We start from the raw sequence: 47,646 nt of genomic DNA on the forward strand, positions 1-47,646 counted from the left end.
GTTTTTTGTCGTGTACAGAGCGAGCACATATTTAACGAAGCTCATGGTCAACGGAGAAAAGAGAAGGTAATTAGCAAGCGAGCTCTAGAAGAATGCAAAGATTCTTTAAAAGATATACCGAATGAAGATGTTGACTCGGAGAAGCTTAAAGAGCAAAGGTTACTAGCTATTCGAAGGCTAGAAGAAATCTTTGAATATCATATATCTAATGACCTCAGAGATGAAGATTATATTAATGCAATGAGTGAGATAGAAAAGAAAGAGCTCATTCAACATTGCAAACAGTACTCGACACTAGGAGGTATAAGCTTTGACCTAGAAAGGCCATACTTCCTATCGACTCTATTTATCTACTTTGGTATGACTGGAGATGCTAAAGAACAATGTGAAAAGGTCATAGAGATATTTAATGAACTATCAGATGAAGAAAAGAAAGAAAAAGCCATCTATGCTCTAAAGAGCCGTTTTCTGATAGCAGTCAAAATAAATCCTCCCCCAGACAGGTCTGACTTGAGAGAGTGCTTCTATATTGCCAGGCATACACCTTCAGTTTCACAAGGCTTCACACACGTAATTGGCTGTATATTAGAACTGGTTAATACTCTCTTCAAGAATCAGTATGAAGAGGGGTATATTGATGAGGAAACTCTAAACGACTTTTATGCTCATTTTGAATTTATTCTGGCCCCATTACCTGAAGGGCATAGCTTAAAAAACGCTGTTCAACTCAGCTACATTGAGAAACAGACTTTGCTGACAGATAAGTATAGCCAATACTCTAAGCATGACTTAATAAGCGAAATTAATGCCTTAAAGAGAGAACACAATAAATCCCAACCTCGTGTATTCGAATCAAAGTGGGTTGAACCCGAAGCAAGTCGAACATCTTTCATTGATATCATCAACAATATAAAAAAGAAAATTAAACGTTGGCTACCACTACAAAGAAGCACTAGAGAGCCTTAAAATAAGTACTTACGCCCTTTACACCAGACAATTCCAAGCGTAGAGTTTGGATATGTCTGGTGTAAAACGAAATCTCGAACAAAAAATCAATCGCCTGCTGACGCTATTCCCAGTTGTCATGCTCATTGGTGCACGCCAAACCGGTAAAACAACGTTGAGTAAAATGCTACGTCCTGACTGGAAGTACATTGATCTCGAAAACGCGTCTGACTTTGACTTTATCACTCGTGACTATGACTTCTTTTTTAGCGAGTATCCGCAACACCTAATCATTGATGAAGCGCAAGAAGACCCGGCGCTATTTCGTCATTTACGAGGTGTGGTCGATGCTGATCGCAACAATAAGGGGCGTTTTATACTAACCGGCTCAAGCTCACCTGACTTACTGGAGCAAGCTAGCGAAACCCTTGCAGGGCGTATTGCGATCGTTGAGATCGGTACGTTAAAAATGAATGAGATCGCAGAGCAACCGCTGCCCTCTTTCTACGAGTTATTTCAGCAGCCAATCACAGATGATTCAATCCAACAGCTCAAGCAATTAACGCCTGCTGTAGAAGACACGCTGCCCTACTTTCTGAAAGGTGGTTATCCTGAGCCGGTTCAGAGTGACGATAACTTTGGCTATAACGTGTGGATGGAGAACTATTACCAGACCTATATTAATCGTGATGTCAGGCGTTTGTTTCCACGCCTGGACAGTATTCGTTACCGTCGTTTTATTAATACGCTGGCCTCGCTATCTGGCACGATTATCAATAAAGCCCAGCTTGGTCGCTCGATTGATGTCTCTGAAACGACCATACGTGACTATTTGGAAATAGCGGATAAAACGCATGTTTGGCGCACGATACCGTCTTATGAAAACAATAAGAGTAAGTCCGCACTTAAAATGCCAAAAGGTATTTTGCGAGATAGTGGCTTTACGCATTATTTAGCGGGTATCGACACACGAGAAGCAATGCTGCGCTCTCCTCAAGTGGGTCATAACTTTGAGTCTTTTGTGATTGAAGAAATCATCAAAGGCATTCAGGCAACCGAGGTCACGCGATGGGACTATTACTACTTTAGAACCAAAAATGGCGCTGAGGTTGATCTGGTTTTAGAGGGTAAATTTGGTCTACTGCCTATTGAGATTAAATTCGGGCATCAAACCAAGGTCAAGCTACTGACGTCATTGCAGCAGTTTGTGAAGCTGCATGAGCTACCATTGGGTATCGTCATCAACAATAGCAACGACGTTAAAATGCTAACCGAGAGTATTATTCAAATACCAGCGGGGTGCCTGTAATCACTTTGCACTTCCTACGGCTTAGCTTGATTTTCCGCCGCTAACTCCCCGCTCAATCGCCGCCTCATAAACCAAACTAGCCAGCGCCAGATCCCCCAACGGCACAGCACGAAACACAAATGCAGTCCGCTCTTTAACAGCCTCACGCCCCTTAAACTCATCTTTTAGCAAACCATTCAAGTCCCCCATCACCAAACTCGGTTCAACCAACGGTTTAGGCATCGCTGCTTCCTGCTGCAAATCATCCACCACAATACGATCAAACGTCGACATACTCTCAGGCTTCCACGGCATCGCCAGATCAACCGAGGAAACAAACGCGCCCTCCTTCAACCAATTCGCATCAATGAACGGCTCGACCTCTATGGTTAATGGAATGGAAGAAACCACCAGATCAGCCCCTTCCACAACCGCCTCGGCACTGTCACAATCCACCGCTTTGAGCCCCATTGATTCAGCTTTTGCCATCAACGCCTGACGGTTTTTCAGACCGCGCCCCAGCAAGCGAACCTCAGTCAGCGGGAACATTTCACTGAATAAATCCAAATGACTAACCGCCTGAACCCCGCACCCTACAAATGCCAGAACAGATGAATCCGGATTTGCCATACGTCTGGCAGCCAGCGCACTTGCCGCAGCCGTTCGAATTCCGGTAATCCAGTTTCCATCCATCACCGCCAACGGCAAACCCGTTTGGCTATTTAATAAAGTGATCGTGCCATTGATAGTATCGAGCCCTTGCTCAGCATTTTTCTGGTTCACCACCAACGCTTTCACCGCCATGTACGGGGGATTATTAGTGGCGGATATTGTCGCCATCATATAGCGCTGATCTTCCGTACTAATTGCCGCCTTGGGCGCAGAAAACACATTCCCCTGCCCTTGCTCACTCATTAACTGCCCTAACTTGTCGATAATTTGCGTAGAGGTCAGCCCCAGCGTCAGGATTTTTTCTTTAGAGAGATAAAGCATGGACAAGCTCCTTAATGGCAGTCAATTTATACAATCATCATACCGTAGAAATTGCCTTTATTTGCACTAAAGAGTGCGGTCTAATAGCGGCATCGCTTCACTAAATTTGAGCATCCATTATGAGCAGCCAAGACTTCATTTCTCCCGATATTATTCGCGCAAGCTTCTCGCAGGTGATGTCAGCCATGTATCGTGACGAAGTGCCGCTTTATGGTGACTTGATTAGTTTGGTCGCGACGGTCAATGCGCAGATCATTGAGCAAAACCAGCAGGGTGCGGGAGCATTAAACCAACTCGCCCGCAGCGGCTCATTAGAAAGCCTCAGTGAAGAGCGACACGGTGCGATCAGACTTGGAACCGCCGAAGAACTCAACACCATGCGACGCTTATTTGCTGTGATGGGCATGTATCCGGTGGATTACTATGATCTGACGGTTGCCGGGATTCCGGTGCACTCCACCGCGTTTCGTCCGGTGAGCGCGCAGTCACTTGAAGCGAATCCATTCCGTGTGTTTACCTCTTTACTGCGCCTTGACTTAATTGAAGATGAAGCCTTGCGAGAACAGGCAGAAGCCATTTTAGCGCGCCGGAAAATCTTTACGGACAAAGCCTTAGAGCTGATAAATACGCACGAACAACGAGGTGGTTTAAGCAGCGAAGAAGCTGAGTTGTTTGTGAAAGAAGCGCTGGAAACCTTCCGCTGGCACGAGCAAGCTTTGGTCGATAAAGACACCTACGAAGCACTGCGCACTAGTCATGCACTGACGGCCGACATCGTCTCGTTTAAAGGCCCGCACATAAACCACCTGACACCACGCACGCTGGATATTGATGCGGCACAAACAAAAATGGTGGAATCCGGCATGGCGGCCAAAGCCATTATCGAAGGGCCACCCGCACGAAAGCACGCCATTTTATTACGCCAAACCAGTTTTAAAGCGCTGGAAGAAGCCGTCGTATTTCAACAAAACCAAGCAGATAGCGATACGCCAGATACCAACAACGCAGCCGACGACACAAGCTCAAACGCAGGCAGCCACACCGCCCGCTTTGGCGAAATAGAACAACGCGGCATGGCGTTAACCCCAAAAGGTCGCGAGCTTTATGATCAATTACTGGCTGAAGTACGCAAACAAGCGCCCAAGCCAGAGTCTGACCCTGAACACTACCGCCAAACGCTACAAACTGTATTCGCTGACTTTCCGGATGATTTAGAAACCCTGCGCCGCGATGAGCTGGCTTATTTCGAATATCGCCTGACCTCCAATATGCCGCAGACTTCACTGGAGCTCCTGCAAACCATGCTGCAACAAAATGCAGACTTTAAAGACGCTCTGGAACAAGGCAAGCCCTCCACCGAGCTCGACGGTTTAATTGCGTTGGACTTAATGAGCGCCAAGCCACTGACTTACGAAGACTTTTTACCGGTCAGTGCAGCGGGTATTTTCCAGTCTAATTTAGGCGATGAAGCCGCTGAGACCTTCTCACAAGCCAGCAATCAGGAGGCTTTTGAACAGGCACTGGGTAGCTCTGTTATTAATGCCTTCGACTGGTATCAACAAATTCAATCCGACTCCTTAAAGGCGTTATTGACTATTTGAAGCACGTTATTGATCAGCACAGCAACTTGCCTCTCATTACACTTGCCAACCCAACACAGAACCCAGTCAAACCCCACAATATAAAGCAGTCATCCGCGGGCAAGCTGTGTTGTGTTAGTATGCGCTCTCAAATTAAACAGCCACGGGCAGATTGCATGGCAAACCAAGCATTACAAATTCGGGACAAAACCATCTTTGATGGCATTATCGGGAAATACCTTTTCAAATACTTCTTTAAAGCGGCCTTCAAAATTACCGGTTGGAAAACCACCAACACGGTATCAAAAGGCGCTGGCATCACCATTGCTGCACCCCACACTTCCAACTGGGACTTTTTCTACGCACTGGGCGCAGCGATTATCCTCGATAAAAAAATCTACTTCTCCATTAAAGACAACTGGTGCAAAGTGCCGGTGGTGGGGTCATTCATCATGTGGTTGGGCGCGATACCCATCAACCGTTCCAGCGGTGGCAAGGGTCAGGTTGAACTGATTAAAAACTTCGTCGAGCGCCATCGTGACCGTGACATCTTCTTCTTATTCACACCAGAAGGCACACGCGGCAAAACGGATAAATGGAAAACCGGCTTTTACCATGTCGCCGAAGACACTGGCTTACCCATCTTCCTCGCCAAAGTTGATTACCAACTCAAAGAGTCCGGCGTGTTCCATAGTTATCAGATCACGGGTGATAAAGAAGACGATATCCGCGCCATTCAGGAGTCTTACAAAAGCATTTACGGCAAACACATTAAGGATCAGTTTCCTGAATATGCTGGGCCTATGCCTGAGATTTCGGCTGAAGATGCGGCCATTATGAAAGCGGTATACTCCTTTAAAGGCTTAGCCACGCAAATGGATATCGCCTCCAAATTAAAGCTGAGCAAACTGTCTACGGGCATGTTGGACTTCTTAACGGAGAAAGGCATTTTAGAGCGCTCAGATAATGGTAGCGACGAACCGACTTACCGCCTCACTTTTGTTGGCAAAGGCTATTTGCTGCACTTGGTTCCGGTGTTGGAAGCGGTTTAATTAAGCTAACACGCCTTAGCAGCTAACCCGAAAGTAAGAATAAAAATGGCAGACTTCCGGCGACGGAGCCTGCCGTTTCTTTGTTTAGCGATTTCGCGCAGCATACAACTTCTTAAACTGCACTGTCGCATTCACGGTCATTCAATATTTAAGGAATTTACCCGCGACTTACTTACTTTCATACTTCACAATCATCGACTCATGCGCCTTAATAGTGATGGTGTGTTGCGCATCATCCTGAGACTGCAAGCCAGTAAACCGGCTACGGCTGCTCTCAACGTCATAACGATACTTTTCACCATTCTCAGCCACCTTCAGGCTAACTTGCTCGATGTTGATATTCAGCTCAGCTTGTGGGCGTACGACTACTATCTGCGACTGATCCGCATTCAAAGTCAGCGCAGTTTTCGGCAGGTAGATCAGACATTTAGAATGACGAAGCTTCATCACACCATCATCACCCAATGTCGGTTGCTCACTCGCTTCACAACTCCAACGCACCGACGTCGCATCGTGCCAATAAAACACGGCTGAAGCCTGATCCATGTTGACGGTCAGCGGCGCATCCCAGTCTTTTGAAATCCACATCACATCCGTGCTGGTTAACTCCGCAGCGTTTTCATCCGCATAGTTAAAGTCATCCCCTGACATGACCCAAATAAACAGGGCGATCGCTGCAATCAAAGCCACCACCGTAATACCAACCCAGGCGATCACCTTCTTACCGATGCCCAGAATTTTTTTACTCACCGGCTTGGCAATAATCTCACCCTCAAGGTATTGACTGGCCAATTCCTCCGGCGAACCAAACCGCTCACTTAAAGGGGTTCCGGACTCCGCTGCATGACTTTGAATCTCCTGAATAATATCGTTTCGTGATTGCTTATCCAGACCTGACAACGCCTTCTTTAACTCGCTAATATATTGATTATTCGTCATTTTAAATCCCTCAGCTTATCCAGCGCCTGCTGGTTATTTTGAAAAGTATCGAGCATGCTCGGTAGCAACTCCGCACCGTCATCACTTAATTGATAATGACGCCGCGGATGCCCTCCTTCTGATGGCGTCACCCAGTGCGACGTCAACCAGCCATTTTTAAACATCCTGTTGAGTAATGGGTACAAGGTTCCTTCGTTAATCGGCAACCCCGCCTGTTCCAGGGTTTGTAGTATTTCAAAGCCGTAAGACGACTCCTTCTGTTTTAAGACCGTCAGCACACAAAGCTCTAAATACCCTTTGCGTAACTGCGCAAGCCATTTTTGGTAGGTCGTGTTTTCCATAATTTTATACTCGCCTAATACTATGCATAACATAGTAATTATTTGCAGCTATCCCTGCCAGACTTAACACCGGCAAGACCTGTGAGTGCGCTTTCACTAGTTTTATTATAATCACAGAATACTATGCAATGCAAAGTATTATTGTTTTTTAGTTTTATGCCGATAGAGTTTCCCCGGTAACTCCCGTAAAATACCAATAACCCCAAACCAAAGAGTCCGCGCTATGTTTATTTTTTCTGTCACTGCCAAAGCAAAAGACGCCATCGACGGCTTTGAGAAAGGCGCATCAGCCCCGTTTATCGTGTATGTGGACTTTCAGGACTTGGTAGGCGCGGAATATTTAGCGCGCTTTTATGTGACTAAAGAAGGCTTTTTTGATGTGGTGGTTGATAAGCGCCGCCAGTTAAAACGGGATAAAGTGGCGAAGTTTGCTCAGAAAAATAAGCAGGTTAAAGAAGCGCTTACAACGGGGTATGCGATTCAGTTGTTTGATCAGGATTAGGTGTTTTGTATTCTCAATGGTAGACGCCTCCACCATGATGTATAATAGTGATGTATAGATCGATTACTTGAGGCGCACCATGCACAGAACACAAATTTACTTCGATGAGCCTTTATTCTCAGCGATTAAACAACAAGCATCCCGTTTAAATGTCAGTGTTTCTGCCTATATCAGAGAAACATTGAAAAAGGAAATATCACGACAGCAAGTAAAGCCTGAGCCGATAGATTTCAATGAATTTGCAGGCATGTGGGAAGGACGCGATATTTCTCAGGAAAGCCTGAGAGAGAAAGCCTGGAAATGATTATTCTGGATACTAATGTGCTGATTGAAGTGTTAAAAAATAATACTGATACAATCAGCACACTCTCTGAACTGCAAGCACCGATGTTTGTGTCAATCATCACTTCAATGGAATTGTTTTATGGTGCCCGCGACAAACAAGAAGTGAAAATGCTGGAGCGATTTCTAGGAAAGTTTGAACAGCTACCTATTGACGAGAGTATTTCTTACTGTGCGCTCGACCTAGTACAGCAGTATGCCAAAAGCCACACATTAGACATCCCCGACAGTTTGATTGCAGCCTCAGCATTGATGAATCAGGCAAGTTTATTTACTTACAATACTAAGGATTTTCGATTTATTCCCGAAATAACACTTGTTGAATACTGAAGCTTTGAAGGGACTTGTGATCCCTTGTAGGATGCCTGCTACTTGATGGCATCTTCCAAAAAGGGAATCCACTGTTGTGTTCTGTGATCGAGGCGGTTTTCGCTGTGCAGGCGGTTGAGGATGGCAAGTGCATCGGTGAGTAGGGTTTTGGACTTTTCGGGTTGTACGGTGGATAGATTGTAGTAAATCACCACCAGATCCGTTTGCCACTGCACCATCTCGGGATTGAGTTCCGCCAGTGTCTTGGCGATGGCTAGGCCATCCTCATAGGCCTTCAGAGCTTTGAGGCCGTCACCGTTGGCCTTATGCATATCGCCTACCTTGTTATGACTCACGGAAAGGTCGCGCTGCCATTGGGTGTGCTTCGGGTCGAGTTCCGCCAGTGCCTTGCGAATCGCCAGCGATTCCTCATAGGCCTTCAGAGCTTTGAGGCCGTCACCGTTGGCCTTATGCATATCGCCTACCTTGTTATGACTCACGGAAAGGTCACGCTGCCATTCGGTGTGCTTCGGGTCGAGTTCCGCCAACTCAATATTTGTCTTCAGCACCTCCTCATATGCCTCAAGAGCGCCCTGTAAATTGCCGTTTATTACCTGCATATCCGCCACTAAACTTTGGGAAATAACTCAACAACCACCAGCTAAAGCAGGTGGGTTAGCATAAAGGACTGAAAGTCCGGATACGGGTCAAGTAGACCCGTCTAATCTTCCGTTTTAAAATTATCGTCTCCTTTAGGCTCGAAGTGATGCTCAAGATACTCCTTAATCATTTCTTCCGTTAAATCACCAGAGGTTACACAAAAATAGCCTCGAGCCCAAAAGTGCCGTCCCCAAAAGCGCCTTTTTAAGTCGGGGAAGGACTCAAATAGTTTGGCTGAGCTCCGTCCTTTAATTCGCCGCATGATTTCACTGGGAGCCATTGTGGGTGGTGCTGAAACGAGTAAGTGAACATGATCCTTACTCACAACCCCTTTCAGAATTTCTATCTCAAAGACCTCGCATGTCTGACGCACTAATTCACGAACTCTGATTCCCACATCACCTGTAAGTACTTGGTAACGATATTTTGTTACAAAAACAAAATGATACTGTATTTTGAAAACTGTGTGGCTGCCATACCGATACTCCATCTTAGCCTCTCCGCTGTAAACTTAGCTGAAAGGAAAAGTATCGCAGATAAATCTGACCGTCTAAAGACGGTGGTTTTAACCTTGAAGAGGACTAATAAATCCCGTTTCCAGCCGGTGTGCTTCGGGTCGAGTTCCGCCAGTGTCTTGCGAATCGCCAGCGATTCCTCATAGGCCTTCAGAGCTTTGAGGCCGTCACCGTTGGCCTTATGCATATCGCCTACTCGCTCAAAGCTCACCGACAGGTCGCGCTGCCATTCCGTGTGCTTCGGGTCGAGTTCCGCCAGTGTCTTGGCGATGGCTAGGCCATCCTCATACGCCTTCAGCGCCGACACTCCGTCACCGTTCGCCTTATGCATATCGCCGACCTTGTTATGACTCACCGACAGGTCTCGCTGCCATTGGGTGTGCTTCGGGTCGAGTTCCGCCAGTGCCTTGGCGATGGCTAGGCCATCCTCATACGCCTTCAGCGCCGACACTCCGTCACCGTTCGCCTTATGCATATCGCCGACCTTGTTATGACTCACCGACAGGTCGCGCTGCCATTCCGTGTTTTCTGGTTCAGTTTCAACGAGTTTCTGGGTGAGCTTCATTGACTGTTGATAACGGTCTAATGCAATGCGGTTTTCACCCTGACTTCTTAGCAAATCCCCCTCATCATTTAGAGCCGAAAGCAACCATTTTGTATCAGATTCAGGATTAAGCTGTTTTTGTAAACTACGAGCTGCTTCCAACGCTAACTGAGTTTTCCCAAGTTTTTTAGCAACGAAAGTAACTTGCCGCCATGCTTGACGGTTTCCTTCATCAATCTCAACCGCTTCCTGATAAAGCGGTAATGCTTTACTTAAATTATTCGCACTCTCCCAGCGCTCACCCGCGATAAATGCCTCGTGGGATAACGCTCTATTTTCCTCGGCAAGTTGCGCTTCTAGTGCCTGAAGTCGGGCTTTTTGTTCAGCACGTTTTTCCGTCAATTTTTTACGGAAATACTTTTCCCGTAACTGTGCCGCGAACTCCATGTCGAAGCGCTTTAATGCATCACGCTCAGCAATTAACAACGCGTCTTCAGGGTTGAGCTTCAAGTCTTCGGTATTTTCAGCGAGTGCTTTCTTCTGATCAGCCTCTAATTTCGCAATTTTTTCTTTGAGAAGCTGGATGTGGTCATTTTGGTTCCCAATGGTCTCTTCAATACTACCAATGAGTTTATCAATCGCTTCCTGCGGAATACCCGGACAATTCGCCGTTACATTTCCAGCGACCTTGCCGGTTACAATGATGGCGCAGTCACCCTCTGCTCTATTATCATCCGCCAAACTAAAAGCGAGCTGAGGAATCAGTAGTAAACTAAAGCCTATCGCAACGGAAGCTGTTCTTATTTGACGATCCAATAATTCGTTCCCTGAGCTAGCCATTAATTTGTCTCTCCCTCATCACAATTAACTGAAACACTTCCACCCACAGACCCGGTAATCACACTTCCACACTTGCCAGTAACGGTGTTATCCGATGGATTTAACAACGCAAACAACCCCGTAATAATCGCCGCCAATAAAGCCGCACCGGCTCCAATGTAAGCGGCTTTCATAGTCTCCGACATCCCCTTTCCTGCTGTTACCTGAGCACTCTCGTTAGTGTTTGAAACACCCTGAGCACCGGACGTATCCGCACCCGAGGTTTTATCTTTCATTGGCGTACGCTCGGCTTCCGACAACGCCACAAGCTCCCCAATCTCCAGCGCAGGCGTCGCATGCTGCCCCGTCAATACCCGATACAAGGCCGTATAATCCGTCGGCAAGGTATACGTGCTATAGCCTTTAAGCGGTAATGGCACATACTCCAGACCACCCCCTTGAGGAATTACCGGAATGAATTTGGTATTGCGGTAGTAAGCATCGTACAAGGTTTGCGAAATCACCACGCCTTCAAAATTCACCCCACGCCCGCCGTCCGGATCTTGGCCTCGATAGCGTTGCAGGTATTTTTCAGTACAGACTAGTAAGACGAAGTCGGCGTCTTCGACCTGCGTTTCCATCCAGCGCTGCCAGCCTTCCGGTGGAAAGCCGTTGATGTATTGGTCAATCTGGCAATCCAAACCGTCCTTTCGTAGCTGATCTGCAATAGAGCACACGAAGGTTTTATGCGCTTCTGAGTCATGGCTGTAGCTAATGAAAACCAAAGGTGTTTTGGAGTCAGACATAGGAATCATGCAAATGGCTGGGGAATATCAGCCAGTATGCCAAAAGATGAGGATTAAATCAGCATTTAAAAATGCACAGAATATACAAATGCCTGTTCGTCGGTTTACCGTTTATTCATCTACAATAGTACGATATTGTGTTAGCATATTTGTATTAACACCTGAGTACATACATGCTTTTCGAATGGGATGAGAATAAAAGTATTTCTAACCGGCAAAAACATCGGATTAGCTTTGAAACAGCCCAATTCGTGTTCTATGACAGCAACCGGATTGAGTCGTATGACGGAAGGGATCAGTTAAATGAGGATCGGTGGACTACTGTCGGTCTTGTCGATAACAACACGCTTTATGTTGTCTACACTGTAAGAGGTGAGGATGACATAATCCGAATTATTTCAGCGAGAAAAGCCAATGCCAAAGAAGAACGCGCATATCGTCAGGCACAATTTTGACCCTGACAATCCTCCAGCACTTAGCGCGGAGCAAAAGGAGGAATTAAACGCTTTATCTAAAATGAAAGATGAAGACATCGATTACAGTGACATCCCACCAATGGATGACAATAAGCAATGGTATAAGGCGGCAGAACAACCTGCGCTCTACCGCCCTGTCAAAAAGCCAACAACCATCAGGCTGGATGCTGATGTATTAGAATGGCTTAAGTCAAAGGGAAAGGGTTACCAAACCAGAATCAACGCTATTTTGCGTGAGGCTATGTTGGATGAGATCAAGCGCTGATTAGTCAGCGCTCAATCCCCAATAAACTCCCCACTCTGATGCTGCCACATCTCAAAATAACGACCACGCTTTTCCAGCAACTCCGCATGTGTCCCCTGCTCAATAATCTGCCCATGATCCAGCACAATAATCCGATCCATGCGCAATATGGTGGAGAGGCGATGTGCAATCACTATCGCGGTTTTGTCTTCAATCAGTTTAAACAGCGCCTGTTGAATGGCTTGCTCGGTAATCGAGTCCAGCGCGCTGGTGGCTTCATCCAGCACCACGACTTTTGCGCCGTCCAAAAAGGCGCGGGCAATCGCCACACGCTGCTTTTCACCACCGGATAATTTCACGCCGCGCTCGCCTACCAGTGTGTCGAGTTTATCCGGCATTGCCTCAACAAACTCACGCGCACCGGCTTTCTCCAGCACCTCGTAAACCGCTTCATCACTAATGTCTTTGCCGAGCGTGATATTGTCGCGAATACTGCGGTGAAACAGCTCTGGTTGCTGTGGAATCAGGGAAATCTGTGAACGCAATGAGCTCAGTGTAAACTGCTTTACATCGTGATCATCAATGCGAACCGTACCGGATTGTGGCTCGATAAAGCGAAATAGCAATTTGGTCAGTGACGTTTTACCCGAACCGGAGTGCCCGACCAAAGCCACTTTTTCACCGGCTTTGATGTCCAGATTAAAGCTCTCAAACAAACCCGCCGACGGCCCGATGGCGCCGGAGTAATTGAAATTGAGTTGCTCAAAGCGGATATGACCATCGTTAATAGGGTGCGCTGCAGTACCGGGTTGATCCTGATCCAACGCCGTTTTGCGAAACACTTCAGCCATTTCACTGGCATCCGCCACGGCAGTAAAAAAGCGCTGGAAGTTGCGGCCAAAGTCCCACAAACCATGAATCAGCTTGATCAACACTGCCTGAAACAGTACGAATACCCCAATCTCAAACAGACCGGATTCCCATTTATCGATCATCAGATAAATCAGAATAATCTCGATGGAAAAAGCCAGAATGCCCTGCACCGCAAATGAGATAAACATCAGAATCCAAGCGGTACGTCGCCTGCGGAAGGTCTCGTCGGCGTAGTCACTCACGGTCTGCTTTTCTTCACGCTCCAGCGCAAAACTTTTCACGATAAAAATATTGCTGATGCTATCGGAAAACGCCCCACCGATTTTAGAATCCCACTCCGCGACCCGCTTATCAAACTTGAGCTTCCAGATAGAGAAAAACACGCTCCAGCTGATAAAAATCACCGCCCACACCAAGAAATACATGGCAAACTCAGGCTGTTGAAACCAGAAAATCACAAACGCCAGCGTGATGGACAACACATTGCTAAACAACTGAAACACAAACCAGTCGATAATGGTCTCGTAAGACTTCACAAACCGCCCCGACTGCTTGACGATACTGCCGGAAAAATTCCCCTCAAAATAACTGTAACGCTGCCTGAGAATCACCTCAAAACAACGCTTATCCAACAACGCCATGCCCCCTGCTTCCAGTGGAATCACCGAAAACTCAACCAATCGCCAACACAACCAAATAGCAATAAAGACACCCGCCAACCACATGAGATTCTGAATCAACATCTCACGGATATCCGGCGTAAACGGCTGCGCCAAACCATTAGCGATATTTTTGTAGATAAGCGGGGCCATGATATCCAGCCCAATCGCACCCGAAATACCGAGCAGCATAAGAAACGCGGGGAATCGTTTTAGCCAGATGATCCGGCCATATTCACGTAGAAGAATGTCCATCAGGACATGGTAGTACTAACCTTGAGTAAATGTAAGAGTGAAATCCGCACTCCACCAACGCCAAACAGGGGTCTCCGATATTAACGTTAATATCGGAGACCCCAACAACCATCACCACATGAGGTCGTCAGGAATCTGGTAATCCGCATAAGGATCATCTTCCACCGTATCATCATCGTTCGCTAGTGGATCATTCAACAGCACAATGTAATCCGCATCCCGCTCTTTAATTTTCACCGCTGCCTCAGCCGGAATCAGGTGATAAGCATTATTCAATCGCGCAATCGCAATACGTCCACGAGCAATCAAATCATGATTCTTCGCCGTCACGTAGATGGTTTTTACTTTATTGAAATCGGTAAAGTTATAAACCGGTAAGTCATCCCCTTTTCCTTTGAAGATGCTATTCATTTCAATGATTTGCTTGATCTGCGCAGCAATCGCCTTCTGCTCAACTTCTTTCTGGCGTTGTTCGTTCAGCTCCTGACTCTTGCGGCGTTGTTCTTCTCGCGCCTGCTCAGCGAGTTTCGCTGCTTCGTTTTCCAGCTCAACTTTATTTTTACGGTTTTGTTTTTCCGCTTTACGCTTTTTAGCTTTGATATTTTTTGCGTCTTGGTCTTTGATCAAGCCCGCGCCGAGCAGCTGATCTTGTAGTGAGCCTGCCATGTGTATCTCCCGAAATTCTTTGGCTAATTGCTGATTCTGAATATTCTAGCAGAACTCAGTTGAATTGATCACTACAACGATTTTTCCATCGCAAAATTAGTAATCATCTGATCCGCTCTGGCCACTTGATTTTCACTCACCACCGAGAAGCCTTTCCCCTCAAAAAACGGCTTTGCCACATGTGAGGCGTCAACACGTAATTGCGCCAAGCCCTTATCTCTGGCAACGCTTTCCAAATGTTCGTACAACGTCGACCCCACACCTTGTCGCTGATGATCAGGGTGAGTATACATGCAGTCGATATAGCCATCCGGATCAAGCTCAATAAAGCCCAGTAACTGCTGATCCTGCATCGCCAGAAACGGCCTTTTAAACATCAAACGTCCCGCCCAAGCCTCATAGTTTCTGGGTAGCGGCGCCCATGCATGTTTTTGTGCCTCGGTGTAAACGGAAGTATCAATCGCGTGTATGGACTCGTAAAACACATCGGTAATGGCTTTGTTGTAATCTGATTTGTAATTTTGAATGTGCATGGGTTTCCCGTTGTGAGTATTTTGGTCTTTGCTTGTTTAGTGCTTCAATTTTTGATCAGTGTCTGGGCCAATGCGCGTGGTGTTCATCAATCACAAAGCGATGGGAGTGTTGAATTTCGTGGTGATGGTGGGGGTGGATGTGCGGCTCTTCCCCTTCCCAACCTTCATGTTCGTGCTGATGGTGTTCATCGTGATAATGCGGATGCTGGTGATCCATCTCCTCATGCCAATGTTTGAGTGCTTCGACGTCTTTCACCGGCCAACGCCATACCGCCAGCAATACACCCAACAAGCCGACCAGCCCCAAGCCAATGGCAGCAATATTCGTTCCCAAGTTCCCCCACCACCCAGCCAGAGGATAACAGATCAGCCACATCAGGTGAGACAGTGCGAAGTTTGCAGAAAAATAAGCACTACGGTCAGCTTTGCGACATGAACGCGTCACCAGACGTCCCGAAGTCGTGAGCACTAATGATGAGGCAAATCCGATTATCGCCCAGAGTATTGCAAGGCTTATTACATCGGGCTTAGTCAATGCGAGCGGTACTAACGGCAGCAGCATAATCACACCGGCAATCAGTACCAAATTACGATCATTGAAATGGTTTTCCAGTAGCCACGGGGTAAGTCTGGCAGCGATCATCGCGCCCAAACCTGAGGCTGCCATCACCCACACGGTAGCTTGTTCGCTCAGCCCTAACTCACCCTGTACATAAGCCACCGTATTAATAATCACCATCGCGCCAGTGGCGGCCACCACCAAATGCAAGGCCAACAAACCCTGCAATCGTGGTGTTTGCAAATAAGCATTCAGACCAAACGAAATATTGTGCCAAATTCCACCGGTACGCTCGCCCACTACCATTGCAGGAAATACTGTCAGCGATAGCAAGATGGCAGAGACGACAAAGCTCAGCGCATTTAATAAAAATAAGGCATGAAAGCTCATGACAAATAAGGCTATTCCGGCTAAGGCTGGACTAAGCACACGCTCCATTTCATAAGCTAATCGCGAGTAAGATAATGCGCGGGTGTAAACTGCTTCGTCCGGCAATACATCTGGCAGCACCGCCTGAAAGACTGGTGTAAATCCAGCGGATAGAACATTGATGAGGAAAATCAGCAGATACAACAGACGAACGTCTTCAACCCAAAACAGGCACAGCACCAATACAGCCCGCCCAATATCCAAGCCGATTAACCACGATTGGCGCGGCAGGCGATGCACTAAACCACCAAAGATCGGCGCGAAGATTACCGAGGCCAATACCCGGGATGCCCACACAAAACCAAGCACAATGGCAGCGTGAACTCCCATGAGTTCGAACGCCAGCAAAGCCAGAGCAACTTGCGTCAAGCCACTGCCGATCAGTGAGGTGATTTGCGCTGCAAATAAGCGTCTGAAGGTGGTGTTTTCAAAAGGAGAGACTGCTTTTTTCATGGGCTACTATCCTTATTGTTTATTGGTTTTATGCCTCAGTTTGCTGGCTGCATGCGCTGTGGCGTTAACTGAGCAAATGGCAACGAGCCAAAATGACAGCCTAAAGATCTAAGACCTTACCTCGTTCCAAGCGCGTGCGACGTGTCACCAGCGCATCCAGAAAGGTCGACTCATGAGAGATAATAATCATCGCTTGCGGTAATGATTGCAATACTTCGATCAGCCGCAACCTGGCCGCTTTATCCAGAGCATTGGATGGTTCATCTAACAATAACACTTCCGGTTTCATAGCCAGCACCGAGGCCAATGTAATCAGGCGCTTTTCCCCGCCAGATAATTGATGCGTCACGCGATCTTCAAAGCCTGCCATACCTAAGCAATCCAGCACCTCGATAGAGATTTGCCGCGCTTCATCCGGTGACTTGCCCTGATTCAACGGGCCAAAGGCGACATCTTCCAGCACTGTCGGACAAAACAGCTGATCGTCCGGGTCTTGAAATAAGAAGCCAGCCTTAGCGCGCACTTCGATAAAATCGGTCTCGACTTTGCGTTCCCTGCCAAAGGCAAACACACCGCCTGATTTTGGTTTATTCAGCCCAACCAGAATATTCAGCAAGGTGGTTTTACCCGCACCATTACCGCCTTCCAGTGATATTTTTTCTCCTGCAAACAAGCTCATATCCACCTGATCCAGCACCATGCCGCGCACCGGATAACTGTATGAAACCTGATCCATTCTGATTAAAGCAGTCATGCAACATAAGCTCCTGAAGCAATGGCAAACACGGCGAATGACGCCATTGATAACAGCAAGATAGTATCGCGCTGCTGCCACTGCATCGTATCGAACAAATACAATTTACCGCAGTAACCCCGACATTTCATGGCATCAAAAATGCGCTCGGAACGCTCCAGACTACGCACCAATAACATACCCACCAGATAGCCAAACGAGCGCCATGTGTGAAGGTTGTTTTTGGGCACGAAGGCTCGTGCTTTCATGGCTTTGCGCATGCGCTTGTACTCGCGGCTAATAACGTCGAGATAGCGCACGGTGAAAAGTAATAGGTGGACAAGTTTTTCCGGCACTTTGAGGCGTGCCAGCGTGTGCCCTAACGTACTGGCTTCCAGCGTTCCTACCAATGATAGCAATGTCAGCACCACAGCATTGGCCTTCAGAGCAATACCAATCGCGTGAATAAAACCTTGTTTACTGGCGGCAAATCCAAACACATGAAACAGGGCATCACCACTCATGGTAAAGGGCAACATAAGCACCATTACCACGATAAACATATCCATCGCAATCATACGGCGCAAGGTACGTCGGAAGTTTAAAGAGGCTGACAGCGCAAAGGCAAAGGCCATTAATAAACCTAAAAAAGGCAGCCACAAGGTTTTACTAAACACCACGGTTAAAGCAAAAATGACGGTAGCTAATACCCGAGCACGCGGATCAAATTGATCGACAATGCTTTGCTTGTGCTCTACTTGCTGACCGCGCCATGAGGTCATGCTGTGTTCGAGAAATTGTGGCATTAGTCGTCCTTCACATTACGCTTGGAAGCCATCCATGCAGCGACTCCGAATAAGCCAAAGATAAAGCCTAAACCACCGGCAATATCACGAAACATCACTTTCTCTTTATAAGCGCGTAGTTCTTTTTGTAGTGGGCGAACTTGCTGAGCGACTGCGCTGCGAATCATGGATTGTAATTCGCTGGCGGAAATAGCGGAGGCTATAGCGACATTGTTCTGTGGTGCTGTTTTTTCGCTTATTTCACCTTTAGCTTCAACATTATTTGATTCAGCAACGGCATCACCCGATAACTCATCGGCCTCAATCACCATTTCAGCAATATGCCCCGAGCTAAGGTTAGCTTTGAACAAGTGTTTCTGCACAGTCTCAGCCTGATACACAAACGCGCCATCATCCGTCAGTACCGTCTCACCCAGCTTATCGCCCGCTTCATTCAGTACCTGAACAACAACACCAGCCTCAGCCATGACACCATTAGAAAAACCGATCTCACCCTCGATGGTCATGCCATCTGCGTAAACGCCGGACACCACATTGTGAGCCAATGGATTCGTACTGACCGTTAGGCCAAGCACGAGCAACAATGAGGAAATAACTATGCGATTGATAGATTGATATTGGAATATCATCACTAACGCTCCGCATGACTAAAGAAGTCAGGCTTTACACGTACTAATAAATACACCGTGGCAGCGGTAACCAGTGCTTCAACGACAAGCACAGGAATATGACTCAGCAACGCCAACTTAGCGGCTGGTATAAACGCATCACCACTCAGTGCCAGTGATACTCCCACCATGACGGCGGTTAGCGCAATAGAACCGGCTCCGGCAATACCGCCCAGTATTGCAGCTCGTTTAGGGGGACTATTGACGATTAACTGGCGCAGCAGTAAGCCCATCAATACCGCTGGCAACGCAATATTCACCGTGTTCACACCCAGCACAATTAACCCACCATAGCCAAAAAACGCTGCCTGAAGTAATAGCGCAATGAATAAGGCCGGAAATGCTGTCCAGCCCAAGGCCAGACCAATTAAACCATTCAGAATCAAATGCAAACTGGAGGGGCCGACTGGCACGTGGATCAGTGAAGCAATAAAGAAGGTCGCACTCAACATGCCGATTTGCGGAATACGATCCAGATCCATTCGCTTCAGACCGTAGGCAATACCTGCTACGGCAAGCACTGCGCCGCCGATAACCACCGAATCTGATAGTGCACCGTCAACGATATGCATGCTTTACCTCAGCTTTTTCAGTTGGTGAGCCTGAATCCATAGCACGGCATCCTGTGATAAGTCTTTGCCCTTGTGCTCGGTGTTAGCACCGACACCTAAGGCGGCAAATCCCCAATAACCTTCGTGAGGAACACCAAAGAAGAAACGCCCGTTATCGTCAGTCACGACGGTCATAATATTCAGGTTGTCAGCAGGATACTCAACATAGGGCAACTCCCCGAATCCACCACCTGTTTCATTCACATCGTAATTGAGAAATTCCACCTCGACTTCGGCACCTGACACAGGTTTTCCTTCGGCTAACACAACCGCACTAAACAGACCTCCTGCGTAGACTGCATAGGGACGTTGGTCGGGAACAATTTCTGCTGTCAGCCCCAGTGGTTCGTTCCACGTCGTCGGCAGCCCACCCACATTCACAATGGTCTTCGTGAATTGCTGTATGTAAGTGTCTTCACTGGTTTCTAAATAAGGCTCTGGAGTCAGACTAAATACATAATCACCCAGGCCACGCAGTTTTGTCTGCGCGTGATACGCAGCAGACTGGTTTTCAGTGCCTTGCCAGGTCAACGGCGTCACCTTATCGGTCAGGTCGGTTTGTTTACCTTTGTGGTGCACACTCAAAGAAACCGGCTTACCCATATCCATCATCGGGCCACCGTGAGAAGGGTGTGTGAATGGCATTTTTAAGGTGATGTTGCCACCTTTTGCCCGCATATAGTCATCAATGTGCAGCATTTGAAAATGAGCAGAAGCGCTTTGACTGGCCAGCATACCGGTCATTAGTCCTGCCAGTAATGGTCGTAAATTCAATGGTAAAGTCTCCTTGTGCACGCGGTTCATCCACATGCAGTTATCAAGAAGGTGGTAAAGAGGGGATTGCGGATACTGAGGTAAACGCACGGTGTGGCCCTCCGCAACACCTGTCGGTCAACTTGATTGGCTGGTTTCGGACTCATAAACCACTCATCGATCTATTTACCGTTGCGGGGGCAGTGTTGGAATTGTGAAACGCACCAACTTCCCATTTACCTGACAGTCATCACTCTGCTGCCAGCACCGATCAATACAGCGATTATAGGTGAGGCTTTCTGATAGTGTCAATTGAATAGTTTGCTTGCATCAACATTGCCCGACTATCTGAAGCACTTAGCTGGCAGCTGAATATTCATGATTTGTACAGTTTTCTGAGGATAGAGTTGTGTACTAAAAATTAAAATAATCTCTATGATCACTCGCGTACTCCTATTTCTAAGCCTCTGCTTAGCCAGCCAATTGGCTTGGGCTACACCGATCACTTCTTATCTTGAGATGGTGAAAGTGCCTAGTGTGGGTTACGCGTGGAAAGCCGTTCCGCTTAGCAATAGTTACACTAACCCAGTAATTGTCTGTACCTACAACTTGCCCTCGATCGCAGCGAATGAGGCGGTTGTGAGAGTACAGCCGGTTGGGACAGGTTTTCAGATAAAAATCCAACAACCTAATGATAGTAATGCAGTGACAGCTGGTGATGTGTATTGCACTGTTTCTGAAGAAGGTTCTTACACTTATCCTATTAAGTACGAAGCACATACTGTTTCATCGAGCACCACTAATTATGGCTCTGACTGGAGTTTGGCATTGACTGAGAATGTGACCTCAGCACCTTACAAAGTACAGTCATACACGCAGCCGGTGGTGACAGGTCAAGTCATGAGTTATGAAAACCCGGGGTTCTCTGCATTCTGGTCTAGCGCCTGCACTTCTCGCAGCACACCTCCTAACAATGGCAGTATCTGTATCGGTAAGCACACAGGCCAGTCCGCGCCTGCACTACCAAATGCCGAAACACTAGGATACTTTATTGCTGAAGAAGCCGAATACATCATGGCCAATGCCTATGTGAATATTGAGCTTGGCGCTGACAGAATAGCCGGAGCAGCAAGTGCTGGCGCACCTTACCAATACACCTTGAACAGAAATTATAGCTATGTGACCGCTACACAAACTGCGATGGATGGCGTGAATGGCGGTTGGGCAGTGCTTCACGGGAGCAATCCGGTCTCAACTACGTTGAACTTGAGCATTGATGAAGAAACCATCACAGGTGACCGATCACGAACGCATACTAATGAGCAAGTCGCCTTCTGGGCAATGGAACCTATCAATAAAACCTATGCGGAGTTAGTCATTAATGAAGTGATGTATGTACAGACTGCTGACTTTCCTGAATTCATTGAGCTTTATGCTAAAACTGCTGGTTCCACCCTCAATTATATTTTAAGCAGTCAGGATGGCAGTTCACAAAACTACTATCTGCCAGACTTTACAGTAGCCGCTGGTGACTACGTCATTCTTTACTCAGCGACAGGTACCGATAACAGCGCAGGTAATGTTCATCACGCTTACACCCAAAGCTCCTCCCCACCCTTAGCTAACACAGGTGATGATGTGGTCTTGTTAAAACCATCAGCGACTGACACAACAATCCTAAATGGCTCAGGTGTGGTTAACTCAATTCCTGTCGATTATGTTTCCTTCGGTGCAGGCAGTACCGATCCTGTTCCGGTCAGCACACTAGGAGTTACGGTAAGTTGGGATAATTCAGACGTTTCCAGATTGGGAGGAACGCCCGCAGGCACTTCTATCAGTCTTACACCGAATGCAAACGATACCGATACCAGTGTTTGCTGGGAAAAAACTAACAGCAGTGATGCCAGCGCTTGCCCCGGCCATATCATTACTACCGACTCAGATAGCTCTGCCTATATAAACAGTTTGGGCGAAGACAACAATCTGATCCCGATCATTGCACTAAAGAAGTCAGTACACACCATTTACGATCCTTATAACGGGGCGAGTAATCCAAAAGCGATTCCGGGTAGCGTACTTGAATACACGATAACGGCAGAAAACAGCGGCTCTGCACCCGCAGACAACAACACAATTCGTATCTCTGACTTGATACCTGCCAAGACTAAGCTATGTGTGGAGAACTCAGGACATTGCCTGGCGCCTTACTTTGTCGATGGGACGGTGAGTAGTGGATTGGCCTTAGGCACTGTGGTGTATTCAGATAATGGTGGTTCTAGTTACGCCTATTCCGCGAGTGGTGATGGCGAAGGTGCGGATTCCTCAGTGACTCATTTAAGCGCGCCAACAACGGGACAGTTCAAAGCACTTACAGGTGGTCTACCTAGTTCGTTTAGCATCAAATTCCGCGTAGTTGTTGAGTAATTTGATTGGGGCTTAGACCTCAATAGGCTTAGCCTTTCGCTGAGGAATAGTTTTTGCAATTCCAAGGTAGATTCCCTACATTAGTCTGCTTTAAGTAGCAGACTCAATATGATGTCGGATTCTCCTGCATTTCCCTTTGTTGCCGTCACCGGACAAGCCCTGTTAAAACTGGCGCTCACACTGATTACGATCAACCCATCGATTGGTGGCGTATTGATTAGTGGCCCACGTGGTTCTGCTAAAACAACCTTAGCGCGCGGACTGGCACAACTACTCCCGCAACACGGCAAGCTAGTGACTCTACCTTTAGGCGCCAGTGAAGAAATGCTTATTGGTTCTCTGGACCTGCAGCAGGCACTTAAAGATCAGGAAGTTGTGTTTAACCCTGGCCTACTCGCCAAAGCACATAATGGTGTCCTGTATGTTGATGAAGTCAACTTGCTACCAGATGCGTTGGTTGACCAATTGCTCGATGTCGCAGCCAGCGGCAGCAATATCATTGAGCGCGACGGCATTAGTCATCAACACCCCGCAAACTTCCTATTAATCGGTACGATGAATCCGGATGAGGGAGAGCTTCGCCCTCAGTTACAAGACCGCTTCGGCTTGTCGGTCAATCTAAGCAATCATTACAGCATTGAAGAGCGAATTGAGATTGTAGAATTGCGCGAAGCATTTGATCGATCACCGCAGCAATTCATTCAGCAATATGCTGACCAACAACAAGCGCTGATTCAACAAATAACAGGCGCTCAAAGTATCGTTAACAAGATTGAGTGTCCGATTGAGATCAGACGCATCATTGCCGAGCGCTGTCATGCGGCAAATGTGGATGGTATGCGCGGGGATATTGTGTGGTACCGGGCGGCAGTAGCCCATGCTGCATGGCAAGGTCGGCTAACAGTAGACATCGCAGATATTGATGCAGTGGAAGCACTAGTCCTGGCACACCGTCGTCATGACGCACAAGATACTCCCGCACCAACGCCACCACCATTTTCTCGCCCGCCACCGCGACCTGATAATGCACAGAATAATCGTGGGTCTGATTCTCAGATCAAACCACCTCAAAACAATCCTGACAATGATACTGACACCAATGCTGATGGCGACCAAAATGAGAACGCTGAAACAGGCAATTCAGGCGATCAGGATTGGGGCGGCTTACCTCCTCAGCAACAGGCCTCTCAGCGAGCCATCAGGATTACCTTTGATCAACGCAAACATGCTGTAGCAGCTAATAGAGCCTCACCGCAAGCACGTGACACCGCACGACTATTGGCCGGCAAGCAAAAAGGTCAGCAAGCCGGAGGCTCCCGACAAGGTAAGCAAACTTCAAACAAAATTGATTGGTTTAATACCTTAGCCAGCAATGCGAAACGCACTTCAGACAACCGTGGAAGCTGGCAGTGGCGCTTTAAAAAAGCCCGCGAAGGAAAGGCCATGTTACATCTTATTCTGTTAGACACCTCGGCCTCAACGCTGGCAGCACAAGCCTTTGCTAAGTCTAAGGGTGTGGTGCTACAAATCGCGGAACAAGCTTATTTAATGCGAGAGCAATTGGCAGTAATGAGCTTTGGTCACGAACGAGTAAAATGGCTGCTGCCGCAAGTGCGTGCACCTAAACAACTGAACAACTTACTAGATCAAACACCTGCCGGTGGCGGTACGCCAATCAGGGATGTACTCACGCAAGCCCAGCATTTTTTGTTGGGCGTAAAACGAAAACACCCTGACATCAGCATTCACACGTATCTACTGACAGATGGCCGCACGCAGCAGTCTGTGGAAGGTTTGCAATTAGCAGGTAACTGTACGGTTGTTGATACCGAACAGTCAGCGGTAAAACGTGGCCGTGGCCGTGACATTGCCGCTGCTTTGGGTGCAGAATATTTTTCAATTAATACTATGGGAGTATCGCGATGAGTGATCAGGAAACCCCGATTTCACCAACCAGAAAAGCACTTAGTTGGTTGGGATACCTTGCCGCAATCGGTCTATTACTATTTATCGTCGGAACGATTCTTTACAGCATTTATGCGATTTTCACGACAGCAGATTATTAGTCCAGAAACACCTCATCAGGATTTAATGACCGTTGGTCATTCCTCATTGTCTAATAAAGTAATCAATTGATGGCAGGCACCAGCTCAAGGAACACACTATGTTAAGCCCGGAACAAAACGAACGTTACCAAGCACGCATGAAACGCAAGAAAGCAATTGTCGATGAGCGAATCGCAAAAGCGACCGAAGAGCGAGGCGTATTAATCCTGCTCAAAGGTAACGGCAAAGGTAAAAGCAGCTCAGCGCTTGGCACAATGGCTCGCAGTGTGGGGCATGGTCAAAAGTGTGGTGTAATCCAATTTATAAAAGGCCGTGATGCCACCGGTGAGTACCTGTTTTTTAAAGATCATCCGATGATTGACTGGCATGTGATGGGACATGGTTTTACGTGGGAAACGCAAGATCACAATGAAGACACACAAGCCGCCGAAAAGGCATGGGCGATTGCCGAGGACATGCTAAATAATCCGGAATATGGCTTAGTAGTATTTGATGAAATGAGCTATCCGTTGAAGTATAAAAACCTCATGGTGGAGCCAGTTGTAGAAGCGCTACAAGCTCGTCCGGAAATGCAGAATGTAATTATTACCGGGCGCACGATGCCGGAGGAATTGATGGAAATCGCAGATACCATTAGTGATGTCAAAGATGAGCGACATGCGTTTCGTCTAGGTGTGAAAGCTCAAAAAGGGATTGAGTTTTAGGGACTCTATTTAATCAATATAAATTTTGTCTGCCCACTATAGAATTAAGTGGTCGGACCAACAAACTTTGGTGGGACTAACTATTTCTGAGTCCTTCCCTATTCGTCACAGGCACTTAAAAATGACCGTATACTGTCCCGCTCTATTCTTATCAGCCCCTGCTTCCGGCCAAGGTAAAACCACCATCACCGCGGGTTTATCACGCTATTTTAAAAATCAGGGCAAAACAGTTCGTGTGTTTAAAACAGGTCCTGATTACTTGGATCCGCAGATTTTAGAGCAAGCCTCAGGACACCCTGTTGAGCCATTGGATCTTTGGATGGCTGGCGAAGCGGACTGCAAACACAAGCTTTATGAGGCTGCCAAAGTTGCTGATCTAATTCTTATCGAAGGTGCAATGGGAATGTTTGATGGTGAACCTTCCAGTGCTGATTTGGCGGCAACTTTTGGCATACCCATTGCCATCGTGATGGACGTAAAAGGCATGGCACAAACTGCGGCAGCACTCGCTAGCGGCTTGGCAAATTTCCGTGATGACTATGAAGTCGCTGGTTTAATTGCTAATAACTGCGGTTCTGAGCGTCATAAACAACTAATTCGAGATGCTTTGCCGGATAGCTTACCGCTCATTGCAGCGCTAGCACGTGAGCCAGAAGTGACACTACCGGAGCGGCATTTAGGCTTGGTGCAAGCAGCGGAAATTCGTGATGAATTGGAAGTTTGTATCGAACGGGGTGCGCGCTGGATTGAGGAGTCAGGACTCACCGAATTACCTGCCCCCGTTGCATTTGATGATGCCGCCATCGACGTTCCTAAACTCTCACTGGATGGCGTGCGGATCGGCATCGCACGAGACGAAGCATTTACCTTTATCTACGCGGCCAATGTGTTGGTATTGGAACAAATGGGCGCGGAGTGTTGCTATTTCTCACCGTTACATGATACAGGTTTACCCGAGGTTGATGCCTTGTGGTTTCCCGGTGGATACCCTGAGTTACACGCCCCAAAGCTTGCCGAAAATGCTTCGATGGCGCTGGCTATTCGCGAGTTTTTTGATGCAGAGAAGCCAATCCTCGCGGAGTGTGGTGGCTTTATGTATATGCTGGAAACACTCACCGACTTGCAGGGCAATACGTACCCTATGCTCAGTTTATTAGAGGGTCATGCCGCGATGCGTGGGCGCAGTGGCTGTCAGGGTATGCAAACGGCAGTGCTGCCGGAAGGTGATGTGAAGGCACATGCGCATCATCGTTCACGTAGTGAAGGGACGCCGGAGCCAATTGGGTATGGCAGACGTCAGCGGCATCCTGCGCCGGGTGAATCTATTTATCGTGATAAGGGGCTGACGGCTAGTTATTTGCATTTGTATTTTGCGTCTAATAGTGAGGCGATGGCTGAGGTGTTTTTGGGTGGTGGTTAGGTTTCTACCGCACCATCTAACCTGCTTTGGATTACGCTTTGCTCATAGTCCAAAACTAACAATAACTCATCAACCTATCATGAACCCAAGTGCAGTTATTATTAATTAGCCATTACATATCAACCACTTAGAAATTCAAAAAATATTCTAAACATAGCTTCTATCGACATGCGCATGAAGGTTTTCCATTTACCGAAGCCATGACCAAAAGACTCTGTTATGTCAAAAACTACGACAACTATTCAGATAGACACTAATCATGATAATCCAAACGCTGCTTAGCTTTAGCGATAGACTGATGCAGCCGTTCCTCTAGCAACTCAATGGATACAAGACGAGTCAAATACTCCGCAACATGAATATCGCTACCCTCCATTTCCAGTAACTCTATTTGTTCTTTCTTTTTACTGGTGCACAGAATGATTCCCAATGGAGGGTTTTCACCTGCTTCAGTTTCATATCTCTTAAGCCAATTTAGATACAGCTCCATCTGACTTTTATGGCTGTGTTTGAATTTCTCCATCTTCAGATCGATAGCAACAAGGCGCTTGAGCTTACGGTTATAGAACAGCAGATCAATATAGAAATCATCATTATCAATCTGAATTCGCTTTTGCCTCGCAACAAACGTAAACCCTGCACCCAACTCCAATAGAAACTGCTCAATATCCCGAAGAATGGCATCTTCTAAATCTTTCTCTAAATATCGGTCGTTAAGCTCTAGAAAGTCGAGCACATAAGGATCTTTAAGCAGTAGGTCTTGGTTGTATTGCCCGGAGTCACGCAATTGGGTCAGTTCCGCGACGATGGTTTCATCTGGTTTTTTCGAGATTGCTGTACGCTCAAAAAGCAATGCACCAATACGCTCATCGAGGGTTCGAGTTGACCAACGCTCCTGAATAGCCATGGTCGTGTAAAAATCTCGTTTGATGGGATCATCCACACCACATAGAAGAACAAAATGACTCCAGCTCAATTGCGCAGACAGTGTCTGCGCAATTTCGAAGTCAGGAAAGATTTCAGCAAACTTAACCATTTGCTCAAGATTTCTTTGGCTCCAACCTCTGCCAAATTGCACTTTAAGTACTTTGGACAAATTCACGATGACCCGCTTACCATAACCAGCCCGCTTGCCGCACAACAACTCTTGATTAATTCGCTGCCCTACCCGCCAGTAAAGTAACGTCAGCTCACTGTTGACCGAAACCGCAACTCGTTGTTTAGCTTGCTGAATGAGCGCCTTTACGTCAGTGACAAACTGGTTTTCAAGTGGCTGTAGCTCTTTACTCATAACTTGGGGCACACCATTATTAAGAACAAGTTACAGCGTAACACCCCTAATCAAGTAATCCAAACCACCACAAACCGCCGCCACCTGCGCCCTATTGCACTCATCTGCGGTGATATCCGGATTATCAGGATACACCTCAGTAGTTGTGGAGTACTGCGCATTTGTCAGGCCGCCGCAGAGACTCAGCTTAGTCATCGGGTAATTAATCACGCCCTCCTGAGTGATGGGACAGCCAATAATCTCACCCGCCTCATCAGCCTGCGTAATCGGTGTGACCTGACGCACCGCATCGATCACAGCTTTTTGAAAGTCAAATTGTGGATTCTCTGAATCACCCACCGTATAAAAACCATCCGGCGTCATATCATGATCTATCTCAATAGCATCACGTGCAGCCAGTGCCGGACGGAACTCGCTACTGTCGCTGTCAGTGGTTTCGTGTAAATCAAAGTGCACCCAAAAGCCATCGGGGTATTGCTTGAGATAGGCCATCAGCAACTCAGACTCCTCACAACCACTTCCCTCAAAAAAGGAACGATTAGGATCAAGCGCTTTAGGGTTCCAACGGTTGATCGTTTCATAACCCCAAGGACTGACGCAGGGAATAATGACCAGATTAAACCGCGCCTGATAGTCGGCAGCGGTAAGACGTGCAAACCGTAGCGCCCCTTGCACACCACTGGTTTCATACCCATGCACGCCACCCGTAATGAGTACGCTTGGTTTATCCTGCTGCCAATGTTTGGTTTTAAGCGCATGCAGGGGGTAAGTCTGCAGGTAATTCAACTCACCATAGGTCTCCAGCTCAAAAACATCCCCCATGGCCAGCGTCTGGATTTGTGGCAATACATCACTAAAAAAGTCGCGCTGTTTGCTTTGCGCTGCCAGCCATTGCTGCTTTTCATTATCGCCCCATTTGATGCCTTTAGTGCCGATGGGGTAACTAGTTTCGTGACTCATGATCAACCTCTTGGGGTCATTAATTAGGTTCATTGATTTTAGATTCGTCTATAGAAATGGCTTGCCATGATGAAAATGCTTGAAACACCCCTCATGTGTCAATATGGTACGCTCAATCTTGAGGGAACAGTGAATCTGATTATTATAAGGCGACTATGTACGACCCAATACACGATGGTATCGCAAAAGAAGTACAGTCTGTCAGCTATAAAGAGGCTAAACCACCGAGCGAGTTTGCTGATTTGGTTCATAGTTTTTGGGAGCTAAAGACTGAAAGCATTCTGACGGAGGATTTTTGTCTGCATGCCGTACCAGACGCCTGCGTCAATGTGTTACTGAATCAACAAGACACTGAAATTGCAGGTATTACTGCGCTGCGTACCACTTATGAAGTCCTAAACTTAGGGAAAGATTTTCACTACGTCGGCATTCAGTTTTTCCCTGGCGTGTGGCAAGGCAATCAGGATGAAACCGCCGATAGCTATGTGGGCACACCCTACCTCGGTGACTTGCCACTGGTCGCAACTAGCAACAAATTGCTTCCCTTAGACTTCGACGCCAAGCAGCCTGTATTTTCAGAATTAGTCGCCGAGCTCATCGAGCGTAAACTCGTCGCACTCAACACCGTCATCGCTAACATTCTGGCTAATCTGGACGCGATTAATAGCGTGGCAGATATGGCCGAGATCACGCAACTGTCATCGCGCCAACTGCAACGCAATCTAAAAAAGGAAACCGGATTTTCCCCGCACGACTTTCTGAAAGTATTGCGACTGCAACAATCCTTCAAGCAACACTACCTCGACGCCTATACCGACCAATCGCATTTCATTCATTCCTTCCGCAAAATCACCGGCTACACACCCGTGGAATACTTCCGAAAATTCGATGTCTGATTTATACAATACCTGCGGTTTAAAGCGGATTAATATCGTCAGCACTTAAACACAAAACAGGAAAAATGATCATGAAACAGAATGCAGTCGGATGGTTTGATATCTATGTAAACGACATGGACAGAGCAGCGAATTTTTACCAAACTGTTTTTGAGCAAACACTGGAAGATTTGGGTGACCCTACGGATAGCAGCGTGATTATGAAGGCGTTTCCAACGGACATGGCGAATTATGGAGCCGGTGGCGCACTGGTTAAAAGAGAAGGTTCGGGGCCGGTTACTGGTGGCACTATCGTCTATTTTGGCACCGAAGATTGTACTACTGAGGAGTCACGTGTGAGTGATGCTGGCGGCAAGGTGATTCAGCCTAAAATGTCGATTGGTGAGTTTGGCTGGGTGAGTATTTGTATGGATACGGAAGGGAATTTGTTTGGGCTGAGTTCGATGAAGTGAGTTGAGAGGCAAGACTGCTGCCGGTGGTCTTGCCTTTTTTAGCTGTAGAACTCGCGCCAAAGATGGCAAGTCGGAAGGCACTTTGTGTATTGATTAATTCAGCTTTCTCTTCAGGTGCCAGGCATCACTGTTGGCGGGTTTAGGCAGACTCACGCACAAACACCCAAGCGATGCCTGCCGCTATAGCAACAACAGCTGCCGAGATATAAAACGTCATTTCATTCCCAACGCTATCCCAACCGTAACCAGCTAACAGACCACCAATCGCACCACCCAAACCCGAACTAAGTCCTGCATACAAAGCTTGTCCCCTGCCTTGTAATTTTCGTGGGAAATATTGATGTACCAAGTGAATCGCAGAGGCATGAAATAACCCAAAAGTCGCAGCATGCAATATCTGTGAAATGATGAGTATTAACAGATAATCGACTGCGGCACCGAGCATAATCCAACGCATCGCTGCCAGCATCAATGACAATACAAATAATCGCGCGGCACCAAACGCCTGTATTAACCGATACATCACGATAAATATCAGGACTTCACCGGCTACGCCCAGGGCCCACATCCAACCGGTAAACACACGCGAGTAACCATGCGTATCAAGATAAATACTAAAGAACGCATAGTAAGCCCCATGACTAGAAATTTGCGCCATACAGGCCAGTAAAAACACCCAAACCGCTGGTTTGCGCAGTACATCCATTAAGCGACTGGTGTCCACTACCTTAGTGTCCGGAGTCTCATCGTTGGGTACAAAGAGAGAGGAAATTGTCATCAGCACAAACAATATTAACATCGCATCTAAGATGCGCTCGACGCCGCTGGCTTCAATCACAAACGGCAATAACACAACGACCAAGATAAAGCTTATAGAGCCCCACAAACGGATTTGGCTATAACGGTTGGCACGATCCCCCAAGTGATTAAGAGTCAGTGCTTCCATTTGCGGGAGTGCTGCGTTCCAGAACGAGCCATAGCCAATGATGATCAACATCATGCTCCAATAGCTGGTCTCCACATAGGTAAAAGCGAAGCAAACCGTTGTGAGTAAACAGGCCAAACGAATCATGCGGATACGGCTGTCGCTAAAATCGGTCGCCCAGTCCCACACCAATGGCGCGGCGACCTTCGTCAGCATATAAACTGCCATCAGTTCACCGATTTCTGCCGCTGAAAAGCCTTTCACATCGTGAAGGTAGACCGTCCAATAAGGAATAAATACACCGATAACGGCAAAATAGCAGAAATAAAACAGCGACAGTCTGGCATACCGAGAGCGATGTTGACTGGTAGCACGTGAGAGCGAATTTTTCATAGTGGCATCAGCATGGGTTGAAGCGCGCATATTACTTAATAAAGCGGCTGATTGTACCCTTATAAAATGCTGGTGAACTTTTCCCGTTGATAGATTTTTAGTAAAACCGTTTTAATTTCGACAGTTTGTCCGAATAGTTGAACGTAATTCCTTTTTATTTCAACTCAGCAAGTATTAATAGATTGATTCAATCACAACGAATACAGAGCTTATTAAGCCATAACCTACCAATTAAATTCATTAAAAGGGGAACTGAAAACCACTTTTAAAGGCACAGCATGGAAACAACAATAAAAATTATAGTGCTATTGCTCACAAGCCTGACTCTGTATTCATGTGGGGGTGGCTGTGACGATCAGCAACCCTTATCACAGAGCACAGGTTCTCTGACAATTGAACGTGCCAGTTCAAATGATGAATTAGAACGTTACTTGAAAGCGTCACTTGTCAATAATTATGCAACTGAAGTGCATAGACCAGTCTATATGCTGGCAAGTGCTGATTCTGCCGAGGCCTCAGTGAGTGGTACTGCGCAAACGTTTTCTACGACAAATACACAAGAAAGTGATGTTGACGAAGCAGACCGTCTTAAAACGAATGGCGATGTGATATTTACCAGTTCAATCAATGCGCCTGAGATCAACATTTTCAGTGCGCAACCCGGTGCACCTGCGCTGGCGACTTATCCTGTAGATACGCTCAATGATGCAAAGCTCAGCGGTTTATACCTTCGCAGCAATGCGAATCAACTGATCGCGCTATCTGGTGATAGCCCGCAAAATTTCCCGCTATGGGATAACTGGTTTACGCCCTCCCACTGGGCTGACCGAAAAACAGAAGTCTTTAGCCTTGATGTCGCCGTACCCACTGCGCCTGAACTGCAGCGTAAATTAACGTTGGATGGACAACTCATTAGCAGTCGACGCATAGGTTCTACACTCTATCTGGCTACGCGCCACACCCCCTCTATTGATGGTTTGACGGAATACCCGGAAGACGAACGAGCACTGCACACGAATCGTGATTTGATCAATGCAGAATCACTGGCAGAGATGATGCCTCACTATCAAATCAACGGTGGTAGCGAGCAGTCCTTGTTTTCGGTAGAGGACTGTTTTGTCGGTGATTATCAGCACCCCAAACAGCAGCAAAGCAGCATCATCGGTTTAATCGCGGTTGATTTAAACGATGCCACACTCACACCACGTGGCCAGTGCTATGTGGGTGATGCTGAGACGATTTATGCCTCTGCTAAAGCGATCTATCTGGCTACTACTCACGTTGCCTACGATGACAAAAGCAGCACCGAACTGCATAAGTTTTCATTGGATGGCGCAGTGCCCAATTATCGTGGGACTGGCAGTGTCAGCGGGCACTTGGGCTGGCAGCAAGACCTAAAGCCGTTTCGTATGAGTGAGCACAACGATGTGCTGCGTATTGTCACGTATACAGGGGATCAGTCAGACAGTGATCGTTCACCGACGACGCTCTACACACTCAGGGAAAATACAGCAACAGCCAGTCTGGACATTCTGGGTAGCCTGCCAAATGAGACTCACCCTGCTCCACTAGGTAAACCGGGTGAGCAAATCTATGCGACACGGTTTATCGCAGACAAAGCGTATTTGGTCACGTTCAGAACAACTGATCCGTTGTATATTGTGGACCTGACTGACCCCGCAAATCCATTTATGGCCAGTGAGTTAGAAATTAATGGTTATTCTGACTACTTACACCCGGTCGGCGAGAACTACTTGTTAGGTATTGGTAAAGATGCTGTGGCTGCGAACCAGACTGAAAACTCTAGTGATGTCATGGGCGACGGACGCGGCGCTTGGGTACAAGGTGTTAAACTCTCTTTGATCGATATCAGCGATGCATCAGCACCCTATGAAAAACAACAAATCATTCTGGGTAAGCGCGGCTCTGATACTGCCGCTTCACAGACACATCATGCCTTAACGTCGTTATTACGGGGCGATATATTGGAAATAGCCTTACCGTTAACGATTCATGATACGCCGTTTTTTGACGACATGCCCGACTCACCAAGTCAGTATTACCAATGGACCAAGGATACCCTGTATCGCTTATCCATCAACACCAACACTGGTGAGATACAAACATTAGCGGATATTGATTCAGAGCGTCGTCGTGACGACCCAATGTATTACTACTCGCAAGAATGGCAGCATGACCGCTCTGCAATCATTGATGATACTGTCTACTACCTACAAGGCGATAAAGTCATCAGCAACTGATGGCTCATTGCTTGGTGTAACTGATCGAGGTAGATCAATTCCTGAAGGCTTGTGTTGCTACATCTGGCAACGCTGCGGATGAAACAACACAGCCCATTAACTCTGTCGGGTACCTGATGTTATTCGTTATGAGCCACTCTTAGCTTCGCGAATTGCTGCCTTCAAAGCCTCCGCTTCACGCACACCTGTCATCAACTTACCGTTCAAATACATCGATGGTGTGGAAGCAGCCTGCGCTTTCTTAGCACTTTGCATATCCGCCGCCACCTTTTCTTTCACAGCAGAAGACTTCAGATCCGCTGCGAATTTTTCAGCATCCAAGCCTAGCTGTTTAACATAGCCATCAAACACCGGTTCAATCTCTTTAACACCTGTCCAGCGACTCTGATTATCAAACATCAGGTCATGCATCTCCCAGAATTTACCTTGTAAAGCTGCAGCCTCCGTGTAGTAAGCCGCAGTCAAAGCATGAGGGTGAATATTCGTCAGCGGGAAGTGGCGGTACACAAAGCGTATGCTCGACTTAATCGGTGCCCATACTTCTTTAATTGAACGATATTGTGTGGCACAGGCAGGACACTGAAAGTCGGAGTATTTCACAATCGTCAGTGGTGCATCCGGATTACCTTTCACGTGATCCGATGCAACAACCTCATCCACACTCGCGGCAGGCTGTACAACACCACGCAATACCGCGATTAAAATAGCGGCCAGAACAATGGCACCAATAGCCATATATACAATCTTCATCATGCCGGCTTTACGCTCTGCGGCGGCCTGCTTTTGTTCACGTATTTCGCGCTGCTGCTGTTTCTTACTCATTCATTTTTCCTATTAGTGTTATGGTTCAACGCCCCTCTATATCGCCTGACTCTATACCGTGAGTCAGGGCGAATCAAGTGAGCATTATTTAAGCCCAAGCTCCTGCAAACGCTCTGTCAAATAACTGCCGGCAGTATGCTTTTCTGACAAAACAACATCGGCACGAGGATGCAAAAACAGCGGAATCGACATACGGGCTTTTTTGCTATCAGCCCCCACAGGATTCACCACGCGGTGTGTGGTGGACGGGAAGTAATTACCGGAACACATCTCCAGCATATCCCCTACATTCACCGCAATATTACCGGGATCACAATCCACATCATGCCAATTCCCTTTAACATCTTGAACCTGAAGCCCCGGCTCGGTACTGGCGACCAAGCAAGTCAGTAGATTAATGTCTTCGTGTGCCGCGGCCCGAATAGCATTGGGTTGTTCGCTACCCTGCAGTGCCGGATAATTCAGAATCCGCATCAAGGTGCCCGGACTTTCATTAATCATATCGCTCAGGTTCATCGAGTAAGCGTTGCGTACCTGCTCCGGTGAGTTATCTTCTACCCAATTGAGCAGAATAGACGCCAGCGCGCGCAGCTGACCGTACAAACGATCCGTATCTGCCCGTAAATAATCCGGACACTTTCCCCAAGGGTAGTAGTGAAAGAATTCTTTCAGATCCTTTTGCGCATGATCCTTAGCATTCTCACTCAGATAAGGAAAAAATCCATCCTGATCATCCGGATCAAACAAGAAGTCACGCTTGTTAGGGTTAGCAAAAAATCGCGCCCAATCGGCATACACTTGCTCAACTAACGATGAGTCAATTGGGTGATTTTTTAAAATAGCGAAGCCGGTTCCCCGTAGCGATGCTGTAAACTGTTGGGCCGCGTCATCCGCGCGGCAGTCGACCGTTGTTACTTGCATAAATTCTGTGCCCCCGTAGGCGTTTAATGCGTAGTACCATGATAAGATATTTTTTTAACAAATGCGCCACAAGGAGGTCACATGAAAGTCTTTAACTTCGGCTCAATCAATATCGACCATATTTACCGCATCCCCCACTTTGTACGTCCTGGTGAAACCCTTGCCAGTGAGAGGTACCAAATGATGTTGGGTGGCAAAGGAGCAAATCAGTCAATTGCGCTGGCTCGTGCGGGTGTGATGGTGCAACACATCGGTAGAATCAGCTATCACGATGAATGGATTTGTCGCAAGCTGCAAAAAAACGGCGTTGGAGTTTACTGCCTTCAACACGTTGATGAACCTACAGGCCATGCCATTATTCAGGTCAGCGATGTCGGTGAAAATTCCATCTTATTATTTGGTGGCGCAAATCATGGCTTTTCAAAGCTCAGTCTAACGGAATATTTCGATAATGCTCAACCCGGCGATTGGTTATTGCTGCAAAACGAATGCAACCTCACTGAAGATGCGCTCCGGCTAGCCAAGGACCAGGAAATGACTGTCGCCTTCAACCCTGCCCCCATGACTAACGATGTTCTCAACTTACCGATGGAGTGCGTTGATTATTTAATCGTAAATGAAATCGAAGCAGAAGGTCTGGTGAATGACTCCGGACTAAACGCAGAGCAACCCAAAGCCTTACTGGAACAACTCCATCAACGCTACCCACACCTGAAAATTGTGTTAACGCTGGGTAAACAAGGCGTGCTTTATAAAGACACAGAACAAACACTGGCGATCCCCGCTGAGGTAGTCGATGTGGTTGATACAACCGCTGCAGGTGATACCTTTATTGGCTATTTCATTCAGCAATTAGTAGTGGGTGAGTCCATTAAAGAAGCATTGGAAATGGCGAATCGCGCTGCTGCCATTACGGTACAAACGCTGGGAGCTTCCGATAGCATCCCGCACATCACACAACTCATAAACGACGAACACTCTGAGGTTATTAATGCCTGAAAAAATAATAATCGATACCGATCCGGGTATTGATGATGCAATGGCCATCTTTTTTGCAATGGCTTCACCGGAACTGGAACTACTAGGCCTGACCACGACTTTCGGTAATGTCTCGGTTGATATGGCCACTCAAAATGCTTTACGCCTGGTAGAAATGAGTGGCAAAGATATTCCGGTAGCTCGTGGTGCATCATCGCCTTGGGTGCAGGCTTTATTGGATTATCCTGACTTTGTCCACGGTGCGGATGGCTTTGGTAATGTGAATTTGCCTGCGCCAAAAGGCGAGGCTATTGATCTTTCAGCCGCACAGTTTATTGTCAAAACTGTGCTGGAAAATCCTCACGACATTACCCTGATTGCGATCGGCCCGCTAATCAATTTGGCGTTGGCGTTGCATATTGAGCCAAAGATCGCTCAGTTGGTGAACAAGGTTGTGATTATGGGCGGCACCATCTTAGAAAGCGGCAATGTGTCACCGATTGCTGAGGCGAATATTTTCTGCGACCCACATGCGGCAGACAAAGTATTCAGTGCGGACTGGCATGTGCATATGATTGGATTGGATGTCACTCACAAAACGCTAATGATGGATGCTTTGCAGGAACGCGTCCGCGACAACAATCCAATGTGCGGGCAGTTTTTATATAATGCCGGACGCTTTTATGCGGACTTTTATAAAGCCCACCGGGGTGCTGAAGGCTGCTATGTACATGATGCATCGGCGATTGCCTATGCCATTGACCCCAGCTTATTCACCGTACTAAACGGGCCGGTTCGGGTAGCAACTGAAGGTGTGGCGAAAGGGCAAACCATTTTGAAACGCACGAATTACAAATATCGTGAGCGACATTGGGATAATATTACGGACAGTAGTGTGTGTATGGGGGTTAATGCTGAAGGCGTGTTAGCACTTTACGAAAAGGCCATGACTGCTTAGCTGCAAACCTACTGATTGCTATGACGCGGTGAGCAGCTACGAATAAGGATTCTGAAATGAAGAAGGGGGCCAGTCAGCCCCCTACTTTCCTTACACTCAAGTCCGGATCTTTATTTTATCCAGGCATCAACCGTTTCTTTATTTTCCTCAACCCATGCTTCAGCAACATCACGTGGGTCTTCCTTGTCTCGACCAATCTTCAGCTGCTACCCGCGCGGATTATCCAGCGGAATTCGGTGAAGAAATTGTAATTCGTCCGACACGCTCTGCATGTAAAGTGCAACTATGTTACAGTTTATCCAGACTTATCGATTAAATAATGACGATGACCCCTGAAGAAATTAACCGCACTGTCAGCCAATTACTCGACCAAGCCCCTGGTCGTAGCACGCGTGCTCGTGAGAGCGTACTCAATATACTACTGTCTGCACCTACCGCATTAAATCATCACAATATCGAAGAAGTCGCCAAGCAACGTGACTTGTCGATTGACCGTGTAACGCTTTATCGCACACTAGACTGGTTGGTTGAGCAAGGTGTGGCGCACCGCATCGCTAGTGTGAATCGTTCGTGGTATTTCAGTGCTGTTGCGCAACCTGATATGGAACCTCACGCGCACTTCCACTGTAAAAAGTGCCAGCAGATTTACTGTCTGGAAGATGTTCAGGCGGCCCCGATGCATAACCTCCCAAAAGAGTATCAACTTGAGGAAGCGGACCTTTGCCTGCAAGGTCAATGTGTTACTTGTAATCGCGATGCAAACGGCTGATATAGACAAACTTGCAACATTGTTGCATTAAATTATAATCGACTCACCTTCTAACAACATAAAATTATTATGAGATTATCTGCGAGCTTGATTAAGAAATCCCTGACAACGTCAATCGTGTCCTCTTTACTGCTATGTAACGCAGCGATGGCGGCCAGTCATTCTGAGCACACACAGCACGATGCACATGAGCACGGCGTAGCACGTTTAACAATTGCAACCACCGATGATGGCTTAGAGATTGGTTTAGAGTCACCAGCAGCAAACCTGTTTGGTTTTGAGCATCTCGCATCAACTGGCGAAGATCACCACACCATTCACAGCGCGGTTGAAACCCTGAAAAAGGGCAATGAGATCTTCTATGCGACGGCAGCAGCTGTATGCACACAGTCCTCTGTTGAAGTAGAGTCTGCTCAAGTTAAAGCACACGATCACGAAAAGCATGGTGATGAAGACCATGATCATGGCAAGCATGAAGAACATGCTGATCACGATGACCATGAATCAGGCAGTACCCATAACGATGTTGATGTGACCTGGAATTTCAAATGTGAAAAACCGAGCGAAATAAAGCGCGTTGATATCCGTTTATTCTCAACATTCCCGAAAGGTTTTGAAACCATCAGTGTTGACTGGATAAGTGCTGACAAAGCTGGCAACGTTGACTTATCAGCTGACGGTATGGTCTTGCTATCGCAATGAACATTGTCGAACTCGACCAACTTCGCTATCGCTGGCAAGGCCAGAGCAAAGATATCCTGCACATCCCTGAGCTGAACATCGCTCAGGGAGAGCACGTATTTTTGCGTGGCGAAAGTGGAAGTGGTAAGACGACACTGTTAAATCTACTGGCGGGTATTTTGACACCCAGTGACGGACATATCCGCCTGTTAGAGCACGACTTTCATCATGCGTCATCGATGAAACGGGATCGGTTTCGCGCTGATCACATGGGTGTGATCTTCCAACAGTTTAATCTCCTACCCTATTTATCAGCCACCGAAAACGTCACCCTGCCCTGTCATTTTTCGGCACGTAGGCGTGATAAAAGTGGTGATACTGAACAATCTGCAATCCAGTTATTAGATCATCTGCAACTTGATGAAAGCTTGAGAAATAGCATGGTGACGTCTCTGAGTGTGGGTCAACAACAACGCGTGGCGGTAGCGCGAGCGCTGATTGGCCAACCCGAGATAATCATCGCAGACGAGCCAACTTCAGCCTTGGATACCGGCACTCGTGACCGCTTTATCGAGTTATTATTCAGTAAAGCCGAAGCTCAAAAAAGCACTATTATCTTTGTCAGCCATGATCCACATATCGCCGAACACTTTCCACGTGTCATTGAGCTAAGCGAGATTAACAAAGCCTTATGATTCTTCTCAAACTGACTTGGCGCAGCCTGTGGAACCGACGCATCAGCGTTATCCTCACTTTAATTTCTATTGCCATTAGCGTGAGCTTGCTACTGGGCGTGGAGTATATTCGTAAAGAGGCGAAGAGTAGTTTTCTGAGCACTATCTCAGGAACGGATCTGGTGGTTGGCGCCCGCAGTGGCCCGGTTCAATTACTACTCTACAGTGTCTTCCGCATTGGTAACGCCACCAATAATATAGGCTGGGATACCTACCAAACGATTGCGGATAACAAGCGCGTGGACTGGACAATTACACTATCACTAGGTGATTCCCACCTCGGCTATCGGGTACTAGGGACGAATCAGGATTACTTCAAACATTATCGCTATGCCGACAAACGGCTATTGGCCTTTGAACACGGCAAACCTTTTGGCAGTGTGTACGAGGCGGTATTGGGGTCTGAAGTAGCCAAAACACTAGGCTACACGCTGGATCGTAAAATCACCCTCTCCCACGGCGCAGGCGCAACCAGTTTTTCCGAGCACAAGAACAAACCATTTACAGTGGTAGGCATTTTAAAGCCCACCGGCACTCCCATAGACCGCACTGTGCACGTAACGCTAGAGGGCATCGAAGCCATTCATATCGATTGGCAAGCAGGTGCGCCTGTAGCAGGTTTTGAAATCTCAGCCGAAAAAGCCGCTAAGATGAACTTGCAACCCGAAGTCATCACTGCCTTCTTAGTAGGACTAAAAAGTCGCTCAGCCACCTTCCGCTTACAGCGAGAAATCAACGACTACCGACAAGAACCTTTATTAGCGGTAGTACCGGGCGTCGCATTATCCGAGCTTTGGCAATCCATTGGGCAGTTCGAAGTCGTATTACGAATCATTACGATTTTTGTATTAGTTGCTGGTTTATTAGGTATGCTGACAACATTACTGTCGACGCTCAATGAGCGCCGCAGAGAAATGGCAATATTACGTGCCGTCGGGGCATATCCCTGGCAAATATTTTTGCTGTTTTTGTTGGAAGCGTTTCTAATTGCAGTGTTAGGGTGCTTACTTGGTTGTCTGATGGTATTTATCGGCGTTTTACTCGCACAACCTTGGGTAACCGCCGAATATGGTCTGCACCTGAGAACATGGCTACCTGGCTGGGATGATGCAAAGCTCATCGTTTTAATCACCATTGCTGCGGTAATCTTTAGTACATTACCGGCATTAATTGCTTATCGCCGCACCTTACAAGACGGCTTAACCGTTAAAATTTAGGTCACACACATGACACATCGATACATCGCCACCCTGCTACTCCCCTGCTTTTTATTAGCAGCCTGTGGTGGCTCGGATGACACACAAAGCAGCGACACTGCTGCAAAGCAAACGGCTAGCGATAGCAGTGGCAGCGCTCCTGTAAAAATACCGGAAGTTAACGCTGAGCAAGCCGCCGCACCAGCACTTGGAACGGCGGTCAGTGAAATCGTCGGCTCAAAGATGGATGCTGCCGGTAAAGCGAACCCCGAAGATGGCTTTACGGATATGGACTGGAACGACTTGCTTCCTGAAGGCTTTAAACCTGAGCAAATCATGGCTAAGTACCAAGCAGAGATTCAGGCAACTGAAGAAGGTTCGCCGGAAGAGCGCGTGCTTTATAAAAAGGTGATGGGTGAATTTAACAGCGCAGGCGCAAACCAATCACTCGACGGTAAAAAAGTGCGGATTCCCGGCTTTGTTGCACCGCTGGATACCAATGGCGATTTAGTCGGTGACTTCCTACTCGTGCCTTACTACGGCAGCTGTATTCACTCGCCACCACCACCGGCACATCAAACGGTGATGGTAGAACCTGCTGAGGGCAAAAGTGTATCGCTTAATGATATCTACCGACCAGTTTGGGTGGTTGGCGAAATTGAAGTAGACGAGATTGATACCGACCTTGCCAAAGCGGGATATCAAATTAAAAATGCCAAGGTTGTGCCATATACGCAGCCTGCACACTAACTAATAATCACCAAGTCTGTTTCTGTTACCCCCTCTGAGCGATGATGTCATTGCTGCACCATAAATCTCAGTAATCTCTTTGCTGATATCTTCACAACACCTGAGTAGTAACAGTGATTTTACCAACTCCATCTGGGTTTCAACTCTGGGGTCACTAAAATCGCTTAAACAAATATCTCCGTACTCTAAGGCTCTGGAAAGCTCATTACCCTCAAAGCTTGCGACTATCTGCTGATTGTTTTTGTTTTTTACCTGAACAAAAGGCTGCGGCCGATCCAGCCATGCATCAATATAAAAGGTCATTACCAACTCCTTAACTTGATTGGAAATAAACCTGGCTTGCATCAGCGATATGAGTGAAAGAGAGAGATGCTGGCTCGGTTGAGGACATTTCAGCGTTACATGCACGATTATTTTCATCATAGGCATGCACTTATCACTACACGGGAGCACTGGCAGAGCAAACCGCTGAAATGTGGAATGATTATAGTCATGGAACCACCTGAAATGCAAACGATTCTCATTAACTTTTATTTACAAAGAAAAATTACATCGCCTACTTCACTTTTTCACGACTGTAACAAAGCCGTAACAATGCACTGATACCCTCGTGTAATCTATGAAGGAGATAAGACATGAGTGACTTTAACGAATTTGATGACGTGAATTTTCCACGTGAAGAAAAATCTGAATTTAACAATATTGTTGATCGTGCGATTACACGCCGCGGCTTCCTTGGCTTAAGTGCTGCATTTGGTGTTTCTGCATTCGTTGCAAGCACTGGTATCCCACAGACTGCTCAGGCAAAAGCGATGAGCAAAGTCATGGGCTTTGACAATATCCCAATGTCTGGCGCTGACACCATCACACTACCAAAGGGCTACAGCTGGAAAACGCTGATCTCCTGGGGTGAGCCACTATTCTCAAAGGGCGTACCTTTTGACCACAAAACTCGCGGCACGGGTGAAAGTCAGGAGCTAGCGTTTGGCGATAATAATGACGGCATGTCATTCTTCCAAATGTCTGATGATCACGGTGTATTCGTTGTCAATAACGAGTATGTAAACCGCGACATTATTTCTCCAAATGGTATCGAAACAGCGGATGATGTGCGCAAAGGTAAAGCTGGTCACGGTGTGAGTGTATTTGAAGTAAAACTTGTAGATGGCAAGTGGACGCTTCAGGTTGACGCTAAACTAAACCGTCGTATCACTGCTGACTCTCCAATGGAAATTACTGGCCCGGCAGCGGGTGATGATCTACTAAAAACGGCCGCAGATGCAAGCGGAACTAAATCACTCGGCACGTGGAATAACTGCGGTAACGGTCGCACACCTTGGGGCACGTACCTTGCCTGTGAAGAAAACTTCAACGGTTACTTCGCTTCGACTGACGAGAACTTCGACGGCGGCGCTCAGAAGAAGCGCTACGGAGTTGGTAACAAGGACTGGGGTTACAACTGGTTCAAGTTTGATGAGCGTTTTGACATCAGCAAGCACCCTAATGAGCCTAACCGTGCAGGTTACATCGTAGAAATCGATCCAATGGATCCAACTTCTACCCCTAAGAAGCGCACTGCTCTGGGTCGTTTCAAGCACGAGAATGCTGAAGTTGTAGTTGCTAAAGATGGCCGCGTTGTGGTTTATCTGGGTGACGATGAGCGTGGTGAGTTCTTGTACCGTTACGTGTCAGATGGCAAGTTTGTTGAAGGCGACAACGCTAACAACGACAAGCTACTAAACGAAGGTACGTTATACGTTGCTAAGTTTGGCGAAGCGAACGATGAGCTTGCAGGTAAAGGTGAGTGGATCGAGCTGACTCATGGCAAAAACGGTCTGACTGAAGAAGCTGGTTTCAAGTCACAGGCAGAAGTGCTGATCTTTGCTCGTATGGCTGGTAGCGTCGTTGGTGCAACAACAATGGATCGTCCTGAGTGGGTTGCTGCTAACCCAACAAAGGTTGAAGCTTATTGCGCTCTAACCAATAACAAAAACCGTGGCAAGAAGCCAAACGCTGGCGGTGATGAAACACCAGTTGGAGGACCAAACCCTCGCGCGGGTAACCTATATGGCCAAATCGTTCGTTGGACGCCAGCGGATGAAGATCACGCTGCAGCGACGTTTGATTGGGACTTGTATGTATTAGCAGGTAACCCAGCGGTACATCAGGACATTCGTAAGGGTTCTGCAAACGTAACGCCAGATAACATGTTTAACTCACCTGACGGTATTATCTTTGATAAAGCGGGTCGCCTTTGGATTCAAACTGACGGTAACTACAGCAGCAAGGAAAATTTTGCTGGTCAGGGTAATAACCAGATGTTGTGTGGTGACCCTGAAACCGGTGAAATTCGCCGCTTTATGGTCGGCCCGGTTGCTTGTGAAGTAACAGGTGCAGCATGGTCTGAAGATGGTAAGACAATGTTTGTTGGTATTCAGCATCCGGGTGAAAAAGGCAAGCCTTCACACTTTCCGGAAGGCGGTGACTCTGTCCCACGTTCTTCAGTGATTGCAATCACTAAGGATGATGGCGGTGTGATTGGGGCTTGATTAGCAGATCACTGTTGTAGATTTAGAGGGGCTACTTTTGTAGCCCCTTTTTGTTGTCTAAAAAAATTTATCGCGACCATGTGGAGTCATAAAGTCGATCACAGGCCCATTGGGCACAATGCCTGTTGGGTTGATCGACGCATGACTCCCAAAATAATGTGTTTTGATGTGGTCCATATTGACCGTCTCAGCCACACGTGGAATTTGATACAGCTCCCGCGTATATGCCCATAAATTCGGATAATCAACCAAGCGTCTTTTGTTGGTTTTAAAGTGGTTGTAGTAGACCGCATCAAAACGCACCAGCGTCACAAACAATCTCCAGTCCGCTTCAGTGATTTGATTGCCTAACAAGTAACGGTTGCTTGATAGTCGCGACTCGACATCGTCCATAGTCTCAAACAAACGCTCATACGCCTGGTTGTAAGCATCCTGCGTGGTAGCAAAACCACATCGATAGACGCCATTATTTAGGTTTTCGTATATCGGTTCGTTGACTGCATCGATTTCGTCACGCAAGGCTTCAGGGTAAAGATCCAGTGCTTTATCAGAGGAAAATTCATTAAACGCTGAGTTGAACATGCGGATAATTTCAGACGATTCATTGTTGACGATAGTCTGCTGTTTCTTGTCCCACAGCAAAGGCACCGTCACTAATCCATCGAAGTCAGGATCAACTTTCTGGTAGTTCTCAGCAAGGTAGTGCGCGCCATTCACATGATCCACTGTTGAGCCGAGATAGTCACCAAACAACCAACTCTCTTTCGGCATAATAGGATGAACCACCGACACCGTAATCACATCTTCCAAGCCCTTAAGTGCACGCACAATTAGCGCCCGATGCGCCCATGGGCAAGCGTATGACACATACAAATGGTAGCGATCTTTTTCCGCTGCAAAGCCACCCTGACCACTCGGTCCGGGGCTGCCATCAGGAGTTATCCAATTGCGAAAACCGGAGTCCTCACGCACAAAATCACCCTTTTTCACTTTCCATGTTCCTCTTGCCATCACTGACTCCTAAACTAAATATGATTTAATTGACTATGTTGAAGATTATGCGTGTTGCGACGAATTGGATAAAGTAAGCTAAAATGAATTGATTATTCTGATTTTCGCAACAATAAGGTGGCAGCATGGATCGTTTTGAGAATATGAGAATATTCATTCGCGTGGTGGAGTCCGGCAATATCAGCAAAGCGGCGGATCGTTTAGGCGTGGCAAAATCTGCAGTCAGTCGTCGCTTAAAAGAACTCGAAGCACACCTTGGTGTTGAGCTATTTCATCGGACCACCCGTCGCATGAATCTCACAGATACCGGACAAGCTTTCTACCAACAATCAGTCCGCATATTGGAAGATTTATTAGAGGCAGAACTAGCTGTTTCAGAAGCACATGGCGTATTAGCTGGCCGTCTTAAAGTGGCACTTCCCTCAAACTTTGGAACCCTGCACATTGGCCCGGCCATCAATGATTTTCTCAAGCTGCATCCCAATATCGAGTTCGACTTAGATTTCAATGACCGTCAGGTAGACATCATGCAAGAGGGATTTGATCTGGCTATCCGCATTGCTAAATTACCAGACTCAAGCTTTATCGCCCGACGCCTAACCTCGATTTCACATGTTTTATGCGCCAGTCCTGATTACCTGAAACAACATGGCACACCGCAAACGATTGAAGACTTACCCGACCACCAATGCCTTGCCTATAACCTAGTCGATGACTTCAAAGTCTGGACCTTGACCAATGCAAATGGCAAGCCTCAACAAATCACCGTACAACCAACACTCGTCGCCAGCTCTGGGGAGTTTTTGAGGGATGCAGCAGTCAGCGGCCAAGGCATTACCTACTTGCCCACATTTATTGTACACCAACACATTGAACGTGGTGAGTTGCTACCTTTGTTTAGTCCATGCACTAGTTTGAATATTGATGCTTATGCCATTTACCCTCAGACCCGTCATTTATCTCAACGGGTGCGAGTGTTTGTGGACTTTTTAGTGCAGCGGTTTGATGGTACGCCGTATTGGGATACTTGTATATTGAGTGATTAGAAGGATATTCATTGCAGGTAGATATTGATATCTAACACACAATGATACAATATATCATATCAACTTAATTGGTATGACTATGAAGAGCATTATCGAAAATATCAAACAGGCCGAACACAACTGCAAAGCGCACGGTGTCCGCCTAACCAGCAAACGTAAACAAGTCTTGTCTGGTTTATTGCAAGCAGACAAAGCACTGTCCGCTTACGAGCTCGTCGACCAATGTAAGGATGAATCTGGCAAAACGATGCCCGCCATGTCGGTCTACCGGATTCTGGATTTTTTGGAAGAAGAGCACCTCGTTCATAAATTAGATTCAAACAATAAATATGTTGCCTGCTCACATATCACTTGCTCTCACGGTCATGAAGTCACCCAGTTTTTAATCTGCGAAAAGTGCCAACGGGTTGATGAAATCAATATTGAACAATCAACGATCGAACAACTTCAAAGCAATGTAGAAAGCGCAGGCTTTCATCTAATCAGTCCTCAATTAGAAATGAAATGCATCTGTGAAAATTGCAATCATGACCATGAATAAACTAACTTTTAACAAACCTCGAAATACTAATTGATATGCCGACCCACACACCTGCTGCAGTAGGTAAAACTGAAGAAACCCGCATACCGGTTACTGTTCTCACTGGTTTTTTAGGTAGTGGTAAAACCACCTTACTCAACAATCTGCTCCTGCCATCCTTCTGGGAAGGACGATCACAAACTCAGCCTCTCACCGCCGTGGTGATGAACGAGTTTGGCAGCGTCGGCATTGACCATCAACTCCTTGAAAAGATTGACGTACCCATTGCCTTACTCAATGGTGGTTGTGTCTGTTGTGAGATTCAGGGAACACTGCTACCTACCTTGAAGAATCTCTGGATGGGAAGAAACAATGGTGACATACCACGCTACGAACGCATCATCATTGAAACCACAGGCGTGGCTGATCCAACATCCATTATGGAAACCTTACTGAGATCTAGCTGGGTTGCTAAACGCATGTACTTGGATGGTGTCGTAACTACGGTTGATGCGGTATTTGCCAATCAACAACTGGATGAAAACTTTGAACCTAAAATACTCAGT

Annotated in this window: 51 protein-coding genes and 1 riboswitch; of the genes, 28 read left to right on the forward strand and 23 right to left on the reverse strand. The window is 47.0% G+C overall.

What is annotated here, in order from left to right; all coding sequences use genetic code 11:
- Together DKW60_RS23810 and DKW60_RS19985 are read left to right on the forward strand one after the other, a co-directional pair.
- On the forward strand, window positions 1-966 hold a 966-nt coding region (locus DKW60_RS23810), incomplete at its 5' end, for a V-type ATP synthase subunit I domain-containing protein (protein WP_181389810.1).
- A 52-nt stretch (window positions 967-1,018) separates the two neighbouring features.
- Window positions 1,019-2,254, forward strand: coding sequence for an ATP-binding protein (locus DKW60_RS19985; RefSeq protein WP_109839437.1), 1,236 nt, complete (start codon window positions 1,019-1,021; stop codon window positions 2,252-2,254).
- Between the two features lie 21 nt (window positions 2,255-2,275).
- On the opposite strand, the gene DKW60_RS19990 is transcribed toward DKW60_RS19985, so the two are convergent.
- Window positions 2,276-3,226: an ornithine cyclodeaminase family protein gene (locus DKW60_RS19990; protein WP_109839438.1), complete on the reverse strand. Its 951-nt coding sequence runs from the start codon at window positions 3,224-3,226 to the stop codon at window positions 2,276-2,278.
- A gap of 119 nt (window positions 3,227-3,345) precedes the next feature.
- Here DKW60_RS19990 and hglS point away from each other — a divergent pair, with 119 nt between their 5' ends.
- Together hglS and DKW60_RS20000 are read left to right on the forward strand one after the other, a co-directional pair.
- Window positions 3,346-4,827, forward strand: coding sequence for a 2-oxoadipate dioxygenase/decarboxylase HglS (hglS, locus tag DKW60_RS19995; RefSeq protein ID WP_109839439.1), 1,482 nt, complete (start codon window positions 3,346-3,348; stop codon window positions 4,825-4,827).
- Between the two features lie 155 nt (window positions 4,828-4,982).
- A complete protein-coding gene (locus tag DKW60_RS20000) occupies window positions 4,983-5,858 on the forward strand; it encodes a 1-acyl-sn-glycerol-3-phosphate acyltransferase (protein ID WP_109839479.1) in 876 nt (291 codons plus the stop codon).
- Between the two features lie 168 nt (window positions 5,859-6,026).
- Here the strand turns inward: DKW60_RS20000 and DKW60_RS20005 are convergent, their stop codons facing one another.
- Together DKW60_RS20005 and DKW60_RS20010 are read right to left on the reverse strand one after the other, a co-directional pair.
- Complete coding sequence (locus tag DKW60_RS20005) at window positions 6,027-6,797, reverse strand: DUF1700 domain-containing protein (protein WP_109839440.1); 771 nt, start codon at window positions 6,795-6,797, stop codon at window positions 6,027-6,029.
- Window positions 6,794-7,138, reverse strand: coding sequence for a PadR family transcriptional regulator (locus DKW60_RS20010; protein ID WP_181389811.1), 345 nt, complete (start codon window positions 7,136-7,138; stop codon window positions 6,794-6,796). The genes DKW60_RS20005 and DKW60_RS20010 overlap by 4 nt, the downstream gene beginning before the upstream one ends.
- Before the next feature lie 223 nt (window positions 7,139-7,361).
- Here DKW60_RS20010 and DKW60_RS20015 point away from each other — a divergent pair, with 223 nt between their 5' ends.
- The 3 genes from DKW60_RS20015 to DKW60_RS20025 all read left to right on the forward strand — a co-directional run bounded on the left by DKW60_RS20015 (window position 7,362) and on the right by DKW60_RS20025 (window position 8,312).
- Window positions 7,362-7,640: a hypothetical protein gene (locus tag DKW60_RS20015; protein ID WP_109839442.1), complete on the forward strand. Its 279-nt coding sequence runs from the start codon at window positions 7,362-7,364 to the stop codon at window positions 7,638-7,640.
- Window positions 7,641-7,719: 79 nt separating this feature from the next.
- Window positions 7,720-7,944: a hypothetical protein gene (locus DKW60_RS20020; protein ID WP_109839443.1), complete on the forward strand. Its 225-nt coding sequence runs from the start codon at window positions 7,720-7,722 to the stop codon at window positions 7,942-7,944.
- The gene (locus tag DKW60_RS20025; protein ID WP_109839444.1) at window positions 7,941-8,312 is read left to right on the forward strand and encodes a type II toxin-antitoxin system VapC family toxin; all 372 of its coding nucleotides are present in this window, start codon (window positions 7,941-7,943) and stop codon (window positions 8,310-8,312) included. The genes DKW60_RS20020 and DKW60_RS20025 overlap by 4 nt, the downstream gene beginning before the upstream one ends.
- Window positions 8,313-8,350: 38 nt before the next feature.
- Here the strand turns inward: DKW60_RS20025 and DKW60_RS20030 are convergent, their stop codons facing one another.
- From DKW60_RS20030 to DKW60_RS20045, 4 genes are all read right to left on the reverse strand, one after another.
- The gene (locus DKW60_RS20030; protein ID WP_109839445.1) at window positions 8,351-8,911 is read right to left on the reverse strand and encodes a hypothetical protein; all 561 of its coding nucleotides are present in this window, start codon (window positions 8,909-8,911) and stop codon (window positions 8,351-8,353) included.
- Window positions 8,912-9,012: 101 nt separating this feature from the next.
- Window positions 9,013-9,441: an IS200/IS605 family transposase gene (gene tnpA / locus DKW60_RS20035; RefSeq protein ID WP_109837170.1), complete on the reverse strand. Its 429-nt coding sequence runs from the start codon at window positions 9,439-9,441 to the stop codon at window positions 9,013-9,015.
- Window positions 9,381-10,850, reverse strand: coding sequence for a tetratricopeptide repeat protein (locus tag DKW60_RS20040; RefSeq protein WP_109839446.1), 1,470 nt, complete (start codon window positions 10,848-10,850; stop codon window positions 9,381-9,383). The genes tnpA and DKW60_RS20040 overlap by 61 nt, the downstream gene beginning before the upstream one ends.
- Window positions 10,850-11,635 carry an SEFIR domain-containing protein gene (locus tag DKW60_RS20045; RefSeq protein WP_181389812.1) on the reverse strand — a complete coding sequence of 262 codons (786 nt, stop codon included), beginning with the start codon at window positions 11,633-11,635 and terminating at the stop codon, window positions 10,850-10,852. Before DKW60_RS20045 ends, DKW60_RS20040 begins: the two co-directional genes overlap by 1 nt.
- Window positions 11,636-11,808: 173 nt before the next feature.
- Here DKW60_RS20045 and DKW60_RS20050 point away from each other — a divergent pair, with 173 nt between their 5' ends.
- Both DKW60_RS20050 and DKW60_RS20055 read left to right on the forward strand, forming a co-directional pair.
- A complete protein-coding gene (locus tag DKW60_RS20050) occupies window positions 11,809-12,090 on the forward strand; it encodes a BrnT family toxin (RefSeq protein WP_109839448.1) in 282 nt (93 codons plus the stop codon).
- Complete coding sequence (locus tag DKW60_RS20055) at window positions 12,050-12,376, forward strand: BrnA antitoxin family protein (RefSeq protein ID WP_109839449.1); 327 nt, start codon at window positions 12,050-12,052, stop codon at window positions 12,374-12,376. Before DKW60_RS20050 ends, DKW60_RS20055 begins: the two co-directional genes overlap by 41 nt.
- Window positions 12,377-12,387: 11 nt before the next feature.
- Here the strand turns inward: DKW60_RS20055 and DKW60_RS20060 are convergent, their stop codons facing one another.
- The 9 genes from DKW60_RS20060 to DKW60_RS20100 form a co-directional block, all read right to left on the reverse strand.
- On the reverse strand, window positions 12,388-14,142 hold the full coding sequence (locus DKW60_RS20060) for an ABC transporter ATP-binding protein (protein ID WP_109839450.1): 1,755 nt from the start codon (window positions 14,140-14,142) through the stop codon (window positions 12,388-12,390).
- A gap of 111 nt (window positions 14,143-14,253) precedes the next feature.
- Complete coding sequence (locus DKW60_RS20065; protein ID WP_109839451.1) at window positions 14,254-14,808, reverse strand: DUF2058 domain-containing protein; 555 nt, start codon at window positions 14,806-14,808, stop codon at window positions 14,254-14,256.
- A gap of 71 nt (window positions 14,809-14,879) precedes the next feature.
- Window positions 14,880-15,341 carry a GNAT family N-acetyltransferase gene (locus DKW60_RS20070; RefSeq protein ID WP_109839452.1) on the reverse strand — a complete coding sequence of 154 codons (462 nt, stop codon included), beginning with the start codon at window positions 15,339-15,341 and terminating at the stop codon, window positions 14,880-14,882.
- 55 nt (window positions 15,342-15,396) lie between these two features.
- Window positions 15,397-16,782 (reverse strand): MFS transporter, encoded by a 1,386-nt coding sequence (locus tag DKW60_RS20075; protein WP_109839453.1) that lies wholly within the window; start codon window positions 16,780-16,782, stop codon window positions 15,397-15,399.
- A 100-nt stretch (window positions 16,783-16,882) separates the two neighbouring features.
- Window positions 16,883-17,536, reverse strand: a complete 654-nt coding sequence (locus DKW60_RS20080) for an energy-coupling factor ABC transporter ATP-binding protein (RefSeq protein WP_109839454.1) — start codon at window positions 17,534-17,536, stop codon at window positions 16,883-16,885.
- Window positions 17,533-18,321 (reverse strand): cobalt ECF transporter T component CbiQ, encoded by a 789-nt coding sequence (cbiQ, locus tag DKW60_RS20085; protein ID WP_109839455.1) that lies wholly within the window; start codon window positions 18,319-18,321, stop codon window positions 17,533-17,535. Before cbiQ ends, DKW60_RS20080 begins: the two co-directional genes overlap by 4 nt.
- A complete protein-coding gene (locus DKW60_RS20090; RefSeq protein WP_109839456.1) occupies window positions 18,321-18,950 on the reverse strand; it encodes a hypothetical protein in 630 nt (209 codons plus the stop codon). Before DKW60_RS20090 ends, cbiQ begins: the two co-directional genes overlap by 1 nt.
- A gap of 2 nt (window positions 18,951-18,952) precedes the next feature.
- Window positions 18,953-19,561: a cobalt transporter CbiM gene (gene cbiM / locus DKW60_RS20095; protein ID WP_109839457.1), complete on the reverse strand. Its 609-nt coding sequence runs from the start codon at window positions 19,559-19,561 to the stop codon at window positions 18,953-18,955.
- A gap of 3 nt (window positions 19,562-19,564) precedes the next feature.
- Entirely contained in the window at window positions 19,565-20,374 is an 810-nt protein-coding gene (locus DKW60_RS20100) for a DUF4198 domain-containing protein (RefSeq protein ID WP_219988854.1), read from the reverse strand.
- 111 nt (window positions 20,375-20,485) lie between these two features.
- Window positions 20,486-20,640: riboswitch (cobalamin riboswitch) on the reverse strand.
- 148 nt (window positions 20,641-20,788) lie between these two features.
- Here DKW60_RS20100 and DKW60_RS20105 point away from each other — a divergent pair.
- From DKW60_RS20105 to DKW60_RS20120, 5 genes are all read left to right on the forward strand, one after another.
- Window positions 20,789-22,777, forward strand: a complete 1,989-nt coding sequence (locus tag DKW60_RS20105; protein ID WP_109839458.1) for a lamin tail domain-containing protein — start codon at window positions 20,789-20,791, stop codon at window positions 22,775-22,777.
- Window positions 22,778-22,885: 108 nt separating this feature from the next.
- On the forward strand, window positions 22,886-24,703 hold the full coding sequence (locus tag DKW60_RS20110; RefSeq protein ID WP_219988855.1) for an AAA family ATPase: 1,818 nt from the start codon (window positions 22,886-22,888) through the stop codon (window positions 24,701-24,703).
- Window positions 24,700-24,843, forward strand: a complete 144-nt coding sequence (locus DKW60_RS23815; RefSeq protein ID WP_181389813.1) for a hypothetical protein — start codon at window positions 24,700-24,702, stop codon at window positions 24,841-24,843. The genes DKW60_RS20110 and DKW60_RS23815 overlap by 4 nt, the downstream gene beginning before the upstream one ends.
- A gap of 98 nt (window positions 24,844-24,941) precedes the next feature.
- Window positions 24,942-25,547: a cob(I)yrinic acid a,c-diamide adenosyltransferase gene (gene cobO / locus DKW60_RS20115; RefSeq protein WP_109839459.1), complete on the forward strand. Its 606-nt coding sequence runs from the start codon at window positions 24,942-24,944 to the stop codon at window positions 25,545-25,547.
- A gap of 121 nt (window positions 25,548-25,668) precedes the next feature.
- A complete protein-coding gene (locus tag DKW60_RS20120; protein ID WP_109839460.1) occupies window positions 25,669-26,967 on the forward strand; it encodes a cobyrinic acid a,c-diamide synthase CobB in 1,299 nt (432 codons plus the stop codon).
- Window positions 26,968-27,220: 253 nt separating this feature from the next.
- Here DKW60_RS20120 and DKW60_RS20125 read toward each other — a convergent pair whose 3' ends face one another.
- Window positions 27,221-28,258: a PDDEXK nuclease domain-containing protein gene (locus tag DKW60_RS20125; protein WP_109839461.1), complete on the reverse strand. Its 1,038-nt coding sequence runs from the start codon at window positions 28,256-28,258 to the stop codon at window positions 27,221-27,223.
- A 30-nt stretch (window positions 28,259-28,288) separates the two neighbouring features.
- On the reverse strand, window positions 28,289-29,218 hold the full coding sequence (locus tag DKW60_RS20130; protein WP_109839462.1) for a M14 family metallopeptidase: 930 nt from the start codon (window positions 29,216-29,218) through the stop codon (window positions 28,289-28,291).
- A 155-nt stretch (window positions 29,219-29,373) separates the two neighbouring features.
- On the opposite strand from DKW60_RS20130, the gene DKW60_RS20135 reads away from it, so the two are divergent.
- Together DKW60_RS20135 and DKW60_RS20140 are read left to right on the forward strand one after the other, a co-directional pair.
- Window positions 29,374-30,114: a helix-turn-helix domain-containing protein gene (locus DKW60_RS20135; protein ID WP_109839463.1), complete on the forward strand. Its 741-nt coding sequence runs from the start codon at window positions 29,374-29,376 to the stop codon at window positions 30,112-30,114.
- 71 nt (window positions 30,115-30,185) lie between these two features.
- Complete coding sequence (locus DKW60_RS20140; protein WP_181389814.1) at window positions 30,186-30,566, forward strand: VOC family protein; 381 nt, start codon at window positions 30,186-30,188, stop codon at window positions 30,564-30,566.
- 139 nt (window positions 30,567-30,705) lie between these two features.
- Here the strand turns inward: DKW60_RS20140 and DKW60_RS20145 are convergent, their stop codons facing one another.
- Complete coding sequence (locus DKW60_RS20145) at window positions 30,706-31,884, reverse strand: MFS transporter (protein ID WP_109839483.1); 1,179 nt, start codon at window positions 31,882-31,884, stop codon at window positions 30,706-30,708.
- 278 nt (window positions 31,885-32,162) lie between these two features.
- On the opposite strand from DKW60_RS20145, the gene DKW60_RS20150 reads away from it, so the two are divergent.
- Window positions 32,163-34,145, forward strand: a complete 1,983-nt coding sequence (locus DKW60_RS20150; protein WP_109839464.1) for a beta-propeller domain-containing protein — start codon at window positions 32,163-32,165, stop codon at window positions 34,143-34,145.
- Between the two features lie 126 nt (window positions 34,146-34,271).
- On the opposite strand, the gene DKW60_RS20155 is transcribed toward DKW60_RS20150, so the two are convergent.
- Both DKW60_RS20155 and DKW60_RS20160 read right to left on the reverse strand, forming a co-directional pair.
- Window positions 34,272-34,967, reverse strand: a complete 696-nt coding sequence (locus DKW60_RS20155; protein ID WP_109839465.1) for a DsbA family protein — start codon at window positions 34,965-34,967, stop codon at window positions 34,272-34,274.
- Window positions 34,968-35,051: 84 nt separating this feature from the next.
- Entirely contained in the window at window positions 35,052-35,888 is an 837-nt protein-coding gene (locus DKW60_RS20160; protein WP_109839466.1) for a 2OG-Fe(II) oxygenase family protein, read from the reverse strand.
- A gap of 81 nt (window positions 35,889-35,969) precedes the next feature.
- On the opposite strand from DKW60_RS20160, the gene DKW60_RS20165 reads away from it, so the two are divergent.
- The 7 genes from DKW60_RS20165 (at window position 35,970) to DKW60_RS20195 (ending at window position 41,954) form a co-directional block, all read left to right on the forward strand.
- A complete protein-coding gene (locus DKW60_RS20165; RefSeq protein ID WP_109839467.1) occupies window positions 35,970-36,887 on the forward strand; it encodes a ribokinase in 918 nt (305 codons plus the stop codon).
- Window positions 36,880-37,824 (forward strand): nucleoside hydrolase, encoded by a 945-nt coding sequence (locus DKW60_RS20170; protein WP_109839468.1) that lies wholly within the window; start codon window positions 36,880-36,882, stop codon window positions 37,822-37,824. Before DKW60_RS20165 ends, DKW60_RS20170 begins: the two co-directional genes overlap by 8 nt.
- A 319-nt stretch (window positions 37,825-38,143) precedes the next feature.
- A complete protein-coding gene (locus tag DKW60_RS20175) occupies window positions 38,144-38,593 on the forward strand; it encodes a Fur family transcriptional regulator (RefSeq protein WP_109839469.1) in 450 nt (149 codons plus the stop codon).
- A gap of 69 nt (window positions 38,594-38,662) precedes the next feature.
- Complete coding sequence (locus DKW60_RS20180; protein ID WP_109839470.1) at window positions 38,663-39,295, forward strand: DUF2796 domain-containing protein; 633 nt, start codon at window positions 38,663-38,665, stop codon at window positions 39,293-39,295.
- The gene (locus DKW60_RS20185) at window positions 39,292-39,969 is read left to right on the forward strand and encodes an ABC transporter ATP-binding protein (protein WP_109839471.1); all 678 of its coding nucleotides are present in this window, start codon (window positions 39,292-39,294) and stop codon (window positions 39,967-39,969) included. The genes DKW60_RS20180 and DKW60_RS20185 overlap by 4 nt, the downstream gene beginning before the upstream one ends.
- Window positions 39,966-41,225 carry an ABC transporter permease gene (locus tag DKW60_RS20190; RefSeq protein ID WP_109839472.1) on the forward strand — a complete coding sequence of 420 codons (1,260 nt, stop codon included), beginning with the start codon at window positions 39,966-39,968 and terminating at the stop codon, window positions 41,223-41,225. The genes DKW60_RS20185 and DKW60_RS20190 overlap by 4 nt, the downstream gene beginning before the upstream one ends.
- A gap of 9 nt (window positions 41,226-41,234) precedes the next feature.
- On the forward strand, window positions 41,235-41,954 hold the full coding sequence (locus DKW60_RS20195) for a DUF3299 domain-containing protein (RefSeq protein ID WP_109839473.1): 720 nt from the start codon (window positions 41,235-41,237) through the stop codon (window positions 41,952-41,954).
- Here the strand turns inward: DKW60_RS20195 and DKW60_RS20200 are convergent, their stop codons facing one another.
- Window positions 41,955-42,257, reverse strand: coding sequence for a hypothetical protein (locus tag DKW60_RS20200; protein ID WP_109839474.1), 303 nt, complete (start codon window positions 42,255-42,257; stop codon window positions 41,955-41,957). It abuts the gene before it with no gap.
- Window positions 42,258-42,589: 332 nt separating this feature from the next.
- On the opposite strand from DKW60_RS20200, the gene DKW60_RS20205 reads away from it, so the two are divergent.
- Window positions 42,590-44,503 (forward strand): PhoX family protein, encoded by a 1,914-nt coding sequence (locus DKW60_RS20205; RefSeq protein WP_109839475.1) that lies wholly within the window; start codon window positions 42,590-42,592, stop codon window positions 44,501-44,503.
- Window positions 44,504-44,560: 57 nt separating this feature from the next.
- On the opposite strand, the gene DKW60_RS20210 is transcribed toward DKW60_RS20205, so the two are convergent.
- Entirely contained in the window at window positions 44,561-45,514 is a 954-nt protein-coding gene (locus DKW60_RS20210) for a glutathione S-transferase family protein (RefSeq protein WP_109839476.1), read from the reverse strand.
- 125 nt (window positions 45,515-45,639) lie between these two features.
- Here DKW60_RS20210 and DKW60_RS20215 point away from each other — a divergent pair, with 125 nt between their 5' ends.
- The 3 genes from DKW60_RS20215 to DKW60_RS20225 form a co-directional block, all read left to right on the forward strand.
- A complete protein-coding gene (locus DKW60_RS20215) occupies window positions 45,640-46,560 on the forward strand; it encodes a LysR family transcriptional regulator (RefSeq protein ID WP_109839477.1) in 921 nt (306 codons plus the stop codon).
- A gap of 79 nt (window positions 46,561-46,639) precedes the next feature.
- Window positions 46,640-47,101, forward strand: a complete 462-nt coding sequence (locus tag DKW60_RS20220; RefSeq protein ID WP_109839478.1) for a Fur family transcriptional regulator — start codon at window positions 46,640-46,642, stop codon at window positions 47,099-47,101.
- Window positions 47,102-47,136: 35 nt separating this feature from the next.
- On the forward strand, window positions 47,137-47,646 hold a 510-nt coding region (locus tag DKW60_RS20225), incomplete at its 3' end, for a CobW family GTP-binding protein (protein WP_146203532.1).

Origin of the sequence: Leucothrix pacifica (assembly GCF_003172875.1) — a bacterium.
In the GTDB taxonomy this organism is placed as follows: domain Bacteria; phylum Pseudomonadota; class Gammaproteobacteria; order Thiotrichales; family Thiotrichaceae; genus Leucothrix; species Leucothrix pacifica.

Coding starts and splice junctions, on each gene's coding strand:
- DKW60_RS19985 (WP_109839437.1), top strand. CDS start 1,019: ATGTCTGGTGTAAAACGAAATCTCGAACAAAAAATCAATCGCCTGCTG.
- DKW60_RS19990 (WP_109839438.1), bottom strand. CDS start 3,226: ATGCTTTATCTCTCTAAAGAAAAAATCCTGACGCTGGGGCTGACCTCT.
- hglS (WP_109839439.1), top strand. CDS start 3,346: ATGAGCAGCCAAGACTTCATTTCTCCCGATATTATTCGCGCAAGCTTC.
- DKW60_RS20000 (WP_109839479.1), top strand. CDS start 4,983: ATGGCAAACCAAGCATTACAAATTCGGGACAAAACCATCTTTGATGGC.
- DKW60_RS20005 (WP_109839440.1), bottom strand. CDS start 6,797: ATGACGAATAATCAATATATTAGCGAGTTAAAGAAGGCGTTGTCAGGT.
- DKW60_RS20010 (WP_181389811.1), bottom strand. CDS start 7,138: ATGGAAAACACGACCTACCAAAAATGGCTTGCGCAGTTACGCAAAGGG.
- DKW60_RS20015 (WP_109839442.1), top strand. CDS start 7,362: ATGTTTATTTTTTCTGTCACTGCCAAAGCAAAAGACGCCATCGACGGC.
- DKW60_RS20020 (WP_109839443.1), top strand. CDS start 7,720: ATGCACAGAACACAAATTTACTTCGATGAGCCTTTATTCTCAGCGATT.
- DKW60_RS20025 (WP_109839444.1), top strand. CDS start 7,941: ATGATTATTCTGGATACTAATGTGCTGATTGAAGTGTTAAAAAATAAT.
- DKW60_RS20030 (WP_109839445.1), bottom strand. CDS start 8,911: ATGCAGGTAATAAACGGCAATTTACAGGGCGCTCTTGAGGCATATGAG.
- tnpA (WP_109837170.1), bottom strand. CDS start 9,441: ATGGAGTATCGGTATGGCAGCCACACAGTTTTCAAAATACAGTATCAT.
- DKW60_RS20040 (WP_109839446.1), bottom strand. CDS start 10,850: ATGGCTAGCTCAGGGAACGAATTATTGGATCGTCAAATAAGAACAGCT.
- DKW60_RS20045 (WP_181389812.1), bottom strand. CDS start 11,635: ATGTCTGACTCCAAAACACCTTTGGTTTTCATTAGCTACAGCCATGAC.
- DKW60_RS20050 (WP_109839448.1), top strand. CDS start 11,809: ATGCTTTTCGAATGGGATGAGAATAAAAGTATTTCTAACCGGCAAAAA.
- DKW60_RS20055 (WP_109839449.1), top strand. CDS start 12,050: ATGCCAAAGAAGAACGCGCATATCGTCAGGCACAATTTTGACCCTGAC.
- DKW60_RS20060 (WP_109839450.1), bottom strand. CDS start 14,142: ATGGACATTCTTCTACGTGAATATGGCCGGATCATCTGGCTAAAACGA.
- DKW60_RS20065 (WP_109839451.1), bottom strand. CDS start 14,808: ATGGCAGGCTCACTACAAGATCAGCTGCTCGGCGCGGGCTTGATCAAA.
- DKW60_RS20070 (WP_109839452.1), bottom strand. CDS start 15,341: ATGCACATTCAAAATTACAAATCAGATTACAACAAAGCCATTACCGAT.
- DKW60_RS20075 (WP_109839453.1), bottom strand. CDS start 16,782: ATGAAAAAAGCAGTCTCTCCTTTTGAAAACACCACCTTCAGACGCTTA.
- DKW60_RS20080 (WP_109839454.1), bottom strand. CDS start 17,536: ATGACTGCTTTAATCAGAATGGATCAGGTTTCATACAGTTATCCGGTG.
- cbiQ (WP_109839455.1), bottom strand. CDS start 18,321: ATGCCACAATTTCTCGAACACAGCATGACCTCATGGCGCGGTCAGCAA.
- DKW60_RS20090 (WP_109839456.1), bottom strand. CDS start 18,950: ATGATATTCCAATATCAATCTATCAATCGCATAGTTATTTCCTCATTG.
- cbiM (WP_109839457.1), bottom strand. CDS start 19,561: ATGCATATCGTTGACGGTGCACTATCAGATTCGGTGGTTATCGGCGGC.
- DKW60_RS20105 (WP_109839458.1), top strand. CDS start 20,789: ATGATCACTCGCGTACTCCTATTTCTAAGCCTCTGCTTAGCCAGCCAA.
- DKW60_RS20110 (WP_219988855.1), top strand. CDS start 22,886: ATGATGTCGGATTCTCCTGCATTTCCCTTTGTTGCCGTCACCGGACAA.
- DKW60_RS23815 (WP_181389813.1), top strand. CDS start 24,700: ATGAGTGATCAGGAAACCCCGATTTCACCAACCAGAAAAGCACTTAGT.
- cobO (WP_109839459.1), top strand. CDS start 24,942: ATGTTAAGCCCGGAACAAAACGAACGTTACCAAGCACGCATGAAACGC.
- DKW60_RS20120 (WP_109839460.1), top strand. CDS start 25,669: ATGACCGTATACTGTCCCGCTCTATTCTTATCAGCCCCTGCTTCCGGC.
- DKW60_RS20125 (WP_109839461.1), bottom strand. CDS start 28,258: ATGAGTAAAGAGCTACAGCCACTTGAAAACCAGTTTGTCACTGACGTA.
- DKW60_RS20130 (WP_109839462.1), bottom strand. CDS start 29,218: ATGAGTCACGAAACTAGTTACCCCATCGGCACTAAAGGCATCAAATGG.
- DKW60_RS20135 (WP_109839463.1), top strand. CDS start 29,374: ATGTACGACCCAATACACGATGGTATCGCAAAAGAAGTACAGTCTGTC.
- DKW60_RS20140 (WP_181389814.1), top strand. CDS start 30,186: ATGAAACAGAATGCAGTCGGATGGTTTGATATCTATGTAAACGACATG.
- DKW60_RS20145 (WP_109839483.1), bottom strand. CDS start 31,884: ATGAAAAATTCGCTCTCACGTGCTACCAGTCAACATCGCTCTCGGTAT.
- DKW60_RS20150 (WP_109839464.1), top strand. CDS start 32,163: ATGGAAACAACAATAAAAATTATAGTGCTATTGCTCACAAGCCTGACT.
- DKW60_RS20155 (WP_109839465.1), bottom strand. CDS start 34,967: ATGAGTAAGAAACAGCAGCAGCGCGAAATACGTGAACAAAAGCAGGCC.
- DKW60_RS20160 (WP_109839466.1), bottom strand. CDS start 35,888: ATGCAAGTAACAACGGTCGACTGCCGCGCGGATGACGCGGCCCAACAG.
- DKW60_RS20165 (WP_109839467.1), top strand. CDS start 35,970: ATGAAAGTCTTTAACTTCGGCTCAATCAATATCGACCATATTTACCGC.
- DKW60_RS20170 (WP_109839468.1), top strand. CDS start 36,880: ATGCCTGAAAAAATAATAATCGATACCGATCCGGGTATTGATGATGCA.
- DKW60_RS20175 (WP_109839469.1), top strand. CDS start 38,144: ATGACGATGACCCCTGAAGAAATTAACCGCACTGTCAGCCAATTACTC.
- DKW60_RS20180 (WP_109839470.1), top strand. CDS start 38,663: ATGAGATTATCTGCGAGCTTGATTAAGAAATCCCTGACAACGTCAATC.
- DKW60_RS20185 (WP_109839471.1), top strand. CDS start 39,292: ATGAACATTGTCGAACTCGACCAACTTCGCTATCGCTGGCAAGGCCAG.
- DKW60_RS20190 (WP_109839472.1), top strand. CDS start 39,966: ATGATTCTTCTCAAACTGACTTGGCGCAGCCTGTGGAACCGACGCATC.
- DKW60_RS20195 (WP_109839473.1), top strand. CDS start 41,235: ATGACACATCGATACATCGCCACCCTGCTACTCCCCTGCTTTTTATTA.
- DKW60_RS20200 (WP_109839474.1), bottom strand. CDS start 42,257: ATGACCTTTTATATTGATGCATGGCTGGATCGGCCGCAGCCTTTTGTT.
- DKW60_RS20205 (WP_109839475.1), top strand. CDS start 42,590: ATGAGTGACTTTAACGAATTTGATGACGTGAATTTTCCACGTGAAGAA.
- DKW60_RS20210 (WP_109839476.1), bottom strand. CDS start 45,514: ATGGCAAGAGGAACATGGAAAGTGAAAAAGGGTGATTTTGTGCGTGAG.
- DKW60_RS20215 (WP_109839477.1), top strand. CDS start 45,640: ATGGATCGTTTTGAGAATATGAGAATATTCATTCGCGTGGTGGAGTCC.
- DKW60_RS20220 (WP_109839478.1), top strand. CDS start 46,640: ATGAAGAGCATTATCGAAAATATCAAACAGGCCGAACACAACTGCAAA.